This window comes from Cupriavidus neocaledonicus (assembly GCF_000372525.1).
GTDB classification, from domain to species: Bacteria; Pseudomonadota; Gammaproteobacteria; order Burkholderiales; family Burkholderiaceae; genus Cupriavidus; species Cupriavidus neocaledonicus.
Genome location: NZ_AQUR01000075.1, coordinates 1 through 56,104 on the forward strand (window position 1 = coordinate 1; position 56,104 = coordinate 56,104).

Annotated in this window: 49 protein-coding genes, 1 tRNA gene and 1 pseudogene (1 of these 51 cut by a window edge); 26 read left to right on the forward strand and 25 right to left on the reverse strand. The window is 68.2% G+C overall.

Annotation, left to right across the window (positions count from 1 at the left end):
* The 3 genes and pseudogenes from A3AG_RS0104705 to folD all read right to left on the reverse strand — a co-directional run.
* A pseudogene (locus A3AG_RS0104705) lies at positions 1-212 on the reverse strand (transposase family protein); the annotation flags it as partial.
* A 302-nt stretch (positions 213-514) separates the two neighbouring features.
* The gene (locus A3AG_RS0104710; RefSeq protein WP_018004314.1) at positions 515-2,599 is read right to left on the reverse strand and encodes a M3 family metallopeptidase; all 2,085 of its coding nucleotides are present in this window, start codon (positions 2,597-2,599) and stop codon (positions 515-517) included.
* A 115-nt stretch (positions 2,600-2,714) separates the two neighbouring features.
* Entirely contained in the window at positions 2,715-3,566 is an 852-nt protein-coding gene (folD, locus tag A3AG_RS0104715; protein WP_018004315.1) for a bifunctional methylenetetrahydrofolate dehydrogenase/methenyltetrahydrofolate cyclohydrolase FolD, read from the reverse strand.
* Between the two features lie 157 nt (positions 3,567-3,723).
* Here folD and A3AG_RS0104720 point away from each other — a divergent pair, with 157 nt between their 5' ends.
* Positions 3,724-4,404: a hypothetical protein gene (locus A3AG_RS0104720; RefSeq protein ID WP_018004316.1), complete on the forward strand. Its 681-nt coding sequence runs from the start codon at positions 3,724-3,726 to the stop codon at positions 4,402-4,404.
* 87 nt (positions 4,405-4,491) lie between these two features.
* On the opposite strand, the gene A3AG_RS0104725 is transcribed toward A3AG_RS0104720, so the two are convergent.
* Both A3AG_RS0104725 and A3AG_RS0104730 read right to left on the reverse strand, forming a co-directional pair.
* Positions 4,492-5,124, reverse strand: a complete 633-nt coding sequence (locus A3AG_RS0104725; protein ID WP_012352577.1) for a response regulator transcription factor — start codon at positions 5,122-5,124, stop codon at positions 4,492-4,494.
* A 159-nt stretch (positions 5,125-5,283) separates the two neighbouring features.
* A complete protein-coding gene (locus tag A3AG_RS0104730; protein ID WP_018004317.1) occupies positions 5,284-7,896 on the reverse strand; it encodes a PAS domain S-box protein in 2,613 nt (870 codons plus the stop codon).
* Between the two features lie 425 nt (positions 7,897-8,321).
* On the opposite strand from A3AG_RS0104730, the gene aceE reads away from it, so the two are divergent.
* From aceE to lpdA, 4 genes are all read left to right on the forward strand, one after another.
* Entirely contained in the window at positions 8,322-11,009 is a 2,688-nt protein-coding gene (aceE, locus tag A3AG_RS0104735) for a pyruvate dehydrogenase (acetyl-transferring), homodimeric type (RefSeq protein ID WP_018004318.1), read from the forward strand.
* 167 nt (positions 11,010-11,176) lie between these two features.
* A complete protein-coding gene (gene aceF / locus A3AG_RS0104740; protein ID WP_018004319.1) occupies positions 11,177-12,898 on the forward strand; it encodes a dihydrolipoyllysine-residue acetyltransferase in 1,722 nt (573 codons plus the stop codon).
* Between the two features lie 72 nt (positions 12,899-12,970).
* The gene (locus A3AG_RS0104745) at positions 12,971-13,645 is read left to right on the forward strand and encodes an Ntn hydrolase family protein (RefSeq protein ID WP_018004320.1); all 675 of its coding nucleotides are present in this window, start codon (positions 12,971-12,973) and stop codon (positions 13,643-13,645) included.
* Between the two features lie 33 nt (positions 13,646-13,678).
* Entirely contained in the window at positions 13,679-15,469 is a 1,791-nt protein-coding gene (gene lpdA / locus A3AG_RS0104750; protein ID WP_018004321.1) for a dihydrolipoyl dehydrogenase, read from the forward strand.
* Between the two features lie 169 nt (positions 15,470-15,638).
* Here lpdA and A3AG_RS0104755 read toward each other — a convergent pair whose 3' ends face one another.
* Positions 15,639-16,115: a GNAT family N-acetyltransferase gene (locus A3AG_RS0104755; protein WP_018004322.1), complete on the reverse strand. Its 477-nt coding sequence runs from the start codon at positions 16,113-16,115 to the stop codon at positions 15,639-15,641.
* A 425-nt stretch (positions 16,116-16,540) separates the two neighbouring features.
* Here A3AG_RS0104755 and A3AG_RS0104760 point away from each other — a divergent pair, with 425 nt between their 5' ends.
* The 9 genes from A3AG_RS0104760 to mdcH all read left to right on the forward strand — a co-directional run bounded on the left by A3AG_RS0104760 (position 16,541) and on the right by mdcH (position 25,312).
* Positions 16,541-17,947: an SLC13 family permease gene (locus A3AG_RS0104760; RefSeq protein ID WP_018004323.1), complete on the forward strand. Its 1,407-nt coding sequence runs from the start codon at positions 16,541-16,543 to the stop codon at positions 17,945-17,947.
* A gap of 138 nt (positions 17,948-18,085) precedes the next feature.
* Positions 18,086-19,003, forward strand: coding sequence for a LysR family transcriptional regulator (locus A3AG_RS0104765; RefSeq protein ID WP_018004324.1), 918 nt, complete (start codon positions 18,086-18,088; stop codon positions 19,001-19,003).
* A gap of 135 nt (positions 19,004-19,138) precedes the next feature.
* Positions 19,139-20,797: a malonate decarboxylase subunit alpha gene (mdcA, locus tag A3AG_RS0104770; RefSeq protein ID WP_018004325.1), complete on the forward strand. Its 1,659-nt coding sequence runs from the start codon at positions 19,139-19,141 to the stop codon at positions 20,795-20,797.
* The gene (locus tag A3AG_RS31360; RefSeq protein WP_018004326.1) at positions 20,797-21,753 is read left to right on the forward strand and encodes a triphosphoribosyl-dephospho-CoA synthase; all 957 of its coding nucleotides are present in this window, start codon (positions 20,797-20,799) and stop codon (positions 21,751-21,753) included. The genes mdcA and A3AG_RS31360 overlap by 1 nt, the downstream gene beginning before the upstream one ends.
* Positions 21,753-22,070, forward strand: coding sequence for a malonate decarboxylase subunit delta (locus A3AG_RS0104780; protein ID WP_018004327.1), 318 nt, complete (start codon positions 21,753-21,755; stop codon positions 22,068-22,070). Before A3AG_RS31360 ends, A3AG_RS0104780 begins: the two co-directional genes overlap by 1 nt.
* Positions 22,067-22,918: a biotin-independent malonate decarboxylase subunit beta gene (locus tag A3AG_RS0104785; protein WP_018004328.1), complete on the forward strand. Its 852-nt coding sequence runs from the start codon at positions 22,067-22,069 to the stop codon at positions 22,916-22,918. Before A3AG_RS0104780 ends, A3AG_RS0104785 begins: the two co-directional genes overlap by 4 nt.
* Positions 22,915-23,751: a biotin-independent malonate decarboxylase subunit gamma gene (mdcE, locus tag A3AG_RS0104790; RefSeq protein WP_018004329.1), complete on the forward strand. Its 837-nt coding sequence runs from the start codon at positions 22,915-22,917 to the stop codon at positions 23,749-23,751. Before A3AG_RS0104785 ends, mdcE begins: the two co-directional genes overlap by 4 nt.
* On the forward strand, positions 23,739-24,395 hold the full coding sequence (locus tag A3AG_RS0104795) for a malonate decarboxylase holo-ACP synthase (RefSeq protein ID WP_018004330.1): 657 nt from the start codon (positions 23,739-23,741) through the stop codon (positions 24,393-24,395). The genes mdcE and A3AG_RS0104795 overlap by 13 nt, the downstream gene beginning before the upstream one ends.
* Positions 24,383-25,312, forward strand: coding sequence for a malonate decarboxylase subunit epsilon (gene mdcH, locus A3AG_RS0104800; protein ID WP_018004331.1), 930 nt, complete (start codon positions 24,383-24,385; stop codon positions 25,310-25,312). Before A3AG_RS0104795 ends, mdcH begins: the two co-directional genes overlap by 13 nt.
* Before the next feature lie 345 nt (positions 25,313-25,657).
* On the opposite strand, the gene phaP1 is transcribed toward mdcH, so the two are convergent.
* Complete coding sequence (phaP1, locus tag A3AG_RS0104805) at positions 25,658-26,236, reverse strand: TIGR01841 family phasin PhaP1 (protein WP_018004332.1); 579 nt, start codon at positions 26,234-26,236, stop codon at positions 25,658-25,660.
* 356 nt (positions 26,237-26,592) lie between these two features.
* On the opposite strand from phaP1, the gene A3AG_RS0104810 reads away from it, so the two are divergent.
* From A3AG_RS0104810 to pbpG, 5 genes are all read left to right on the forward strand, one after another.
* Positions 26,593-27,519, forward strand: a complete 927-nt coding sequence (locus A3AG_RS0104810) for a histone deacetylase family protein (RefSeq protein ID WP_026163947.1) — start codon at positions 26,593-26,595, stop codon at positions 27,517-27,519.
* Entirely contained in the window at positions 27,516-28,442 is a 927-nt protein-coding gene (locus A3AG_RS0104815; protein ID WP_018004333.1) for a DMT family transporter, read from the forward strand. Before A3AG_RS0104810 ends, A3AG_RS0104815 begins: the two co-directional genes overlap by 4 nt.
* Positions 28,443-28,526: 84 nt before the next feature.
* Positions 28,527-28,985, forward strand: coding sequence for an acyl-CoA thioesterase (locus tag A3AG_RS0104820; RefSeq protein ID WP_018004334.1), 459 nt, complete (start codon positions 28,527-28,529; stop codon positions 28,983-28,985).
* A 16-nt stretch (positions 28,986-29,001) separates the two neighbouring features.
* On the forward strand, positions 29,002-29,724 hold the full coding sequence (locus tag A3AG_RS0104825) for a nitroreductase (RefSeq protein WP_018004335.1): 723 nt from the start codon (positions 29,002-29,004) through the stop codon (positions 29,722-29,724).
* A 271-nt stretch (positions 29,725-29,995) separates the two neighbouring features.
* Complete coding sequence (pbpG, locus tag A3AG_RS0104830; protein WP_145987496.1) at positions 29,996-31,210, forward strand: D-alanyl-D-alanine endopeptidase; 1,215 nt, start codon at positions 29,996-29,998, stop codon at positions 31,208-31,210.
* A gap of 65 nt (positions 31,211-31,275) precedes the next feature.
* On the opposite strand, the gene A3AG_RS0104835 is transcribed toward pbpG, so the two are convergent.
* From A3AG_RS0104835 to A3AG_RS0104845, 3 genes are all read right to left on the reverse strand, one after another.
* On the reverse strand, positions 31,276-32,688 hold the full coding sequence (locus tag A3AG_RS0104835) for an FAD-binding oxidoreductase (RefSeq protein ID WP_018004337.1): 1,413 nt from the start codon (positions 32,686-32,688) through the stop codon (positions 31,276-31,278).
* Positions 32,689-32,703: 15 nt separating this feature from the next.
* The gene (locus tag A3AG_RS0104840) at positions 32,704-33,453 is read right to left on the reverse strand and encodes a FadR/GntR family transcriptional regulator (protein ID WP_018004338.1); all 750 of its coding nucleotides are present in this window, start codon (positions 33,451-33,453) and stop codon (positions 32,704-32,706) included.
* A gap of 138 nt (positions 33,454-33,591) precedes the next feature.
* Positions 33,592-34,377, reverse strand: coding sequence for an IclR family transcriptional regulator (locus A3AG_RS0104845; RefSeq protein WP_012352591.1), 786 nt, complete (start codon positions 34,375-34,377; stop codon positions 33,592-33,594).
* A gap of 237 nt (positions 34,378-34,614) precedes the next feature.
* Between A3AG_RS0104845 and A3AG_RS0104850 the strand changes: the two genes are divergently transcribed.
* Genes A3AG_RS0104850 through A3AG_RS0104860 form a run of 3 tightly spaced genes read left to right on the forward strand, consistent with a single transcriptional unit; the run spans position 34,615 to position 37,048 of the window.
* The gene (locus tag A3AG_RS0104850; protein ID WP_018004339.1) at positions 34,615-35,340 is read left to right on the forward strand and encodes a (Fe-S)-binding protein; all 726 of its coding nucleotides are present in this window, start codon (positions 34,615-34,617) and stop codon (positions 35,338-35,340) included.
* 29 nt (positions 35,341-35,369) lie between these two features.
* Positions 35,370-36,782, forward strand: coding sequence for a LutB/LldF family L-lactate oxidation iron-sulfur protein (locus A3AG_RS0104855; RefSeq protein ID WP_018004340.1), 1,413 nt, complete (start codon positions 35,370-35,372; stop codon positions 36,780-36,782).
* Positions 36,779-37,048 carry a hypothetical protein gene (locus A3AG_RS0104860; RefSeq protein WP_018004341.1) on the forward strand — a complete coding sequence of 90 codons (270 nt, stop codon included), beginning with the start codon at positions 36,779-36,781 and terminating at the stop codon, positions 37,046-37,048. Before A3AG_RS0104855 ends, A3AG_RS0104860 begins: the two co-directional genes overlap by 4 nt.
* A gap of 46 nt (positions 37,049-37,094) precedes the next feature.
* Here the strand turns inward: A3AG_RS0104860 and A3AG_RS0104865 are convergent, their stop codons facing one another.
* Positions 37,095-37,982 (reverse strand): LysR family transcriptional regulator, encoded by an 888-nt coding sequence (locus A3AG_RS0104865; protein ID WP_018004342.1) that lies wholly within the window; start codon positions 37,980-37,982, stop codon positions 37,095-37,097.
* 116 nt (positions 37,983-38,098) lie between these two features.
* Here A3AG_RS0104865 and A3AG_RS0104870 point away from each other — a divergent pair, with 116 nt between their 5' ends.
* From A3AG_RS0104870 to A3AG_RS0104880, 3 genes are read left to right on the forward strand one after another with little or no spacing between them, the layout of a single operon-like run.
* Positions 38,099-39,100, forward strand: a complete 1,002-nt coding sequence (locus tag A3AG_RS0104870) for an ornithine cyclodeaminase family protein (protein ID WP_018004343.1) — start codon at positions 38,099-38,101, stop codon at positions 39,098-39,100.
* Positions 39,097-39,915, forward strand: a complete 819-nt coding sequence (locus tag A3AG_RS0104875) for a phosphate/phosphite/phosphonate ABC transporter substrate-binding protein (protein WP_018004344.1) — start codon at positions 39,097-39,099, stop codon at positions 39,913-39,915. The genes A3AG_RS0104870 and A3AG_RS0104875 overlap by 4 nt, the downstream gene beginning before the upstream one ends.
* A 34-nt stretch (positions 39,916-39,949) precedes the next feature.
* The gene (locus A3AG_RS0104880) at positions 39,950-40,984 is read left to right on the forward strand and encodes a Bug family tripartite tricarboxylate transporter substrate binding protein (RefSeq protein WP_051073479.1); all 1,035 of its coding nucleotides are present in this window, start codon (positions 39,950-39,952) and stop codon (positions 40,982-40,984) included.
* An 81-nt stretch (positions 40,985-41,065) separates the two neighbouring features.
* Here A3AG_RS0104880 and A3AG_RS0104885 read toward each other — a convergent pair whose 3' ends face one another.
* The 14 genes from A3AG_RS0104885 to A3AG_RS0104950 all read right to left on the reverse strand — a co-directional run bounded on the left by A3AG_RS0104885 (position 41,066) and on the right by A3AG_RS0104950 (position 54,813).
* On the reverse strand, positions 41,066-41,860 hold the full coding sequence (locus A3AG_RS0104885; protein ID WP_018004346.1) for an ABC transporter ATP-binding protein: 795 nt from the start codon (positions 41,858-41,860) through the stop codon (positions 41,066-41,068).
* Position 41,861: 1 nt separating this feature from the next.
* The gene (locus tag A3AG_RS0104890; protein WP_018004347.1) at positions 41,862-42,758 is read right to left on the reverse strand and encodes an ABC transporter permease; all 897 of its coding nucleotides are present in this window, start codon (positions 42,756-42,758) and stop codon (positions 41,862-41,864) included.
* 178 nt (positions 42,759-42,936) lie between these two features.
* Positions 42,937-43,914: an ABC transporter substrate-binding protein gene (locus A3AG_RS0104895; RefSeq protein ID WP_018004348.1), complete on the reverse strand. Its 978-nt coding sequence runs from the start codon at positions 43,912-43,914 to the stop codon at positions 42,937-42,939.
* A 436-nt stretch (positions 43,915-44,350) separates the two neighbouring features.
* Entirely contained in the window at positions 44,351-45,385 is a 1,035-nt protein-coding gene (locus A3AG_RS0104900; RefSeq protein ID WP_018004349.1) for a quinone-dependent dihydroorotate dehydrogenase, read from the reverse strand.
* A gap of 109 nt (positions 45,386-45,494) precedes the next feature.
* Positions 45,495-46,301, reverse strand: a complete 807-nt coding sequence (locus A3AG_RS0104905) for an arginyltransferase (RefSeq protein ID WP_018004350.1) — start codon at positions 46,299-46,301, stop codon at positions 45,495-45,497.
* Between the two features lie 77 nt (positions 46,302-46,378).
* Positions 46,379-47,131, reverse strand: a complete 753-nt coding sequence (gene aat / locus A3AG_RS0104910; RefSeq protein WP_018004351.1) for a leucyl/phenylalanyl-tRNA--protein transferase — start codon at positions 47,129-47,131, stop codon at positions 46,379-46,381.
* Between the two features lie 40 nt (positions 47,132-47,171).
* Positions 47,172-47,756: an NUDIX hydrolase gene (locus tag A3AG_RS0104915; protein ID WP_018004352.1), complete on the reverse strand. Its 585-nt coding sequence runs from the start codon at positions 47,754-47,756 to the stop codon at positions 47,172-47,174.
* Positions 47,757-47,947: 191 nt separating this feature from the next.
* A tRNA-Met gene (locus A3AG_RS0104920) sits at positions 47,948-48,023 on the reverse strand.
* Positions 48,024-48,145: 122 nt separating this feature from the next.
* Entirely contained in the window at positions 48,146-48,898 is a 753-nt protein-coding gene (locus A3AG_RS0104925; RefSeq protein WP_018004353.1) for an RES family NAD+ phosphorylase, read from the reverse strand.
* Positions 48,858-49,247, reverse strand: a complete 390-nt coding sequence (locus A3AG_RS0104930) for an MbcA/ParS/Xre antitoxin family protein (RefSeq protein WP_018004354.1) — start codon at positions 49,245-49,247, stop codon at positions 48,858-48,860. The genes A3AG_RS0104925 and A3AG_RS0104930 overlap by 41 nt, the downstream gene beginning before the upstream one ends.
* Positions 49,248-49,357: 110 nt before the next feature.
* Complete coding sequence (boxA, locus tag A3AG_RS0104935) at positions 49,358-50,602, reverse strand: benzoyl-CoA 2,3-epoxidase subunit BoxA (protein ID WP_018004355.1); 1,245 nt, start codon at positions 50,600-50,602, stop codon at positions 49,358-49,360.
* 13 nt (positions 50,603-50,615) lie between these two features.
* Positions 50,616-52,040, reverse strand: coding sequence for a benzoyl-CoA 2,3-epoxidase subunit BoxB (gene boxB, locus A3AG_RS0104940; RefSeq protein ID WP_018004356.1), 1,425 nt, complete (start codon positions 52,038-52,040; stop codon positions 50,616-50,618).
* 29 nt (positions 52,041-52,069) lie between these two features.
* Positions 52,070-53,767, reverse strand: a complete 1,698-nt coding sequence (gene boxC / locus A3AG_RS0104945; RefSeq protein ID WP_018004357.1) for a 2,3-epoxybenzoyl-CoA dihydrolase — start codon at positions 53,765-53,767, stop codon at positions 52,070-52,072.
* Positions 53,768-53,865: 98 nt separating this feature from the next.
* Positions 53,866-54,813, reverse strand: a complete 948-nt coding sequence (locus A3AG_RS0104950) for a helix-turn-helix transcriptional regulator (RefSeq protein WP_018004358.1) — start codon at positions 54,811-54,813, stop codon at positions 53,866-53,868.
* 282 nt (positions 54,814-55,095) lie between these two features.
* Between A3AG_RS0104950 and A3AG_RS0104955 the strand changes: the two genes are divergently transcribed.
* Positions 55,096-56,104 carry the 5' portion of a benzoate-CoA ligase family protein gene (locus A3AG_RS0104955; protein WP_018004359.1) on the forward strand. The gene runs 599 nt beyond the window's last position, so the window shows 1,009 of its 1,608 coding nt (coding positions 1-1,009); the start codon lies at positions 55,096-55,098; the stop codon falls past the right edge of the window.

The following is a 56,104-nucleotide window of genomic DNA, read 5'->3' on the forward strand; positions in this document are numbered from 1 at the left end:
CGATACTCGAACAGCGGAAGGTCCCGGACTCGCCTGACCACTGTCTCATGCACCTGATGGCAGCGCGCGCCACACTCCTCGCAATGCATGACCTTGCTGACCGGCTTCAAGTACAACGACAGCGTACGGCTCTCTCCCTCCGGCCATTCCACGCGCTCCAGCCGGTAGCCCTTCCAGCAACCCAGTGCTTGCAGCGTCTTGCGATCCAGCACACATCCCCCTGATACCTGAAGAAACAGACATCAGCATACAAAATGTGCTCTTTCGGGCCACGGTTTTCTGCGAAGAACCATAAAAAAGGGGTATCACGTTTGCGATACCCCCAATTCTACCCCCTTTCCGCGCCGATACCACCACTAGGCCACATAAGGCGTTCAGACTGGTGCGGGGAAATTCTCGCGGTGGATCAATGACTTAGGCTTGTTTTCCGTGATCGTGCGTTACCCACCATTAACCCACTGCAAATTCCAGCTGGCGATGCGCAGCGGGCCCTGGCCCGGCAGTCCCAGCGCGCTCATGCCGCCATCCCGCCGTGGCGCAGCAGCGCGTCGATCTGCGGCGCGCGGCCGCGGAACGCCACGAACGAGTCCATCGCCGGGCGGCTGCCGCCCACCGACAGGATCTCGCGCTGGTAGCGCGCGCCGGTTTCGCTGTCGAGCACGGTGCCCGACAGCTGCGCGGCCTCTTCGAAGGCCGCGTAGACGTCGGCCGACAGCACTTCGGCCCACTTGTAGCTGTAATAGCCCGCGGCATAGCCGCCGGCGAAGATATGGCTGAAGGTGTTCGGCCAGCGCGACAGCGGATGCTGCGGCACCACGTGCACGCGGTCGTTGATCTGGCGCGACAGCTCCAGCACCGAGGTGGCGCCGGCCGGATCGAAATCGGTGTGCAGGTGCATGTCGAACGACGAGAACACGATCTGGCGCAGCGTCATCATGCCGTTCTGGAAGTTCTTGGCCGCCAGCATGCGGTCGAACAGCGCGCGCGGCAGCGGCTCGCCGGTGTCGACATGCTGCGTCATGCCGGTCAGCACTTCGTACTCCCAGCAGAAGTTCTCCATGAACTGCGACGGCAGCTCGACCGCGTCCCACTCCACGCCGTTGATGCCCGACACGCCCAGCTCGCCCACCTGCGTCAGCATGTGGTGCAGGCCGTGGCCGAACTCGTGGAACAGGGTGATGACCTCGTCGTGCGTGAACAGCGCGGGCTTGCCGCCGACCGGCGCCGAGAAATTGCAGGTCAGGTAGGCCACCGGGGTCTGCACGGCGCCATGCTCGAGCACCTTGCGCCCGCGTGCGTCGTCCATCCACGCGCCGCCGCGCTTGCCTTCGCGCGCGTACAGGTCGATGTAGAACTGGGCCAGCAGCGTGCCATCGGGGGTGCTGACGCGGAAGAAGCGCGCGTCCGGGTGCCAGGTCTGCGCCTGCTCGGGCTCGATGCGCACCGAGAACAGCTTCTGCACCACGCCGAACAGGCCCTCGAGCACCTTGGCTTCCGGGAAGTACTGCTTGACCTCGTGTTCGGAGAACGCATAGCGCTGCTGGCGCAGCTTCTCCGAGGCATAGGCCACGTCCCACGGCGCCAGCTCCGCCAAGCCCAGCTCGGCCGCGGCGAAGGCCTTCAGCTCGGCCCAGTCCTGCTCGGCATAGGGGCGCGCCTTGACCGCCAGTTCGTCGAGGAACTTGAGCACCTCGGCCGGCGACTCGGCCATCTTCGGCACCAGAGAGACTTCGCCATAGCACTGGTAGCCCAGCATCTGCGCCTCTTCGCGGCGCAGCGCCAGCTGCTCGCGCATATTGGCGGTGTTATCCCAGTCGGCCTGGCCCTGGCCGTGCTGGGGCCCGAGCTCGGACGCGCGCGTGACGTTGGCCTCGTACAGGGTCTGGCGCAGTGCGCGGTCGTCGGCGTACTGGAGCACCGGGAAATAGGAGGGGAAGTGCAGCGTGAACTTCCAGCCGGCCTTGCCATCCTTTTCCGCGGCGTGGCGGGCGGCTTCACGGGCATCGTCGGGCAGGCCGGACAGGCGCGCCTCGTCCTCGATGACCAGCGCATAGGCGTTGGTCGCGTCGAGCACGTGGTCGGAGAAGGCCTTGGACAGCTGGGCCTGCTGCTCCTGAATCTCGGCAAAGCGGGGCTTCTTGTCCTCGGGCAGTTCGGCGCCGCCGAGGCGGAAGCCACGCAGCTCGTTTTCGATCAGCTGGTGGCGCGCGGCGCTCATGCCGGCGAACTCGGGGCTGGCCGCCAGCGCCTTGTATTTTTCATACAGCGCCAGGCTCTGGCCCAGCGACGACCAGAACTCGGTCATGCGCGGCAGGTTCTCGGCATGCGCCTGGCGCAGCTCGGGCGTATCGGCGACGGCGCTGAGGTGGCTGACCACGCCCCAGGCGCGGCCCAGCGGCTCGGTGGCGGCTTCCAGCGCCTGCACGGCGTTGGCCCAGTCGGCCGGCGTGGCGGGATCCTCGGCACGGGCGACGGCCTGTTGCGCGCGTTCCAGCAGCACGTCGAGCGCGGGGCTGATGTGCTCCGGCCGGATCTCGGCAAAGCGGGGCAGGTCGGAAAAGTCCAGCAGCGGATTGCTAGCGTTGGCGGCGTGGTCCATGGCGTGTTCTCGGTTGGCTGGTCCTGGTCAGGCAATATTCCCGCAGATGGGGCCGGGGCGGCGGATTTTCCAGTGCCCCGGGTGGCGCATCGTGCGCCGGCGGCAAGGGGCGCGCTCAGCCCGCGGCGCGCTCGGCGGCTTCCAGCGTGTTGACCAGCAGCATGGTGATGGTCATCGGCCCGACCCCGCCCGGCACCGGCGTGATGTAGCCGGCGACTTCGCGCACCCCGGCGAAGTCGACATCGCCGCACAGCTTGCCGTGGTCATCGCGGTTCATGCCCACGTCGATCACCACCGCGCCGGGCTTGACCATGTCGGCGGTGATCAGGTTGCGCTTGCCGACCGCTGCCACCACCACGTCGGCGTCGCGGGTGTGGGCGCCGATATCGCGGGTCTTGCTGTTGCAGATGGTAACGGTGGCGCCGGCCTGCAGCAGCAGCATCGCCATCGGCTTGCCGACGATATTGGAGGCGCCCACCACCACGGCGCGCGCGCCGCGCAGCGGGTACTGGATCGATTCCAGCATCTTCATGCAGCCGTAGGGTGTGCAAGGGCGGAACAGCGGCGCGCCGGTCATCAGCGCGCCGGCGTTGGCCACGTGGAAGCCGTCGACGTCCTTTTCCGGCGCGATCGCTTCGAGCACCTTGTGGCTGTCGATGTGCTTCGGCAGCGGCAGCTGCACCAGGATGCCGTGGATGCGGGGATCGCGGTTGAGGGCGTCGATGCGGGCCAGCAGGTCGGCCTCGGACAGGTCGGCCGGATAGCGGTCCAGCGACGAATGGAAGCCGTTGTCCTCGCAGGCCTTGACCTTGTTGCGCACGTAGACCTGGCTGGCCGGGTCTTCGCCCACCAGGACCACGGCCAGGCCGGGCTGGTGGCCGCGGTCGGTCAGGCGCGCGGCGCGCTGGGCGGCTTCGGAGCGGATTTGCTTGGCAAGGGCGTTGCCGTCGATCAGTTGGGCAGGCATGGAGGAGAGCGGAGAGGATGGCGAGAAGGTGGCGGCGCGCCGCGCGGGGGCGCGGCAGGGGCCAAAGGCGGAATTATAAGGGTTGCGCGAGCCCTGTCGCACTGAGCTTGACCGCCGGCAGTGATCGCGCCGCCCCGGCACTGGTAGCATCGGCCACATGCCTACCGCGCTCGCCTCGACACTGTCCGACCCGCTGCTGGTGCTGCTGTCCGTGTGCGGACTGCTGTGGGCGCTGGCGCGCCGGCCCTGGCGGCTGCTGCGCCGCGATGCGCTGCAGCATGCCTGGCTGGGCGCGATGCTGCTGGTGGCGCTGCTGTGGACGGTGCGCGCGACGCTGGCCGGCGGCATGGTGATCCAGCTGCTCGGGGCCACGCTGATGGTGACGCTGTTCGGGCTGCCGCTGGCGCTGCTGTCGCTGTTCGCCGCGGACGTGGTCTCGCTGCTGGGGCTGGAGTATCTGGCCGGGCACGGCTGGAGCCAGTTCGACTGGTCCGCGCTGTGGGTGCGCTATGTGTGGCTGGCGTTGCTGCCGGCGCTGCTCTCGGCGGCCCTGCAGGCGGCGATGCGGCGCCTGCTGCCGCGCCACCCGTTCGTCTTCATCCTGGGGCACGGCTATTTCACCGCCGGACTGGCCGCGCTGGGGGCCGGGGCGGCGCAGGCGGGCTGGCGCTACCTGACCATGCCGGGACAGGCGCTGAGCCTTGTCGACACCCTGCTTGGAGCCGTCATCCTGGCCTTCGGCGAGGCCTTCCTCACCGGCATGCTGGTCGCGGTGTTTGTGGTCTATCGGCCACAGTGGGTGGTGACCTTCCGCGACGAGGATTACCTCGGCCGCTGAGCGGTGTGCGGCAGGGCGCGGGCAAGGGGTGCAACAGGGTGCAGGTGCGGCCGCGGGACCGCACCGGCAAGGGCGGGCGCGAGCCGCTCAGCTGTTGCGCGACAGCGCCAGGCGCAGCAGGTCGGCGACGGTGTTGACGTTGAGCTTTTCCATGATGTTGGCGCGGTGCGCCTCCACGGTCTTGATGGAAATGCCCAGGTCGTCGGCGATCTGCTTGTTCAGGCGGCCGGCCACGATGCGCTCCAGCACCTGCTGCTCGCGCGTGGTCAGCTTGCCCAGCAGGTCCTTGGCGGCGCGCTGCTCGCGCGCGGTGGAGTGATCGGTGCGGGCCTTCTGCAGCATGCGCTCGACCAGCGCGCGCAGCTCGGACTCGTCGAAGGGCTTTTCGATAAAGTCGATCGCGCCGCGCTTCATCGTCGACACCGCCATCGGCACGTCGCCGTGGCCGGTGATGAAGACGATCGGGATGTCGATCTGCTCGGCCAGCATGCGCTCCTGCAGTTCCGGCCCGCTCATGCCGGGCATGCGCACGTCCAGGATCAGGCAGGACACCTGGCTGGCGTCGTAGGCGGCGAGGAACTGCTCGGCGCTGGTGAAGCTGCGCACCTGATAGCCATTGCCCTCCAGCAGCCAGGTCAGCGAGTCGCGCATGGCTTCATCGTCGTCGACGATGAACACGGTCTCGCCGCGGTGGGGCGTGGGGTTTGGCGTTGCGGTCATGTAGTCTCCTCGGGACAACAATTCATTGCTGCGAAGTGTAACCGGCAGCGGCCCTCTGTGGCGAGACAGGCCCCCCACGTCGGAGGGGAAGCGGCGCGGCCGGCAGCGGGCAGTCGATGATGCGCAAAGGTGCGCGCGGCCCGCGGGCGCGGGCCCGGGTTATTCGGCCAGGGTTTCGGCCAGCGCCGACTGCAGCGGCAGCATGATCTTGAATGTACAGCCAATGCCGTCGACATTGTTCTCCACCCACAGCCGGCCCTGGTGCGACTCGATGATCGAGCGGCAGATGTTCAGCCCCATGCCCATGCCGTCGGACTTGGTGCTGAAGAAGGGCTCGAACAGCCGCTCCTTGGTGGCCTCGTCGACGCCCGGGCCCTGGTCGATCACGTCGATATGGACGTTGTCGCCGATCTCGCCTGGCTCGACCCGCGCGTGCAGCCGCACCACGCCGCCGGCGCGCATCGCCGGCAGGCCGGCCATGGCCTCGACCGCGTTCTTGAGCAGGTTCACCAGCACCTGTTCGATCAGCACCGGATCGACATAGACCGTCAGCGGCGGCGCCGGCAGCCGGGTCAGGATGGTGACGCGGCGGCGCGTGGCCTCCAGGTCGGCCAGGCCCACCGCGTCGGCGACGATGTCGTGCAGCGCGGCCTCGCGCCGCTGCGGCTGGCTGCGCTTCACGAAGCCGCGGATGCGGCTGATGATGGTGCCGGCCCGCACCGCCTGCGCCGAGGTCTTCTCCAGCACCGGGATCAGGTCCTCGGGCGTGCTGCGCCCCGAATGCAGCCGCGCCACCGCGCCCATGCAGTAGTTGTTGATCGCCGCCAGCGGCTGGTTCAGTTCATGCGCCAGCGACGACGCCATCTCGCCCATGGTGGTCAGGCGGCTGGTGAACTGCAGCCGCTCTTCGTGCTGGCGCGCCATTTCCTCGGCGGCCTTGCGCACGGTGATGTCGGTGGCGATCTGCATCTGCGCCAGGTGGCCGTCGACCCACTGGATATAGCGGCGGCGCACTTCGAACCATTTCTGCATGTCGGGCACGAACACCTCGCGCGCATCCGATGCATACGGCATCAGTTCCGATGCCGGCAGGCCGGCATAGGCATCGACATAGTCGGTGTTGTCGCTCGAGACCTGGTCCTTGTCGAGTTCGTCGCCGGCCAGCTTGACGTGGCCCTCGGCCTCCCAGCCGAACAGCTGGCGGTAATAGCGGTTGGCGAACAGCAGCTCGGCCTTGTCGGTGGCCAGCACCGATACCGCGGCGTCCAGGCTTTCCAGCACGGTGGTGAAGCGGTCGTGCGCCGCGGCCAGTTCCTCGCGCGCGCGCTTGGGCTCGGTGATGTCCGTCATCGAGCTCATCCAGCCGGTATGGCGGCCGCGGCTGTCGACCAGCGGCGACACATACATGCGCGCATAGAAGCTGCTGCCGTCGCGGCGCATCACGCGCATCTCGTAGCCGCCGGCGGGCGACTTGCCCTGCAGCGTCAGGTCGATCTGCTTCTGCATCTCCTGCTGGTCGTTGGGCGGCCAGTAGGGGAAGGGCGGCAGGCGCCCGACCAGGTCGTTCTCCTGCCAGCCGGTCATGCGGCAGAACGCCGGGTTGACGTAGGTGATGCGGCCGTTCAGGTCGAGCGCGCGCAGGCCGATCAGCATCGAGTTTTCCATCGCGCGCCGGAACGAGGTCTCGGCCAGCAGCGCGCGCTGCGCCTCGGAGCGGCGGCTGGTGTGCCGCCACATGCTCCACAGGCTCCACAGCAGGAAGCAGGACAGCCCCACCACCAGCCACAGCAGCATGTTGTTGGGCAGGTTGGAGGCCGGCGGGTAGGCATCGGCGCGCAGTGACAGCGAATGGCCCGGCGGGTCGAGCAGCACCTCGTACGACAGCGCGTTGCCCGGCACCGGCCGCAGCGAGGTGCTGGCGCGGGTCTGGTTGTTCTTGTCGATCAGCGAGAAGCGGTATCGCTCGGTCAGCTCGGGCGGCAGCAGGTGGGTCAGGATGCCGTTGATCGAGTACAGCGCGCCGAGCGTGCCGAGGAACTCGTTGTCGCGCACGATCGGCACTTCCATCAGCATGAAGCTGTCGCCGCGCTCGTTCACCAGCGGTCGCGAGTAGACCACGCGCTGGGTCTCGCGCGCGGCGTCGAAGGTGTCGAGTACTTCGGGCTCGAGCGGCTGGTCCTGGTTCTCGCGCAGGCGGCTGGCGAACTCGGAGGTCGACGGCAGCGACCAGCGCCCGCGCTTGGTGGCGTCGAGCCAGTTGATGAAGACGATCTCGGGGTTCTCGCGCAGGATTTCCTGCGCCGCGGTGCGATAGGCGCCTTGCTCCAGCTGCGCGGCGGCGATGTCGCGCGCGAGCGAGGCCAGCTGGTCCTGGTTGCTCAGCAGCGACAGCCGCACGCGCTGCTGCGCCCAGGCCGCGTCGCGGTACAGCGCGTCGCGCTGCTGCTGGCGTTCGGTCTCGTGCAGCGACCACAGGATCACGCCCATGGCCACGGTGAAGAGCACAATGGCAACCAGCGGGATGAACATGAACCAGCTGGTGGCGACCAGGTTGCGCCAGCGCAGCCACCACAGGCCGCGCGGCGGCGCCACCGGGACGCCGTCATCAGGGCCGAGCGCCTCGATCGGCCCCAGGCCGGCCGCCGGGGAAGGCGCATGCGGGACATGCGCGGACTCGCCGCCCGCGGCCTTGGCTGTACCCGACGCATCGGAGGGAAGCATGGCGGCACGCAGGCTGCGGAAAAGACGATCGAGGCGGTTGGAAAACGGCATGGGAGGGATTGACGGCTGACCGACCAGTGTACCGAGATTATTGCGGTGCGTCGCTTGGGGAAAGCGCCAATGAAATCCCGGTGCCGCATGCCGGCGCCGGCAGCGTGAAGGCATGCGGAAGGCGGGCTGTGCTGTGCTTCTTGGTGCGCTGCCGCATAATTCCACATTATAAAAAACGATACCGCAATTTGAAAATTTCGCTTGTGCTCGACATTGGGCTTCCATAGAATCGGTCCGACCCAAGAATGCGGGCGGTAGCCATGCGCCTGCCGCGCGGAGAAACCGGAACAGGTTTCCCGGCGGCGGCCCCGATGCAAGGCGGCAATGGCGCCGATCCTCCGCAAGTCGGTGCGAGTCATACGTTGAGTCGTGTCCGGCGCTGCCAGCGCGGACGCGGAAGCCAAGAATTCACCCAGGAGACAGTCATGTCCGCCGTACCAGAGCAGATCCTCGGCGCCTCGAGCGCCAACGACGCCGATCCCCAGGAAACCCATGAATGGCTCGACGCCCTGCAGGGCGTGCTGGCCGCGGAAGGCCCGGCGCGTGCCGCCTTCCTGATCGACAAGCAGATCGAATACGCCCGCGTAAACGGCGTGACCCAGCCGTTCCACGCCGAGACCCAGTACATCAACACCATCCCGGTCGAGCAGCAGGCCCGCATCCCCGGCGACCAGGACATCGAGCACCGGATCCGCTCGTACACCCGCTGGAACGCCATGGCGATGGTGCTGCGTGCCAACAAGCACACCAACGTCGGCGGCCATATCTCGTCGTTTGCCTCGGCGGCGACGCTGTATGACGTCGGCTACAACCACTTCTGGCGCGCCCCGTCGGAGCAGAGCGGCGGCGACCTGGTCTTCGTGCAGGGCCACTCGGCGCCGGGCGTGTACTCGCGCGCCTTCCTGCTGGGCCGCCTGAGCCAGGACCAGCTCGACAACTTCCGCCAGGAAGTCGACGGCAAGGGCATCTCGTCGTACCCCCACCCGTGGCTGATGCCGGACTTCTGGCAGTTCCCGACCGTGTCGATGGGCCTGGGCCCGATCATGGCCATCTACCAGGCCCGCTTCATGAAGTACCTGGACAGCCGCGGCCTGGCCAAGGCCGGCGACCGCAAGGTCTGGGCCTTCCTGGGCGACGGCGAGACCGACGAGCCGGAATCGCTGGGGGCGATCGGCATGGCCGGCCGCGAGAAGCTCGACAACCTGGTCTTCGTCATCAACTGCAACCTGCAGCGCCTGGACGGCCCGGTGCGCGGCAACGGCAAGATCATCCAGGAACTGGAGTCCGAGTTCCGCGGCGCCGGCTGGAACGTGATCAAGGTGGTGTGGGGCAGCAAGTGGGACGCGCTGCTGGCGCGCGACACCAAGGGCCTGCTGATGAAGCGCATGATGGAATGCGTGGACGGCGAGTACCAGACCATGAAGGCCAAGGACGGCGCCTACGTGCGCGAGCACTTCTTCAACACGCCTGAGCTCAAGGCGATGGTCGCCGACTGGTCCGACGAGGATATCTGGCGCCTGAACCGCGGCGGCCACGACCCGCACAAGATCTACGCCGCCTACAAGGCCGCCAGCGAGCACAAGGGCCAGCCCACGCTGATCCTGGCCAAGACCATCAAGGGCTATGGCATGGGCGACGCCGGCCAGGCCATGAACGTCGCGCACCAGCAGAAGAAGATGCCGGTCGACGCGATCCGCAAGTTCCGCGACCAGTTCAACATCCCGGTCGCCGACGACAAGCTGGAAGAAGTGCCGTACATCACCTTCGAGGAAGGCTCGAAGGAACTGGAATACATGCGCCAGGCGCGCATGAACCTGGGCGGCTACCTGCCGGCGCGCCGGCAGAAGGCCGAAGCGCTGCAGGTGCCCGAGCTGAAGGCCTTCGAAGCCCTGCTCAAGGCCACCGGCGAAGGCCGCGAAGTGTCGACCACCATGGCCTTCGTGCGGATCCTGAACACGCTGCTGAAGGACAAGCAGATCGGCAAGCACGTGGTGCCCATCGTCCCGGACGAGTCGCGCACCTTCGGCATGGAAGGCCTGTTCCGCCAGGTCGGCATCTGGAACCAGGAAGGCCAGAAGTACGTGCCGGAAGACCATGACCAGCTGATGTTCTACAAGGAATCGCAGACTGGCCAGGTGCTGCAGGAAGGCATCAACGAAGCCGGCGCCATGTGCGACTGGATCGCCGCCGCGACGTCGTACTCGACCCACGGCGTGCAGATGATCCCGTTCTACATCTACTACTCGATGTTCGGCATCCAGCGTATCGGCGACCTGTGCTGGGCCGCCGCCGACATGCGCTCGCGCGGCTTCCTGCTGGGCGGCACCGCCGGCCGCACCACGCTGAACGGCGAAGGCCTGCAGCATGAAGACGGCCACTCGCACGTGTTCCACGCCGTCATCCCGAACTGCATCTCGTACGACCCGACCTTCCAGTACGAACTGGCAGTGATCATGCAGGACGGCCTGCGCCGCATGTACGCCGAGCAGGAAGATGTCTACTACTACCTGACGGTGATGAACGAGAACTACGAGCATCCGGAAATGCCGGCTGGCGTAGAGCAGGACATCGTCAAGGGCATGTACCAGTTCCGCAAGGGGGTCGAGAACAGCAACGCGCCGCGCGTGCAGCTGCTGGGCTCGGGCACGATCTTCCGCGAGGTGATCGCCGCCGCCGACCTGCTGAAGAAGGACTGGGGCGTCGAGTCCGACCTGTGGGGCTGCCCGAGCTTCACCGAACTGGCGCGCGACGGCCAGGCCGCAGAGCGCTTCAACCTCCTGCACCCGGCCGAGACCCAGCGCGAAGCCTTCGTCACGCAGAAGCTGAAGTCGGCGCGCGGCCCGGTGATTGCCTCGACCGACTACGTGCGCGCCTTCGCCGAACAGATCCGTCCGTACGTGCCGCGCCGCTACGTGGTGCTGGGCACCGACGGCTTCGGCCGCTCGGACACGCGCGAGAAGCTGCGCCACTTCTTCGAAGTGGACCGTTACTGGGTCACGCTGGCCGCGCTCAAGGCGCTGGCCGACGAGGGCGCGATCGGCCGCGACAAGGTCGCCGAGGCCATCAAGAAGTACAACCTCGACCCGAACAAGCCCAACCCGATGTCGGTCTGATCCGGCAGCCTGCACCCACCCCCGCAGTACGGCAGCGCCGTGCCGCGGGCGCCCCGGGCCTCGTCCCGATGGCGCCTTGCGGCACGGCGGCGTGACAGAAGCGGGCGGCGAAGGTAATCTCGCCGCTTGCGGACGTCGCGCGTGCCGGCCTGCTCAGGAGACACTGAATGAGTCAAGCGATTGAAATCAAGGTGCCGGATATCGGCGACTATGACGCCGTTCCCGTCATTGAAGTGCATGTGAAACCCGGCGACAGCATCAACGCGGAAGACGCGCTGGTGACGCTCGAGTCGGACAAGGCCACCATGGACGTGCCCTCGCCGCAGGCCGGCGTGGTCAAGGACGTGAGGATCAAGGTGGGCGACAACGTGGCCGAAGGCTCGGTGCTGGTGATGCTGGAGCCGGCCGGACAGGCCGCAGCCGCGCCCGCGCCTGCACCGGCTGCTGCGCCCGCGCCGGCTCCTGCGGCAGCGGCAGCGGCTGCGGCCCCCGCACCGGCTCCGGCTCCGGCTCCGGCTCCGGCCGCAGCGCCGGCCGGCGCAGGCGGCACCATCGAAGTCAAGGTGCCGGATATCGGCGACTACGACGCCGTGCCCGTGATCGAAGTCCACGTCAAGCCGGGCGACACCATCAGCGCCGAAGACGCCGTGGTGACGCTGGAATCGGACAAGGCCACCATGGACGTGCCCTCGCCGCAGGGCGGCGTGGTCAAGGAAGTCAAGGTCAAGGTCGGCGACAACGTGTCGGAAGGCACGCTGCTGCTGATCCTCGAAGGCGCTGCCACTGGCGCGGCTGCCGCACCGGCTGCTGCTGCCGCGGCACCCGCCCCGGCTGCCAGCGCGCCGGCACCCGCACCCGCACCCGCACCGGCTCCGGCAGCCGCCGCTGCGCCGGCCGCCGCGCCCGCTGCTGCGCCGGCCGCCGCGCCCGCTGCTGCGCCGGCCGCCGCCGCCGGCGCAACCGGCAAGGCCGCCCACGCCAGCCCCTCGGTGCGCAAGTTCGCGCGCGAGCTGGGCGTCGATGTCTCGCGCGTGCCTGGCACCGGTCCCAAGGGCCGCATCACCCAGGAAGACGTGCAGAACTACGTCAAGGGCGTGATGACCGGCCAGGCCGCCGCGCCGGCCCAGGCTGCCGCGGCCGGCACCGGTGGTGGCGAGCTCGGCCTGCTGCCGTGGCCGAAGGTCGATTTCACCCGCTTCGGCGAGGTCGAAAGCAAGGCCCTGTCGCGCATCAAGAAGATCTCGGGTGCCAACCTGCACCGCAACTGGGTCATGATCCCGCACGTCACCAACCACGACGAAGCGGACATCACCGACCTGGAAGCCTTCCGCGTCCAGCTGAACAAGGAAAACGAGAAGGCCGGCATCAAGGTGACCATGCTGGCGTTCATGATCAAGGCCACGGTCGCGGCGCTGAAGAAGTTCCCGAACTTCAATGCCTCGCTCGACGGCGACAACCTGGTGCTGAAGAAATACTTCAACATCGGCTTCGCCGCCGACACCCCGAACGGCCTGGTGGTGCCGGTGATCAAGGACGCCGACAAGAAGGGCGTGCTCGAGATCAGCCAGGAAATGGGCGAGCTGGCCAAGCTGGCGCGCGACGGCAAGCTCAAGCCCGACCAGATGCAGGGCGGCTGCTTCTCGATCTCGTCGCTGGGCGGCATCGGCGGCACGTACTTCACGCCAATCATCAATGCGCCCGAAGTGGCCATCATGGGCGTGTGCAAGTCGTACATGAAGCCGGTCTGGGACGGCAAGCAGTTTGCGCCGCGCCTGACGCTGCCGCTGTCGCTGTCGTGGGACCACCGCGTCATCGACGGTGCCGAGGCCGCGCGCTTCAACACCTACTTCGCGCAACTGCTGGCGGACTTCCGCCGCATCCTGCTCTAAGCGGGGTGGCGCCGCGCGGGCGGGGCAGCGGCCCGGCCCGCGCGGCGCGCCACGCGCAACCGGGAGCAAGCCATGACTACCTGTGTTGTCGTCAGGAAGGGCGCCGAGGTCGCGATCGCGGCCGATGCGCTCGTGACCTTCGGCGATACGCGCCTGTCGCGCGCGTACGAGCGCAACCAGAAAGTGTTTCCGGTGGGCGACGGCTTTATCGCGCTGGCCGGGACCACGGCGCACTTCCCGGTGATGCGCACGCTGCTGGCGGGGCTGGGCGACGAGTGCCGGCTGGGCTCGCGCGACGACGTCTTCCGCACCTTCCTGAAGGTGCACGAGAAGCTGAAGTCGGACTACTTCGTCAATACCAAGGAAGACGATGACGATCCCTACGAGTCGTCGCAGATCGTATGCCTGATCGCCAATCCGGCGGGCATCTTCGGCGTCTACTCGTACCGCGAGGTGTTTTCGTTCGACCGCTTCTGGGGCATCGGCTCCGGGCGCAACTACGCGCTCGGCGCGATGCACGCGGTCTATGACCGGCCGGACCTCGGCGCGGGCGAGATCGCGCGCATCGGCGTCGATGCCGGCGTGGAATTCGACAAGAGTTCGGCCGGGCCGATCGAGGTGCATACCGTGCCTCTGCACGAGCAGGACGCCGCGGCGGCACCCGACGAAGACGATGGCGCGGACGATGGCGCGGGCGGCAATCCGCGCGGCGGCAACGCAGCAACCAACAACGACGGCGCGCCCTGAAGCCGGGAGGCGGGCGCGCATATAGGAGCAAACATGAGTGTGATCGAAGTCAAGGTGCCGGATATCGGCGATTTCGACGCGGTGGAAGTGATCGAGGTGCTGGTCAAGGCCGGCGACACGGTCGAGGTGGAACAGTCCCTGATCGTGCTGGAATCCGACAAGGCCAGCATGGACGTGCCGTCGTCGGCCGCCGGCAAGGTGGTCGACGTCAAGGTCAAGGTAGGCGACAAGGTGGGCCAGGGTGCGGTGATCTGCACCATCGAAGCCCAGGCCGCTGCCGCCGCCCCCGCGCCCGCGCAGGCAGCGGCCGCGGCCGCGGCCCCGGCGCAGGCTCCCGCGCCGGCAGCGGCGGCGCCTGCCCCGGCCGCCGCCAGCCACGCCGGCGGTGCCGATATCCAGTGCGAGATGCTGGTGCTGGGCGCCGGCCCCGGCGGCTATTCGGCCGCCTTCCGCGCCGCCGACCTGGGCATGAACACCGTGCTGGTGGAGCGCTACGGCACCCTCGGCGGGGTCTGCCTGAACGTGGGCTGCATCCCCTCCAAGGCGCTGCTGCACAACGCCGCGGTGATCGACGAGGCCAAGGCGCTGGCCGCCCACGGCATCCTGTTCGGCGAAGCCAAGATCGACCTGGACGGCCTGCGCCACTACAAGAACCAGGTGGTGGGCAAGCTCACCGGCGGCCTGGCCGGCATGGCCAAGGCGCGCAAGGTGCAGGTGGTGCGCGGCGTGGGCAACTTCCTCGACCCGCATCACCTGGAAGTCGAACTGACCGAGGGCGAAGGCAAGCAGACCACCGGCAAGAAGACCGTGATCCGCTTCGAGAAGGCCATCATCGCCGCCGGCAGCCAGGCGGTGAAGCTGCCCTTCATCCCGGAAGACCCGCGCATCGTCGACTCGACCGGCGCGCTGGAGCTGCCGGAAGTGCCCAACAAGATGCTGGTCATCGGCGGCGGCATCATCGGCCTGGAAATGGCCACGGTGTACAGCACGCTGGGCGCCGACATCGATGTGGTCGAAATGTTGCCGGGCCTGATGAACGGCGCCGACCGCGACCTGGTCAAGGTCTGGGAAAAGAAGAACAAGGACCGCTTCGGCAAGGTGATGCTGAATACCAAGACGGTCGCGGTCGAAGCCAGGCCGGACGGCATCTACGTCAGGTTCGAGGGCGAGGCCGCGCCGGCCGAGCCGCAGCGCTATGACCTGGTGCTGGTGTCGGTGGGCCGCGCGCCCAACGGCAAGCGCATCGGCGCCGAGAAGGCGGGCGTGGCCGTGACCGAGCGCGGCTTTATCAATGTCGACAAGCAGATGCGCACCAACGTGCCGCATATCTACGCGATCGGCGATATCGTCGGCCAGCCGATGCTGGCGCACAAGGCCGTGCACGAGGCCCACGTGGCCGCGGAAGCCGCGCATGGCGAGAAGGCCTTCTTCGACGCCAAGCAGATTCCGTCGGTGGCCTTCACCGATCCGGAAGTGGCCTGGGCCGGCCTGACCGAAGACGAGTGCAAGGCGCAGGGCATCAAGTACAGCAAGGGCGTGTTCCCGTGGGCGGCTTCCGGCCGCGCCATCGCCAACGGCCGCGACGAGGGCTTCACCAAGCTGATCTTCGACGAGGAAACGCATCGCGTGATCGGCGGCGGCATCGTCGGCACGCATGCCGGCGACCTGATCAGCGAAGTGTGCCTGGCGATCGAGATGGGCGCCGACGCCGTCGATATCGGCAAGACCATCCATCCGCACCCGACGCTGGGTGAGTCGATCGGCATGGCGGCGGAGATCTACGAAGGCACGTGCACCGACGTGCCGCCGCCGCGCAAGCGTTAAATCCGGCCTGGCGCACACTGCTCGTCCGCCCCGTGCGGACGAGCAGTGCGTGCAACGAGCCGGGTACTTGCAGGCGTCGCGCCTGGCAGTAGCGATGATGCGATCAGCGTAATCCCCGGGCGAGTCAGCGTTTCTTCACCGGACGCCATGACTACACGTTACCGCAGCGTCATAACATGCGGCGAAGCCGGGGGCCGACTTCCTCGAAGCCGTTGCCCAGATAGAACGCGAGCGTGCGCTCCCATTTTGGCTGAGCCGGTGCGCCGACTTCCAATCGCGTCCATCCTCGCTCGCGCCCTTGCTGCAGGGCCGCCGCGATCAGGCGAGGTGCAATGCCCCGCGATCTCATGTCGGGGCGAACGTACAGCTCCGTGATAAGGCCAAACCTGCCGCCCGCGTAGATCGCGGAGCATTCGTTCAGAATGATCACGCCAACGGGCTCGTCGCCCGCGCAGGCCATGACTGCGACAACGTTGGCGTCGGCGAGAACGGTTTCCGCGTTGCGCGTCGCGGCTTCCATCCCCAGATCCTTGCCGCCCGAGAGCTCTCCGACCAGGGCATGGACGAAACGGGCCACGGTTACCGCGTCTGCAACTTCGGCGCGGCGGGTGAAGGCGGTCGGGATCGTTTCTCCAAGGTTCTCCATACATAGTCCGCCCGAGAGGCCGGGATCTGATGTTGCGCTGGAGGCACGTCAATGGCCCGGCCGACAGCATGCCATTCAGCGCCATGGCAAGGCAACCATTCCTTGTGCCGGCCGTCCGGCGTTTCTTGCATGCCTGCTTTCCGCTTTCCGTAAGGATCGGCCCAGGCGCTTAATTGATGGCCGCGTCGCGGCGCCATATCGTTCAGCCAGACCAACAAGATATAGCGGACGCGGTTTCGGACCCGGCGGTCGGTGCCGTTCCATGCGGCCGCACAGACCAGGAGACAACATCATGGCCTATCCCTTCCATACGTTGCCGTAGCGGCGGACCTGCATCTCCGGCAGCCGGCCCGCCGTGCTGCCGCATTCCCCTGACTTACTTGCCAGTCGGTGTGCGCGGACGCGCAAGCCGCCACGGAGCCGTCATGTCGTCACACGTCATTTCCATCTCGGTGCTCGGGCTGATGTTCGTCATCGCCACGGTACTGCGTGTCAACATGGGCGCGCTGGCCTTTGTCGGTGCCTTCCTGGTCGGCACCCTGGTCGCGGCCATGCCGGCCAAGGCCATCCTTGCCGGCTTTCCCGTCGACCTGTTCCTGACCCTGGTCGGCATTACCTACCTGTTCGCGGTGGCGCAGAACAACGGCACCATCGACTGGCTGGTGCGGCTCGCGGTGCGGGCCGTGGGCGGCCGGATCGCCGCCATTCCGTGGATCATGTTCATGATCGCGGCGCTGCTGACGTCGGTCGGCGCGGTCAGCCCGGCGGCGGTGGCCATCATCGCGCCGATCGCGCTGGGCTTTGCCGCGCGCTACGGCATCAACCCGCTGCTGATGGGCCTGATGGTCATCCATGGCGCGCAGGGCGGCGGCTTTTCGCCGATCAGCATCTATGGCGGCATCACCAACAAGATCGTGCAGAAGGCCGGGCTGCCGCTCAACGAGATGGCGACGGCGTTCGCCAGCCTGGGCGTCAACCTCGCGGTGGCCGCCGGCCTCTTCGTTGCGCTGGGCGGTCTGCGCCTGATGCGGCAATCGGCGCCGGCAGCGGCCGCGCCGCAAGCGGTGGCTGGCGGCGTGCTGGCCATGAGGGCGCCGTTCGGCGCGCGTACCGTGCCGGCACAGGGCGCGCAGGTCTACGGCGACGCGGAAGCCGAGGCCGGCCTCGAAGAGCGGAAGACCATGGCGCGCGACCGCGCTGCGCTGCTCGGCAGCGAAGCCGAAGCTGCAGCCGCGGCCCCGGCCGGCCTCTACCAGTACCTGACCGTGGGCGGCCTGGTCGCGCTGGCGGTGCTGACGCTCTATTTCAAGCTCGATATCGGCTTTGTCTCGCTGACCATCGCGCTGCTGCTCACGCTGATCGCGCCGGAACTGCAGAAGCGCGCGCTGGGCCAGGTGTCGTGGCCCGAGATCATGCTGATCGTCGGCGTCAGCACCTTCGTCGGGGTGATGGACAAGATGGGCACCATCGACTTCGTCGGCCATAGCGTGGCGGGCCTGACGTCGCCGCTGATGGCCGCGCTGCTGCTGTGCGTGGTCGGCGCGGTGGTGTCGGCCTTCGCCTCGTCGACCGCCGTGCTGGGGTCGCTGATCCCGCTGGCCGTGCCGTTCCTGCAGCAGGGATCGGACGTGGGCGCGATCGGCTTTATCGCCGCGATGGCGGTGTCCTCGACCATCGTCGACGTCAGCCCGTTCTCGACCAACGGCGCGCTGGTGCTCGCCAACGCGCAGGGCGTGGATCGGCAGGCCTTCTTCCGCACGCTGCTGATCTATGGCGCGCTGGTCACCGTGATCGCGCCGGTGGTGCTGTGGCTTGTCTTCGTCGTGCTTTGATTGCGGTTGCCCCGACGCCTGACCATGAAACTGCTTGCGAGCCGGCGCTGGATAGCCCAGTCCAGTTGGCCGCCCAGCGGTGCACACCGGCCCACACGCGGCTAAGATAGGAACCTGCCCCCACCATCGCCCCGACCCATGAGAATCCGCATCGGCGAAGAGATCACCTTCCGCAAGCTCGAAGCCCTGCTGGCGTTCATGGAATCGGGCAACCTGGCCAAGGCGGCCGAGATCCTCGATACCAGCACGGTCAGCGTGCACCGCGCGCTGCATTCGCTGGAAGAGGGCACCAGCTGCGCGCTGTTCCGCCACGAGGGCCGCAACCTGATCCCGACCGATGCCGCCCATGTGCTGGCGGATACGGCCCGGGAAGTGCTCAAGACCATGGCCGACGGCATCCGCGCCACGCGCGAGGCCGCCGGCTTTTCGGCCGACCACCTCAAGATCGGGTCGCTTTATTCGCTGACGGTCCAGACCGTGCCGAAGGTCGTGATCGGGCTGAAGCTGCGGCGCCCGGAACTGCAGACCGAGCTGGTGCTGGGATCGAACGCGGACCTGTTGCAGAAGCTCAAGCAGGGCTCGATCGATGCCGCGCTGATGGCCGTGCCCGAGCCCGATCCGGAGATCGAGTCGATCCCGCTGTTCGAGGACGATATCTTCTTCGCGGCGCCGGCCGATTCACCCTATGCCTCGATGCCCGCGGTGGACCTGCGCGCCTGCCGCGACGAGCCCTTCGTCAGCCTGAGCGAGGGTTTCGTCACCTACAGCGGCTTTGTCGAGGCGTTCCGCATTGCTGAATTCACGCCGAATGTGGTGATGAAGGTCGGCGATATCTTTTCGCTGATGAACCTGGTGGGCGGCGGCATCGGCTATACGCTGCTGCCAGGCCGGGTCAAAGGCGTGTATTCGCGCAATGTGGCGTTCGTGCCGCTGGCCGGCGAATACGATATCAAGCAGACCATCGCCATGAACTTTCTGCGCCGGCGCGAGCGCGATCCCAACCTGCTGGCGCTGGCGGCTGCCTGCCGCATGGCAATGCGCGACGCCGACGAGTAAGGCACCCGGGCGGCGTTGCGGCCACGCCCGAGTCTCGCTTCCGGCCAGCGTAACGGTTCGTTTCCCGGCGTGATTGCTTGGTGAAGTCCGCGTGTTTAAGGTGGAGCCATCAGACCGACACCAGCCGGAGACGCGATGACCCACACCAGCACGGGCCGACAGTGGAATACCCGCAGGCAAGCCAAGGCGCGCCGCAAGCAGAACGCCGCAGCCGTTGCCGATGGCAAGGTGGTGCCGACCAGCGACATCGTCGCGTTCCTGGAGGCCGTGCTGGCGTGCGGCGACCGCGTGGTGCTGGAGGGCAACAACCAGAAGCAGGCCGACTTCCTGTCGCGCGCGCTGGCGCAGGTCGATCCGGCGCGCGTCAATGCGCTCCACATGATCATCCCCAGCGTCAGCCGGGTCGAGCACCTCGACCTGTTCGAACGCGGCATCGCGCGCAAGCTCGATTTCTCGTACGCGGGGGCGCAGAGCATCCGCATCTCGCAGTTCCTGGAGGACGGGCAGCTCGAAGTCGGCGCGATCCATACCTATATCGAGCTGTATTCGCGGCTGTACGTGGACCTGGTGCCCAATGTGGTGCTGATCGCCGGCTACAAGGCCGATCGGCAGGGCAACCTCTATACCGGCCCGAGCACCGAGGATACGCCGGCGCTGGTCGAGGCCGCGGCCTTCCGCGACGGGCTGGTGATCGCGCAGGTCAACGAGATCGTCGACGACCCCGCGGGCCTGCCGCGCGTCGACGTGCCGGGCTCATGGATCGACTACGTGGTGCAGGCGGACCAGCCGTTCTTCTGCGAACCGCTGTTCACGCGCGACCCGCGGCTGATCAAGCCGGTGCACGTGCTGATGGCAATGATGGCGATCCGCGGCATCTACGAGCGCCACCAGGTGCAGTCGCTCAACCATGGCATCGGCTTCAACACCGCGGCGATCGAGCTGATCCTGCCGACCTATGGCGAGTCGCTCGGTCTCAAAGGCAGGATCTGCAAGTACTGGACGCTCAACCCGCACCCGACCCTGATTCCGGCGATCGAGACCGGCTGGGTCGAGAGCGTGCACAGCTTCGGCAGCGAACTCGGCATGGAGGCCTATGTCGCCGCGCGGCCGGACGTGTTCTTCACCGGCTCGGACGGCTCGATGCGCTCGAACCGGGCCTTCTGCCAGCTTGCCGGCCAGTACGCGGTCGACCTGTTCATCGGCTCGACGCTGCAGATCGACGGCGACGGCCATTCTTCCACGGTGACGCGCGGGCGGCTGTCGGGCTTTGGCGGCGCGCCCAACATGGGGCACCAGCCGGGCGGGCGCCGCCACCCGACGCCGGCCTGGCTCGACCTGATCGAGACCGACGACCCGCTTGCGCGCGGCCGCAAGCTGGTGGTGCAGATGGTCGAGACCTTCCAGGCGGGCGGCAAGCCGACCTTTGTCGAATCGATGGATGCGGTCGAGGTCGCGCGCGAAAGCGGCATGCCGCTGGCGCCGGTGATGATCTACGGCGACGACGTCACGCACGTGCTGACCGAAGAAGGCATTGCCTACCTGTACAAGGCGCAATCGCTGGAGGAGCGGCGCCGCATGATTGCCGCCGTGGCCGGCGTCACGCCCATCGGCCTGAAGCACGATCCCGCCACCACGCGCCGGATGCGCAGCGACGGCCTGATCGCGCTGCCGGAAGACCTGGGCGTGCAGCGCAGCCAGGCCACGCGCAGCCTGCTGGCGGCCAAGAGCATGGCGGACCTGGTCGACTGGTCCGGCGGTCTGTACGAGCCGCCGGCACGCTTCCGGAGCTGGTGATGGCGGGCGCCACCGCAAGGATCCTGCAAGCGCCGGCCTCGTACGAGCCCGCGCAGCGCCCGGCGTCGGCCCATGCCGAGGCGCTGGCGGGACTCGCCGTCGGCGCCATTGCCGAAGAGGCGCGGCTCTCGCCCAAGCCCGGCCTGGTCGACAGCCGCGGCAACGGGGCCCATGCCGACCTTAGCTTACCGCTGATGCTGCGCTCGGCGCACGCGCTGGGGCCGTCGTTCGCGGCCATGGCCGATGCCGGCCTGCAGGCGCCGCGAGTGGGCTATGGCCTGCGCGAGCAGCTGGGCGCGCTCGGCCGCGAGGCCGAGGCCGTGATGCTGGCCGCCACCGGCGGCGTCAACACGCATCGCGGCGCGATCTGGTGCATCGGCCTGCTGGTCGGCGCCGCGGCGCACGCGCGTGCGGCAGGGCTGGCCGCCAGTGCCGGGGCGATCAGCGCCACGGCGGGCGCCATTGCCTCGCTGGCAGACCGGCACCGGCCGGTGCTCACCGGCAACAAGGGCGAACTCGCCTGCCTGGCCTACGGTGTCGGCGGCGCGCGCGCGCAGGCGCGCGCGGGCTTTCCGCATGTGACGCGGCTGGCGCTGCCGGCGCTGCAGCGCAGCCGCGCGCGCGGCGATACCGAAGCGACGGCACGCCTGAACGCGCTGCTGGCGCTGATGAGCGAGCTGGACGATACCTGCGTGCTGGCCAGGTCGGGGCGGCCCGGGCTCGACTACATGCAGGCCGGTGCCAGGGCGGTGCTGTCGGCAGGCGGCGCAGGCACCGTGGCCGGACGGCGCCAGCTGCGCAGCCTCGACGCCGGCATGCTGGCCAGGCGCGCCTCGCCGGGCGGCGCCGCGGACCTGCTGGCCGCGACGATCTTCCTCGACCGGCTGTCGCGGGACGGGACTGCCGGCATGACGGCTGCAAGATCGGCCGCGAACAACGACTCCAGGAGACTGTGATGGAACAACTGCGCTTTGAATTCCCGGCGGGACAACCCGCCACCGGACGCGTACTGGTCGGCGTGGTGGGGTCGGGCGACCTCGAGGTAGTGGTCGAGCCAGGCCAGGGCGGCAAGACCACGGTAGAGGTCACCACCTCGATCAATGGCTACGGCCGCGTCTGGGATGCGCAGCTCTCGCGCGTCTTCGCCGCAGAGCCGCGCGCATCGATGCAGATCCGCATCCACGACTTCGGCGCAACGCCGGGCGTGGTCGGCATGCGCCTGGCGGAAGCCTTTGAAGCGCTGGGCGGCCCGCAACAAGGAGACGGCGCATGAACACGGCGGAACTGCTGGCGCGCAACAGCTTTATCGAACTCGGCGCACGCGAGCGCGCGCGTGCATTGCTCGATCCGGGCACTTTCCGCGAGCTGGCGGGGCCGTTCGACGGCCTGCAGTCGCCGTGGCTGCCGCCGCAGGGCGTGGTGCCGCAGAGCGATGACGGCGTGGTGGTGGCCAAGGGGCGCATCGACGGCATGCCGGTGGTGGTGCTGGCCATCGAGGGCGCCTTCCAGGGCGGCAGCATGGGCGAGGTCGGCGGCGCCAAGATCGCCGGCGCGCTGGAACTGGCGGCCGACGACAACCGCCGCGGCGAACCGACGCGCGCGGTGCTGCTGCTGGAAACCGGCGGCGTGCGGCTGCAGGAGGCCAATCTTGGCCTGGCCGCGATTGCCGAGATCCATGCCGCAATCGTCGACCTGCGCCGCTACCAGCCGGTGGTCGGCGTGATCGCGGGGCAGGTGGGCTGTTTTGGCGGCATGTCGATCGCGGCCGGCCTGTGCAGCGCGCTGGTGATGACGCAGGAGGGCCGGCTGGGACTGAACGGCCCGGCAGTGATCGAGCAGGAGGCGGGCATCGCCGAGTACGACTCGCGCGACCGGCCCTTTATCTGGAGCTTCACCGGCGGCACGCAGCGCGTCGCCACCGGCTTTGCCGATGCGTTTGTCGACGACGATTGCGACGCCATGCGCGCGCAGGTTGCCGCGCTACTGCGCGAGCCGGTCGCCGCCAGCCACCGCAGCGAGCAAGTCGCGCAATACCTCGCCGCGCTGCAGGCGTACGACGCCAGCGCCCAACCCACGCCTGCGCAGGTGCGGGCACTGTTTCAACGGGGGACCGACGCATGAACGCACCACTTCATTCCGCTGCCGCCCGCGAAGCCAGCCGCGGCGAACGCTGGCTGCAGGCGCTGGCGCCGGCGGCCTCGCGCGTGCCGGGCTATCCGGACTCGGTGCAGGTGGCCGATGGCGAACTGGCCGGCACCGCGGTGCGCTGGATTGCGCTGGTCCCCGATGCCGCCAGCCGCTTTCCGCGCGCGCGCAACGGCGAAGCCGGTCTGCTCGAGGGCTGGTCGCTGGCGCGCGCGGTGCGCGAGGCGATCGCGGCGGACCGCGCCGCGCCGGCCAGGCGTGCTATCGTGGCGATCGTCGATACGCCCAGCCAGGCGTACGGCCGTCGCGAGGAGGCACTCGGCATCCACCAGTCGCTGGCCGGCGCGGTGGCTGCATATGCCGAGGCCCGCCTGGCCGGGCATCCGGTGGTGGCGCTGATCGTCGGGCGCGCCATGTCCGGCGCCTTCCTCGCGCACGGCTACCAGGCCAGCCGGATCATCGCGCTCAATGACCGGGGCGTGCTGGTGCATGCGATGGGCAAGGAAGCGGCCGCCCGCATCACCATGCGCACGGTCGAGGACCTGGAGGCGCTGGCGTCGACGGTGCCGCCGATGGCCTACGACATCGAGAACTTCGCCACGCTGGGCATCCTGTGGCGGCTGATCGACGTCGAGTCGGCCAGCGCACCGCTGGCAGCCGATGTGCAACGCGCGCGCGACACCATCCTGGCCGCGCTGGCCGACATCCGCCGCGACCCCTCCCAAGGCCTCGAGGGCCGCCTGGGCGGCACCAACCGGAAGGCGTCGGCAGAGGTGCGCGCGTGCCTGGCGCGGCAATGGCAAGCCTGACGATCGCCGCACCCGCGCCGCACGACCTGGTCTGGCTGGACGACCCGGCCAGCGCGCTGGCGCGCGTGGCGCTGCCGGCGTGGGTCTCGCTGCCGGCGCTGCACGACACGCCGGTGGTCGTGCGGCGCGACGGCCGCCGGCCCGGGGAGGTCCCGGTCGGCCTGCGCGGCCGCACGCGCGCCGAGCGCTTCGGCACGTGGATTGCGCCGTCGGCAATCCGCAAACTCGTCACGCCGATGGACCTGGCCGCCGTGCGTGCCTGGCGCCTGCGCCCGGACCTGACGGCATTGCCTGCGATCCGCGCGCTGGAGGCCATCGCCGGCCGGCTCGATGCCGCCGGCATGCGCTGGGGCGTAACCGGCAGCGCCGGCTTCTCGCTCGCGTGCGCGGCCAACGTGCTGCATGCCGACAGCGACCTCGACCTGGTCGTGCAGGCAGACCAGCCGCTGCCCGGCAGCCAGATCAGGCTGCTTGACCAACTGCAGCGCACCGCGCCGGTCCGCGTCGACATCCAGATCGCGACGCCGTTCGGCGGCTTTGCGCTGCTGGAGCGCCTGCGCAGCGGGGCCAGGGTGCTGCTGAAGACCGAGCACGGTCCGTGCCTGTGCGACGACCCGTGGCATCCATCGCCATGCAAGTCCTGATCACGTTCCCCGGGCAGGGAACGCAGCGGCCCGGCATGCTGAAGGACCTGCCAGACGATCCGGCCGTGGCGTCCGTGCTGGCGCAAGCGGAGCAGGTGCTGCAAGTGGCGGCGGCCGAGATGGATACGCCCGAGCGCCTGCAATCCACGGTCTGGACCCAGCTGTGCCTGCTGACGTCAGGCGTGGCGATGGCACGGTGCCTGGGCGCGCACGGCGCTCGCGCCGATGCCGTGGCAGGCCTTTCCATCGGCGCGTATGCCGCCGCCGTGACTGCCGGCGTGCTTGCCTTTGCCGATGCCTTGCGGCTGGTGCGCCTGCGCGCCGAGCTGATGGCGCAGGCCTATCCCGGCGGCTACGGCATGACGGCCATCCTGGGCTTGGACCGCCATCGGCTCGCACCGCTGGTGGCGCAGGTGTGCTCGCCGCAACGGCCCGTATACCTGGCCAACTTCAATGCACCGACGCAGATCGTGATCGCCGGCAGCGAGGCGGCCATGGCCGAGGTATCCGCGCTGGCGCTCGCCGCCGGCGCGCAGGCCGCGAAGCCGGTCGCCATCCCCGTGCCATCGCATTGCCGGCTGCTCGACGACGCGGCGCAGGCGCTGCAACAGGCCATGCGGGGCGTGGCGCTGCGCGCGCCCTCGCTGCGCTATTTCAGCGCGAGCAAGGCGCGCGAGCTGCGCGATCCGCGCACGATCGGCGACGACCTGGCGCTGAACATGGCCACGCCGGTGCGCTGGCATGAAACCATGCTGCTCGCGCATGCCAATGGCGCGCGCCTGGTGCTGGAAGCGCCGCCGGGCGATGTGCTGACGCGCCTGGCCCAGCCGGTCTTTACCGATGGCATGACCCTGGCATGCGACCGGGCACGGCTGGACTCCATCGTGGCGATCGTGAAACAGCACGCCTCGAACTGACGTTCGACACGGCAACTCTGCAATGCCGGAGGTCGAATCCGCGTGCTGTCGATCAGCATTTATTGTGCAATTAACCGCCATGACCGGCCGTCGTCAGCGTTTCCCGGCATGCAGGGAATCGAGGGGAGGCGGCCTGACCGGCGAAAAAAAACCCGACCTGTAGAGGTCGGGTTTAACGATACCTTTGGACAAGGAGACCGCGGTACCGAGGAGACATCGGCAGACAAGGCAGCGCCGGGCCGGTCGGTCATGGCACTCCCTTCATCGTTGGCAAAGCCCACGGCATGCGTGGCATGGGCTTTGCCAACGGACCGGCCGCAGCCGGTCCATCTTCAACGCTGGCTATCAGGCAGCAGCGGCCTTCTTCGCCGTGGCCGTGCGGGCCGTGGCGCTGGCTTGCTGGGCAGCCTTGGTGGCAGCCGTGGCGGCGGCCTGGAAGTTGGTTTCAGCGATTTCGACCGCTTGCTTGGTCGCCTTCTGCACCGACTCGTAGGCGTTGTTGGCAGCGGAGATCGCCGACTTCACGATGGCCACGGTCGATTCCGAACCGGCCGGGGCATTCTTGGCGAAGTTCTCGACCAGGGCCTGGACGTTCTTCGAGCCTTCGGCCAGCTGGGCCTCGGCCACCTTGGCGAATTCGCTCTGGGTTTCCGAAGCGATCTCGTACAGGTGACGGGTGTAGGCCAGGGTCTTTTCGGCGACCGGCTGCACGGCTGCGGCCTGGATCGCCAGCAGTTCCTGGGCGTCCTTGGCCGACAGCGCCTTCTTGGCGTTGTCGACGTTTTCGGCGAAGGTGGCCTTGACGACCTGCAGGTTCAGTTCGACGAGCTTTTCGACGCCTTCAAACGCCTTGGTGGTCAGGCCGAACAGCGTTTCGAGGTTAGCCTTTTGTGCTGCTGCGACTTGTTCCGGGGTGAGGATCATTGCTGGTCTCCAGTGGTGAACTTCAAGGTCAAGCAAATTAAGCCGCCTAGATGTCAGGGCCGTGACGGTGTTGAACCCGCTTCGGCCAGCCCAGGCGCGTGGATGGGTCAGGGCGCCAATCCGTTGTGCGCCGCAACAAGCCGTATTGTAGGGGCCGCCTAATCAATGTCAAGGAGATTTTGTGCGTCGCACAAAATGCCGGTGGGCCGGCTAACGACAAGTGGCTTCAGAGCCATTCCAGGACCACCCGGCAATACGCCGGCAGGGGTGCTACCATGCCAGGCTGCTCGCGCCGCCACGCCGGCCGGGGCCGGAACACCAACAAGATGTGAACAGGATCGCCCAGGCCTCATCCCATGCTCGCTTTCTACGCCGACCACTTCGTGCTGCCGCTGCCGCCAGGGCATCGCTTCCCCATGCGCAAGTACAGCATGCTGCGCGACGCGGTGTCGGCCCAGGTGCCCGGGCTGCGCCTGTCCGAGGCGCCGCGTGCCGGCGACGATGCGCTGCTGCTGGCGCACACGGCGGAATATGTAGAGGCGGCCTCGGCCGGGACGCTCGACGCGTCGCGCCAGCGCGAGATCGGCTTTCCGTGGTCCGAGGCCATGGTGGAGCGCTCGCGCCGTTCGGCGGGCGCGACCATCGAGGCCTGCCGCAGCGCGCTGCGTGATGGCATTGCCGTGAACCTGGCGGGTGGCACGCACCACGCGTATGCAGACAAGGGCGGCGGCTTCTGCGTCTTCAACGATGCCGCCATCGCCGCGCGCGTGCTGCAGCGCGACGGCGCGGTGCGCCGCGTCGCGGTGATCGACCTCGACGTGCATCAGGGCAACGGCACCGCGTCGATCCTGCACGGCGACCCCTCGGTATTCACGCTGTCGCTGCACGGCGAGAAGAACTACCCGTTCCGCAAGGAAGCCAGCGACCTCGACGTCGGCCTGCCGGATGGCTGCGACGACGAGGCCTACGCGCAGGCGCTGCAGACGGCGCTGGACACGCTGTTCCGCCGCTTCGAGCCGGACCTGCTGATTTACCTGGCCGGCGCGGACCCGCACGAGGGCGACCGGCTCGGGCGGTTGAAACTGACCATGGCCGGCCTGGCACGGCGCGACCGCCTGGTGTTCGACGCCGCGCAGGCACGCCGGCTGCCGGTGGCGGTGACCATGGCCGGCGGCTACGGCCACCAGATCGAAGACACCGTTGCCGTCCATGCGCAGACGGTGCGGCTCGCCGCGCAATATCACGCCCGCTACGCGCAGCTTGCCGCGCCGCTTGCCTCATGAGCGAGGCGATTGAGCCAGGCCGCAGCGGCGCGGCCAACCCGCGCGCCACGCTGTGGGTCGCGTCGATGCCGTGGCTGTTCGTGCTGATCTGGAGCACCGGCTTTATCGTCGCCAAGTACGGCATGCCCTACGCGGAGCCGATGACCTTCCTGTTCCTGCGCTTTGCCGGCGTGCTGGCGCTGATGGTGCCGTTCGTGCTGCTGGCGCGCGTGCCGCTGCCGCGCGTGACGGGATCGACTGCGACCCACTGGCGCGCGGTGGGGCATATCGCGGTGGCCGGCCTGCTGCTGCAGGCGGGCTATCTCGGCGGGGTATGGGCCGCGATCAAGCTCGGCATGCCGGCAGGCGTATCGGCGCTGATTGTCGGCATGCAGCCGATCCTGACCGCGCTGATCGCCACGCGCATGGGCGAGCGCATCGGCGCACGCCAGTGGCTGGGCCTGCTGCTGGGCATTGCCGGCGTGGCGCTGGTGGTGGCGAACAAGCTCGGCACCAGCGGCTTGACGCCGGCCAGCCTCGCCCTGGCGGGCGGGGCGTTGTTCAGCATCACCGTGGGCACGGTCTACCAGCGGCATTTCTGCCCCGTGTTCGACCTGCGCATGGGTTCGGTGATCCAGTTCGCCGCGGCGGCGCTCGCCTGCGTGCCGTTCATGTTCCTGTGCGAGACGCGGGACGTGCAGTGGACCGCCGCGATGCTCGGCGCGCTGGCATGGTCGGTGGTGGCGTTGTCGATCGGCGCGATCTCGCTGCTGTTCCTGCTGATCCGCCAGGGTGCCGCCACCAGGGTGTCCAGCCTGATGTACCTGACCCCGCCCACCACTGCGGTGATGGCCTGGCTGCTGTTCGGCGAGCGCTTCCCGCCGCTGGCGGCCGCCGGCATGGTGCTGGCTGCTCTGGGTGTCGCGCTTGTCATCCGTCGCTAGCGGCTGCGCGTTCGTATCGCGTAGGCCGCTGGTTCAGAATATTCGCATTTCGTACTGCCTCGCGTCCTGTCTCCCTCTCGCCCCATGAAACCGCAAGCCGAATCGCGCAGTGCCTATCCGTACTTCCAGCCGATCACCACGCGTTGGATGGACAACGATGTCTATGGCCACGTTAACAACGTTGTCTACTACAGTTATTTTGACACCGTGGTGAATACCTACCTGATCCGGCAGGGCGTGCTCGATGTCACGTCGGGCGAGACCATCGGGCTGGTGATCGAGACGCAGTGCAACTACTTCTCGTCGCTCAGTTTTCCCGAGACCGTGGTAGCGGGTTTACGCGTAGCCAGGCTGGGCACGTCGAGCGTGCGCTATGAGGTCGGCCTGTTCAGCGGCGACAACGAAGTCGCTGCCGCGCAAGGGCATTTCATCCACGTCTATGTCGATCGTGCCACGCGCCGGCCGGTACCGTTGCCGGGCGCGTTGCGCGAAGCGCTGCTGCCGCTGGTGGCGGCGGGCGCGGTGACCGGCGCACGGGAATAGGGCGGGGCAACAGGAGATGAACAAGATGTCCCTCGAGAAGCAACTCGGCTCGCAGGAGGCCGTGGACTGCGTGGATCGCGCGATCCTGACGCGGCGCTCGGTGCGGGCCTTTCTCGATACGCCCGTGCCGCGCAGCACCGTGGAAGAGATCCTGGCGGTGGCCAGCCGCGCGCCGTCCGGCACCAATACGCAGCCGTGGCGCGTCTATGTGCTGTCGGGCGACGCCAAGGCCAAGCTGTGCGCCGACGTGCTGGCCGCCTATGAAGACCCCGAGCGCGACAGCAAGTACCGGGAGGAGTACCCCTACTATCCGCGCGCATGGGCCGACCCGTATCTGTCGCGGCGGCGCAAGGTGGGCTGGGACCTGTACGGGCTGCTCGAGATCAGCCGCGAGGACAAGGCGCGCATGCATGAGCAGCATGCGCGCAACTTCCGTTTCTTCGATGCGCCGGTAGGCATCATCTTTACCATCGACCGCATCATGGAGCAGGGCAGCTGGCTCGACTACGGCATGTTCCTGCAAAGCATCATGGTCGCCGCCCGGGCGCGCGGGCTCGATACCTGCCCGCAGGCGGCGTTCACGCAGTTCCACAAGATCATTGCCAGCCACCTGCGGCTGCCACCGGAAGAAATGGTGGTGTGCGGCATGTCGCTGGGTTTTGCCGATCCCGAGGCCGTCGCCAACCGCCTCACCACCGAACGTGAGCCGGTCAGCGGGTTCGCGCGTTTTCTCTCATAGTGAAATTTGTTTCAACATGTAACGATGAACGCCGATAACACAAGAGACTTTTCGTATTGGCTGGATCGCTACGAAGGGGTAGCAAGGGTGAGCCGGACTGCGCTTGGTCGAGCGCACGAGAGTTCGGTAGCGGACGTGACGCATCACGTACTTTTTACACAATGCGGAAATGTATGTGAATCGAACTTTAAGGAGCGTCTGTAAGTCTTTAATCTTGCTAACAATTTCTTTATTTCCTACACTAGCGCCATTCCTATGCGCTGAACGAATCATGTTCCGGTCTGATTCCATTTTCTCCAGATTCTTCGGCTCCACACCCTTGTCGGCCATCGCCGCCGCGGTACTGGTGTCGGTGTCGATGGTCGCGGTGCCCGTGGCCGAAGCGGCCACCCAGGCTGCATCAACAAAAACAAGCAAAAAACAGGCAACATCCGCCAAAACGGAGAAAAAGACCGCTTCCAGGCCGGTTGCCAAGAGCGCCCGCAACGCCCGGGTCGCGCAGAGCGAGGCAGGCTCCGCGCGCAAGGTGGTGGTGCTGAAGAAGGGCAAGCGCCACGTCGTGGTGGCGCAACGCGCGGCCCCGGTGCGGGCGGCGTTCACGCCTTCCAAGCCGTCGCTGGGCGAGGCGATGGGCCTGCGCGACACCGACGATGCCCTGGCCCTGCGCTCCAGCGTTGCCCTGGTGATGGACCAGAATTCCAACGAGGTCCTGTTCCAGAAGAATGCCGGCGCCGTGCTGCCGATTGCATCGATCACCAAGCTGATGACCGCGCTGGTGGTGATGGACTCGCGCCTGCCGATGGACGAGGTGCTGACCATCACCGAGGAAGACCGCGACACCGAGAAGCACAGCAGCTCGCGCCTGCGCTTCGGCACCCAGCTGACGCGCCAGGAACTGCTGCTGCTGGCGCTGATGTCGTCCGAGAACCGCGCCGCTTCGGCGCTGGGCCGCCACTACCCGGGCGGCTTGCCTGCCTTTGTGCAGGCGATGAACCGCAAGGCGCGCGAGCTCGGCATGAACGACAGCCATTTCGTCGATTCCAGCGGCCTGTCGAGCAGCAACGTGTCGAGCGCGACCGACCTGGTGCGCATGGTCAACGCCGCGTACCGCAACCCGACCATCCGCGAGTTCTCGACCCAGACCGAGCATGAGGTCAACGTGCTGGGCCGCACCCAGCATTACGTCAGCACCAACCGCCTGGTGCGCGGCGGCAACTGGGAGATCGGCCTGCAGAAGACCGGCTTTATCTCCGAGGCCGGCCAGTGCCTGGTGATGCAGGCCCGCGTGCACGGGCGCAATGTGGTGATGGTGTTCCTGGATTCGGCAGGCAAGCTGTCGCGCTTTGCCGATGCCAACCGCGTCAAGGACTGGCTCGAGCATTCGCCGTCCTCGCCGCAGCGCGGCTTCCCGTCGTCGCCCAACCTGACGCAGGGTCCGGGCAGCGCGCACGCGGTGCTGGCCTCGCAGCAATCGCGCGGCATCTGAGGCCGCACGCCTGACTGGAAAAAACGCGCCGCATTGCGGCGCGTTTTGCTTTGGTGAAGGACCCGTCAGAGCAGCTTGCCGGGGTTCATGATGCCGGCGGGATCGAACACCGCCTTGAGCTCGCGCATCAGGCGCAATTCCAGCGGATCCTTCACCGCCAGGAAGGCATGGCGCTTGAGCTGGCCGATGCCATGCTCGGCGCTGATGCTGCCGCCGTACCGCATCACCTCGTCCAGCACCGCAGCGGTCACGGCATCGCCCTGCGTGGCTGCCCAGTCCGTGGGGGCCCCGGCCGGACGCGACAGGTTGTAGTGCAGGTTGCCGTCGCCGAAGTGCCCGAACACGAAGGGCCGGATCGCGGCATCGAGCGCGCGCAGCCGGGCTGCCATCGACTCCATGAAAGCCGGGATCTGCTCGATCGGCAGCGACACGTCGTGCTTGAGGTGCGGACCGTCGGCACGCTGCGCTTCGGAGATTTCCTCGCGCAGTTTCCACAGCGCCTGCAGTTGCGCCAGCGAAGCGGAGACGGCGGCATCGAGGCACAGCTCGCGTTCCAGCGCCTCGCCGATGACGCGTTCCAGCAGCGCGTTCAGCGCCGCCTCATCGGTGGTATCGGCCAGTTCCACCAGCACATAGGCCGGATAGCGCTGCGCGAACGGCTCCTGCACGCCTTCCGCATGCGCGAGCACCAGGTCCAGGCAAGCGCCGGTAAAGAACTCGAAGGCCTGCAGGCGTGCGCCGCATTGCTCGAACAGCAGTTCATAGAGCGCCAGCGACTGTGCGGGCGAGGCCACCGCCGCCAGCACCACGCTGCGCGTATCGGTGCGCGGGAACAGGCGCAGCGCCGCCGCGGTGATCACGCCGAGCGTGCCTTCGGAGCCGATCAGCAGCTGCTTCAGGTCGTAGCCGGTATTGTCCTTGCGCAGCGTGCGCAGCCCGTGGAAGACCTCGCCGTTGGGCAGCACCGCTTCGACCCCCAGCACCAGTTCGCGTGTCATGCCATAGCGCACCACGTTGACGCCGCCGGCATTGGTGGCCAGGTTGCCGCCAATCTGGCACGAGTCCTCGGCGGCCAGCGACAGCGGCAGCAGGCGGTTGGCGTCCTGCGCCGCGCGGCGCAGGTTGCCCAGGATGCAGCCGGCCTCGGCCACCATGGTATTGGCGATGGTGTCGAGCGAGCGCACCGCGTTCATGCGGTCCAGGCTCAGCACCACGTTTTGCGCGCGCGCATCGGGGGTGGCGCCGCCGCACAGGCCGGTATTGCCGCCGCGCGGCACCACCGGCACCGCGGCCTGCTGGCACAGCGCCAGCGCGCGCGACACCTCGTCGACGCTACGGGGCCGCAGCACCGCCTGGGCCTGGCCGCGGTAGATGCCGCGCCAGTCCGACAGCCACGGCGCGATGTCGTCCGGGTGGGTCAGCGCGGTGTCGGGGCCGAGGGCTTCGGTGAGCCGCTGGGCAAAGGATCCGTTTTGCATGATGGTGGTGTCTTGTCAGGAAAGGGATGCCGTGCTGGTGGCGCTACGCGCCAGTGCTGCGTCGTCGCGCACGCGTAGCGTCAGCCCGAGGCGGCGCGCGGCGCTTTGCAGGTGCGCCACTGCCGCCGCGCGCGCCGCGCCGGCATCGCCGCGGCGGATGGCCGTGACGATGGCTTCGTGTTCGGCATGCACGGTCTCGGCCAGGCCGGGCTGGCGCAGCGTATTCGCACGCGCGGTGGCGACCGCCTGGTGCAGCTGCAGGTTCAGGTATTGCAGCAGCTGGCGGTAGTACGGGTTGTGCGTGGCGGCGGCGATGCCGATATGCAACGCCGCGTCCAGATCGGCGGCTGGCTGCGGGTCATAGAGCCGGTCCTGCAGGCGCTGCAGCAGCGCGGTCAGCGCGGCCACGTCGTCGTCGGTGCGGCGCACCGCGGCCAGCGCCGCGGCGGCGCCTTCCAGGTCGATGCGCAGGTCATACAGGTCGGCCAGCTCGCCGGCGTCGAGCTCGGGCTGGCGCGGCAGCTGGAACCCGGCTGCGCCGGTGCGCGAGCGCACCGTGCAGCCGACGCCCTGGCGCGACTCGACAAAGCCCTGCGAACGCAGGTGCTCGGTGACTTCGCGGATCACGGCGGCGCTGACGCCGTATTGCTCGGCCAGTTGCCGGCCGGTCGGCAGGCGGCTGCCGACGGGGTAGGCGCCGCTTTCGATATCCGCGCGCAGCTGGCGCGTGACCTGTTCGGTAAGGGTGACGGTGCGGGTACGCATGGCGTCGATTATAAGGTTTGCTGGTTATCTGAAAACATAGGGTAAACGTTTATGCAATGAAAACCCGCGGCGCCAAAGCAAAACGCGCGGACTGCCTTGCCGGCAGCCCGCGCGTTGGCGGTGCATGGCCCGTTCGCCTCAGGCGGCGGCTTCGGTCACGTAGCCCATGCCGCGCGAGATCTGCAGGGCGGTGTCCTTCAGGTTCTGCAGCCAGCTGTCCTGCAGCCGGTCCGCCGGCGCCGACAGCGACAGGCCCGCGACCAGCCGGCGCGAGTCGTCGTAGATGCCGGCGGCGATGCAGCGCACCCCCAGTTCCAGCTCTTCGTTGTCGCGCGCATAGCCGTTGGTGCGGACCCAGTTGAGTTCGCGTTCCAGCTTGGCCAGGTCAGTGATCGAGGTGCGGGTGTGGCCGGCCAGCCCGGTGCGGGTGGCGTAATTGCGCACGCGCGCCGACTCGTCGGCGGCCAGGAACAGCTTGCCCACCGAGGTCAGGTGCAGCGGCGCGCGGCCGCCGATGGCACGCACCACCTGCATGCCCGAGCGCTCGCTGTAAGCGCGCTCGATATAGACGATCTCGTCGCCCTGGCGCACCGACAGGTTGACGGTCTGGCCGGTGACGCGGTGCAGCGCGCGCATCGGCGCCAGCGCCGCGTCGCGCACCGACAGGCGCGCCTTGACCAGGTTGCCCAGCTCCAGCAGCCGCATGCCGAGGCGGTAGCTGCCGGGGTCGGAGCGGTCGACAAAGCGGCACGCCACCATGTCGTTGAGGATGCGGTGCGCGGTAGAAGGATGCAGGCCGGTGGCCAGCGACAGCTCTTTCAGGCTGACCGGGTCGGCATGCTGGGCGAGGGCGTCCAGCAGGGTCATCATGCGCTCGATGACCTGGATGGACGTCTTGCCGGGTGACTTGTCTGCGTCGGACATGGTTGGGAAAAGTAGCAATGTTGCCTTGCGGCATTTTTAAGCGTCTGGCTGATTCTATCTCGCATCGTGAAAATTTCAATAGGTGAAATGACATTACGGTAAGAAACGCCGCGTGATGTCGCGACTCTGGTCCCGTGCTGTGGCACCGCGTTCATATGGCCAGTTAACGCTTTGTGCGCCACCCGCGGCGCCGAACGCGCATAATTGCGGGGTTTCAGGGTCTGGGAGAAGTCAACAATGCGAGTCGGTCTGTTCCACACCTGCCTGGTGGACCTGATGCGCCCGGAGATCGGTTTTTCGGTGCTCAAGCTGCTGGAAGCCGCCGGCTACGAGGTCATGGTGCCCGAGGCGCAGACCTGCTGCGGCCAGCCGGCCTACAACTCGGGGGAGCGCGCGGTATCGCGCGACCTGGCCGAGAAATTCCTGCGCGAGTTCGAGATGTTCGACTACATCGTGGTGCCGTCGGGCAGCTGCGGCGGCATGATCCGGCATCACTACGCCGATTTGCTGCGCGACGATCCGGAACTGAACGGCCGTTACGAGCGCCTGCGCGAACGCGTGTTCGAGCTGACCGACTTCCTCGCCAGCGTGGCCCGGATCGAGACCCTGCCGTCGACGTTCTCGGGCCAGGTCACCTACCACGATTCCTGTTCCGGCCTGCGCGAACTGGGCGTCAAGCAGCAGCCGCGCGCCTTGCTGTCGCGCCTGCCCGGCGTGCAGCTGACCGAGATGAAGGACTGCGAGGCCTGCTGCGGTTTCGGCGGCACCTTCTCGGTCAAGTACGGCAATATCTCCACGGCCATCGTCGACGAGAAATGCGCCAACATCCAGGCCACCGGTGCGGATGCCGTGGTGCTGGGCGACCTGGGCTGCATGCTCAATATCGAAGGCCGCCTGCGCCGCATCGGCGACAGCCGCACGCGCGTGCTGCATATCGCACAGGTGCTGGCGGGCGACGCCTGACCGCGCCGACACACCAGGAATTCGCCACGATGCAAGTCCACAGCATGGAATTCAAGGCGCGCGCCGGGCAGAAGCTGGCCGACCAGCGCCTGCAGCAGAACCTGAAGAAGCTTTCGACCAAGTTCGTCACGGCGCGCGCCGATGCGATCCGCGATATCGATTTCGACGCCACGCGCGAGGCCCTGAAAGAGCGTCGCAACCGGGCGCTGGAAAACCTGGACGTCTGGCTCGCCACGTTCGAAGAGAACGCCACCCGCCGCGGCGCCACCGTGCTGTTTGCCGAGACCACCGCCGACGCCGCGCGGCTGGTCGCCGAGATCGCGCAAATGCACGGCGTGAAGAAGGTCATCAAGAGCAAGTCGATGGTGACCGAGGAAATGCGCCTCAACCAGGTGCTCGGCGAGATGGGCGTGCAGAGCATCGAGACCGACCTGGGCGAGTACATCCTGCAGATCAACGACTCGGAGCCGCCGTCGCACATCATTGCGCCGGTGGTGCACAAGGACAAGGACGAGATCGCCGACCTGTTCGCCAGGGTCCACCACAAGCCGCGCCTGACCGAGATCCCGGAGATGACGCGCGAGGCGCGCGAAGTGCTGCGCCCGGAATTCCTCAGCGCCGACATGGGCGTCACCGGCGGCAATTTCATCATCGCCGAGACCGGCTCGGTGGCGGTGGTCACCAACGAGGGCAATGAAGGCATGTGCACAGTGATGCCGCGCGTGCATGTCGCGGTGACCGGCATCGAGAAGGTGCTGCCCACACTGGAAGACCTGGCCACGGTGATGCGCCTGCTGCCGCGTTCTGCCACCGGCCAGGCGATTTCCAACTATTTCTCGCTGCTGACCGGGCCGCGCGCCGAGGGCGAGCGCGACGGTCCCGAGCACATGTACTTCGTGCTGGTCGATGGCGGCCGCTCGGGACTGATCGGCGGCGACTTCCAGGAGATGCTGCGCTGCATCCGCTGCGGCGCCTGCATGAACCATTGCCCGGTCTACCAGAAGATCGGCGGCCATGCCTATGGCTGGGTCTATCCCGGCCCGATGGGCAGCGTGCTGACGCCGAGCTACGTCGGTCTGGCCAAGACGGTCGACCTGCCGCAGGCGGCGACCATGTGCGGCGAATGCAATCGCGTCTGCCCGGCCTCGATCCCGTTGTCCGACCTGTTGCGCAAGCTGCGCGAGAAGCAGATGGAGCGCGGCCTGCGGCCCTGGCAGGAGCGCTTTGCGCTGAAGGCCTGGGGCTACGTGGCGAAGCGGCCCGAACTCTATGCGCTGACTGCCCGCATCGGTGCCTGGCTGCTGGGCCGCATGGGCGGAAGCAACCGGCTGATCGCCAGCCTGCCGCTGGCGGGCAAGGGCTGGACCGAAACACGCGACATGCCGGCGCCGTCGGGCCGCACGTTCCGCGAACTCTACAAGGAAAGGAGGGCCCGTTCATGAGCGCTGAGCATTCGGAAGCGCTGGCGCGCATGCGCGCCGCGCTGGAGCAGCACGTGGCCGGCGCAAAGCCCGCGCAGGAGCTGGTACGCGAATGGCGCGATGCCTGCAGCGCGCTGGCCCTGCCGCCGCTCTACGGCCAGGCCATGGAAGAGCTGCTGCGCCGGCTGGAGATGGCGGCGGTGTTCGCGCAGGACAGCTGCTCGTTTTCCAGCACCGCGGTCACCGACCAGCTGGCGCGGTGGCTGGACAAGGCAGCGACGGCCTGAGGCCTTCACGCCGTGCCGCGGCGGTACTCACCAGCGCTGCCGCGTTTCAACGCTTCATCATCCCCGTCAGCGTCTCGACGAATTCCAGCGACAGCCGCGACAGCGGCTCGGTCTGCACATGGAAGATCTGCACCGAGGCATTGACGCTGGTGCGGATCGGCACGGCGACGATATTGGGCCAGTTCGCGCCGAATACCGTCATGGCATCGACCAGCGCGATGCCGGCGCCGGCCTGCGCCAGCGCGCGCGCCACATGGGCCTGCTCCACCTGCACCCGCATGTCGGGCTGGTCGCCATCGTTGCCGAACATCTCGTGCACCAGCAGCGCGAACGGCACTTCCGGACCATAGCCGATCAGGTCTTCGCCGATCAGGTCGGCGGGACGCACCCATTTGCGCGCGGCCAGCCGGTGCCCCACCGGCACCAGCGCCACGATCTCGTTCTTCACCAGCAGCCGCGCCTCGAGGTTGGGATGCACCAGCGGCATGTTCGACACCGCCAGGTCGACCTGTCCCGATAGCAGCGCGCGCAACATGTTGCCGGGAATCTGCGTGCGCACCACCACGCGCACCGCGGGGTGCGCGGCGCGGAAGCTGGCGATCGCGCGCGGCAGCACGGTCTGCCCCAGGTTGGGGCTGCAGGTGATGCGCAGGCTGCCGGTGCGGTTGGCGGCGAGGTCCTCGGCGATCTCGTTGACGCGCTCGATCCCCTCATAGACCGCATTGACTTCGCCCAGCAGCCGGCGCGCTTCCGGCGTGGGGTAGAGCCGACCCTTGGTGCGCCGGAACAGCTCGAGGCCGAGCCGCTGTTCGGTGTGCGACATCAGCCGACTGATCGCTGGTTGCGACACATAAAGCAGTTTTGACGCGCCGCTGATCGAGCCGGTCAGCATCACCGCTCGGAACACTTCGATCTGGCGCAGGTTCATTTTCATGGCATTAACCTGATGTTAAGGCAGGCGGACATATAAGCATATGACAGTCAATGGCGCCATACCTAAACTGAACTCCATCGCAACACCAACACACTGATCTGGAGAGCGGGGAACGTATGGCTGATATTCATCTCACCTACCTCAACGGCCGGGATATCGCGCGGCTGGAAATGACCGATGCCGAGATCATCGGCGCGGTGGAGCAGGCACTGGTGGCGCAGGGCAATGGCCAGACCGTGATCGAGCCGCGCGTGCACCTGATGCCGGACCCGGCCTTCAACGGGCATTTCAACGTGCTGCGCGGCTACGTGGCGCCGCTGGGACTGGCCGGGGTCAAGGTCGTCGGCGATTTCGTCGACAACTACAAGCTCGGCCTGCCGTCGGAGATGGCCATGCTGAACCTGTTCGATCCGCGCACCGGCATGCCGGTGGCGGTGATCGATGCCACCTTCATCACCGATGCCCGCACCGGCGCGCTGACCGCGCTCGGCGCCAGGCACCTGGCGCGCCGCGACAGCAAGGTGCTGGGCCATATCGGTGCGCGCGGCACCTCGTACTGGAACGTGCGGCTGCTCGACAGCCTCTATGACTTCGACGAGATCCGAGTGCATTCGCGCCGGCCCGAAAGTCGCAATGCCTTTGCAGCGCGGCTGGAACGCGATCTCGGCAAGAAGATCGTGGTGACCGATGACTGGGAGTCGTGCGTGCGCGGTGCCGACATCGTGGTCGAGGCATCGCGGCTGGAGCGCCCGACGCCGATGCTCAGGACCGAGTGGATCAAGCCCGGCGCTTTCGTCGTGCCCTACGGCACCATGAGCGCGGTCGAGCTGTCACTGACCGACATCATGACGCGGGTGGTGGTGGACGACTGGGGCCAGTGCAAGGCCGGCATGTTCGGCGCGCTGCGCGCGCATGTCGAAGCCGGCAAGCTGTCGGAACGGACCCTCTACGGCGAACTCGGCGAGATCGCCGCCGGGCGCAAGCCGGGCCGCCAGAGCGACGATGAAACCAACCTGTTCTGGCATCGCGGACTGTCGCTGAGCGATATCGCGCTCGGACACGCGATCCTGAAGAAGGCCGGGGAGCGCGGGCTGGGCCAGAAGCTGGTGTACGCATGATCGCCAATGCCCGCATGTACGCGGTGACGCCGCAGGCCGAAGCGGCCTGGCGCGCGCTGCTGACGCGCGTGTCCGAGCGCGCCGGCGTGGCGTTGCCGTATGTCGAGCATGCCGCGCCCGCGCCGGTCAGCGCGTTGTGGGCACGGCCGGATTGCGGCTGCGTGTTCATGTGCGGCTATCCGTATGCGAGCGCGACGGTCACGCCGCAGTTGCTGGCCGCGCCGGTTCCGGCGCAGGCACGCTACGACGGCAGGCCGGTCTATTTCACCGAGTTCATCGTGCGCGCCGATGCGCCGGCGCAGTCGCTGGCGCAGACCTTCGGCGGGCGACTGGCATGCATGTTGCCTGAGTCGAACTCGGGCTATAACGCGCCGCGCCACTACCTGATGCGGCTGGCACCGCCGGGTAGGCAGGCGCTGTACCGGCCCACGCGCATGGTGACGCCAACGCCGCGCGAGGTCATCGATGCGGTGCTTGCCGGTGATGCCGAGGCGGGGGTCGTCGACAGCTATGTGATGGACCTGCTGCGCCGCTATGACCCGGCGCTGGCCGCGCAACTGAAGACGCTGGCGCTGACGCCGCCGGCCCCGATCCCGGTGCTGGTCGCGTCGGCGGGTGCCGATCCGCGGCAGTGCCGGCGCGTGCGTGCGGCCTTGCTGGGCATGCACGAGGATGCCGACGGTACCGCGCTGCTGGCGTCGCTGGGGCTGGCGCGCTTCGTTGCGGTGCAGCCTGCCGACTATGCCTGCCTGTCCGCGATGGCGGACGAAGCCGACCGACTGGGCTTTGCATTGACCGATGCCGCAGCCGGGTAACCATCGCCTGATCACTGCCAATGGGGGAACCGTCATGAAATCCGCTGTGAATGCCGCTGCAAGGCCTTTATTGCATCCTGATATCCGGCGCCTTGCCGTGCATGGCCTGTTCGCCTGCGCGGCAGCCTGCGCGACATGGCTCGGCGTGGGCTCGGCCCATGCCCAGCCGCCGGCCTATCCCGCAAAGCCGGTACGCCTGATCGTGCCGTTTGCTGCGGGAGGGCCGGCCGACGTGCTGGCACGCGCGGTCGGCGAGGGGCTGGCCAAGGCTACCGGCCAGAGCGTGCTGGTCGAGAACAAGGCCGGCGCCGCCGGCACCATCGGTATCGACATGGTGGCCAAGGCCGCGCCGGACGGCTACACCGTCGCGCTGGTGCCGGTCGGCAATATCGCGGTGAATCCCACGCTGATGCCTAACCTGCCCTACAAGCCGTCCGACCTGGCGCCGGTGGCGATGCTGGCCACCGCCGAGAACGTGCTGGTGGTCAACGCGGCCACGCCGGCCAGGTCGCTGGCGGAACTGCTCAAGCTGGCCGCGCAGAAGCCGGGCGAGCTGAGCTTCGCCTCGCCCGGCGCCGGCAGCCAGGCGCATCTGGCCGGCGAGCTGCTGCAGCTCGATGCCGGCGTCAAGCTGAACCACGTGCCCTACAAGGGCGTAAGCCCGGCCATGACCGATCTGGTCGGCGGGCAGGTGACAATGATGTTTGCGCAGCTGTCGGCGGCGCTGCCCTATATCAAGGCGGGCAAGCTGCGCGCGCTGGGCATGGCCAGCGCCAGGCGCTCGACGGTGCTGCCCGAGCTGCCGACGATTGCCGAGCAGGGCTTCCCCAAGTTCGAAGCGGTGTCGTGGTATGCGTTGATGGTGCCGGCGGGTACGCCGCCCGAGGTCGTGCGCAAGCTCAGCCAGCACGCCGACGCGGTGCTGGCCGATGCCGCGCTGAAGGAGAAGCTGGCGACGCTGGGGATGGACGCGGCGGGCGGCACGCCGCAGCAGCTGGCGGCGACGATCCAGAAGGAAAGCACGCGGTGGGCGGCGGTGATCAAGCAGCGGCGCATCACGATCGACTGAGCATCGGCAACAGCGGGACGCGCCAGCGCCAACCAGCAAAAAAAAAGGGAGCCGAAGCTCCCCTTTTTCTTGCCAGCGCCTTCACCCCAGCAACAGCGCATCATCATCCAGCTGCTCGTGCCGCGTCTGCTCGAACATCTTGAGCAGGTCCGGCACGTCCAGTCCCTTGCGCTTGTCGCCCGACACATCCAGCACCACCTGGCCCTGGTGCAGCATCACCGTGCGCTGGCCGTAGTCGAGCGCCTGGCGCATGCTGTGCGTCACCATCATCGTCGTCAGCTTGCTTTCCTCGACGATGCGCGCGGTCAGTTCCAGCACGAACGCGGCGGTCTTCGGGTCGAGCGCGGCGGTGTGCTCGTCCAGCAGCAGGATGCGCGACGGCTGCAGCGACGCCATCAGCAGGCTGACCGCCTGGCGCTGGCCGCCGGAGAGCAGGCCGATGCGGTCGGTCAGGCGGTTTTCCAGCCCCAGGTTGAGCAGGCGCAGCTTCTCGCGGAACAGCTCGCGCGCGGCGCGGTTCAGCGCCGGGCGGAAGCCGCGGCGGCTGCCGCGCGCCATCGCCAGCGCCATGTTCTCCTCGATCGTCAGCGCTTCGCAGGTGCCGGCCATGGGATCCTGGAACACGCGTGCCACCAGGTGGGCGCGGTCCCAGGCGGGCTTGCGCGTGACATCGGTGTCATCGATGGTGATGCGGCCCGAGTCGACCATCTGGTCGCCGCTGATCGCATTCAGGAAGGTCGACTTGCCGGCGCCGTTGGAGCCGATCACGGCCACGAACTGGCCGCTCGGGATTTCCAGGCTGAGGCCGCGCAGCGCGCGGGTCTCGATCGGGGTGCCCGGATTGAAGGTGAGCTTCAGGTCTTGTGCGCGCAGCATCTCAGGCACCTCCGTTCTTGCGGGCAAACAGCTTCTTGCGCGTCGCCGGCAGCACCAGCGCGATCGTCACCAGCGCGGCGGTGACCAGGTTCAGGTCCTGCGCCTTGAGGCCGATGAAGTCGCTGTTCAGCGCCAGCGCGATGAAGAAGCGGTACAGGATGGCGCCCAGCACCACCGCCAGCGTGGTCCAGATCAGCCGGCGTGCCGGCAGGATGGTCTCGCCGATGATCACCGCGGCCAGGCCGATCACGATGGTGCCGATGCCCATCGAGATATCGGAGCCGCCCTGGGTCTGCGCGAACAGCGCGCCGGCGAGCGCCACCAGCGCGTTGGACAGGGCCATGCCGGCCAGCGTGGCGCGGCCGGTGGCAATGCCCTGGGCGCGGGCCATGCGCGGGTTGGCGCCGGTGGCGCGCATCGCCAGGCCCAGCTGCGAGCTGAAGAACCAGTCCAGGCCGACCTTGGCCACCACCACCACCACGAACAGCACCAGCGGGCGCAGCACGTAGTCGGGCAGCCACTCCGGCTGCAGCACGGTGAACAGCGTGGGTTCGGTGATCAGCGGCACGTTGGGGCGGCCCATGATGCGCAGGTTGACCGAGTACAGCGCGATCATCATCAGGATACTGGCAAGCAGGTCCATGATCTTGAGGCGCACGTTGAGCCAGCCGGTAATCCAGCCGGCCAGCGCGCCGGCGGCGATGGCCACCACGGTCGCCAGGAACGGGTCCTGGCCGGCGGCGATCAGCGTCGCGGCTACGGCGCCGCCCAGCGGGAAGCTGCCGTCGACGGTCAGGTCGGGAAAGTTGAGGATGCGGAAGGAAATCAGCACCCCGAGCGCCACCAGGCTGAAGATCAGGCCGATCTCCAGGGCGCCCAGAAGGGAAAAGAGGGACATTGGGGGAATCCTGTTGCGGGGTCCGGCGTCTGCCTTGGCGCCGGTTTCGGGGCGGTGCGCCCGGCTCGCCCGGGTGGGGCCGCCGGCCGCCTCGCCCTGGTCGGGCCGGCCGCGCCGGGTAGGCCTGGCCGGCGCATCCGCCGCCTTGCGGCGGCGGCATGGCAGGGCGTGGCTGGGCTTACTTGATGACCGTCTTGGCTTCCTTGACCAGCTCCGGGGACAGCGTCACGCCTTGCTTGGCGGCCGCGCCGGTGTTGACGAACAGTTCCAGGTTGTCGCTGGTCTGCGAGGCGATCGTGCCCGGCTTCTCGCCCTTCAGGATGCGCACCACCACCTTGCCGGTCTGGTGGCCCAGGTCGCCGTAGTTGACGCCCAGTGCCGCCACCGCACCGCGCTTGACGCTGTCGGTATCGGCCGCGACCAGCGGGATCTTCGATTCGTTGGCCACCTTGACCAGGGCCTCGTACGCCGACACCACGTTGTTGTCGGTGTTGGTGTAGATCACGTCGACCTTGCCGATCAGGCTCTTGGCGGCCGGCCCGATGTCGACGGTGCGCGGCGCGGCGGCTTCCTTGAGCGTCAGGCCTTCCTTGGCCAGCAGCGCGCTCAGTTCCTTGACCACCACCACCGAGTTGGCTTCACCGGGGTTGTAAACCATGCCCACGGTCTTGGCCTTGGGCACCACGCGCTTGATCAGGGCCACCTGCTTGTCCAGCGGCAGCTTGTCCGACACGCCGGTGACGTTGGTGCCCGACGCCGACCAGCTCTTGACCAGCTGCGCGGCGACCGGATCGGTCACGCCCGAGTACACCACCGGCACCGTCTTGGTGGCGGCGACCACGGCCTGCGCCGACGGCGTGGCGATGGCAACGATGGCGTTGGGGTTGTCGCCGACGAACTTGCGGGCGATCTGCGCGGCGGTGCCGGTGTTGCCCTGCGCGCTCTGGTATTCCCACTTCAGGCTCTTGTCGGCGTCATAGCCGGCCGCCTTCAGTTCTGCGCGCACGCCGTCGCGGATGGCGTCCAGCGCGGGATGGTCGACGATCGACAGCACCTTGACGGTCTGGGCCTGCACGGCGCCGCCGTACAGCAGTGCCAGCGCCACGGCGCCGCCCAGGATGGACTTGGATGCTGCGAGACCCTTGGTGGACTTCATTATGTGTGCTCCCCCGAAACTCGGTTCTGGATTGGATACGGCCGCGGATGGTTCGGTCCGCCGTCCTGGCGCGCGCGCCGGCTGGCGCACGGTGCCGGTCCGGGCGGGCGCGGCGGCTTCCTGCGGCGGGAGGAAGCGGGCGCGGACGCGTCGGATGCGACAGCGATAAGCCTGCGAGGATACCACTTCCCGCGCACGAAATGGACAGTCATCATGCGGAAGTGGGGCATCCGATGCTGTCAGATGCCCGCTATCCGCCATCGAGGCGCATTTAATTGCGCGGGAACCGGGATTTGCTTGTGGATTACCCTGATTGCGGCGGCCGCATCTTCATGCCGTTGCGCGCCACCGGGGCGCCGGGTTTTTCCTCGCCCCGGTCGATGCGGGTGGCGCATCGGCCGGGCGGGCGCCAGGGGCCGTTGGCGGCCCGACAGGCTTAGCGGCGCAGCGCCGTGGCGCACTCGCGCACCAGCGCCGGGCCGCGATAGATCAGGCCGCTGTAGAGCTGCACCAGTTGGGCGCCGGCGTCGGTCTTGGCGCGCGCGTCGGCGCCGCCGAAGATGCCGCCCACGCCGATGATCGGCACCGCGTCGCCGACCACGCCGTGCAGCGCACGCACCACGCGGGTCGAGGCTTCGAACACCGGGCGCCCGGACAGGCCGCCGGCCTCGTCGGCATGCGGCAGGCCCTTGACCGCGTCGCGCGAGATGGTGGTGTTGGTGGCGATCACGCCGTCGATCTTGTGGCGCACCAGTGCATCGCCGATATTGCCGATCTGGTCGGCGTCGAGATCCGGCGCGATCTTCAGCGCCAGCGGCACATAGCGCTTGTGCTGGTCGGCCAGGCGCTGCTGCGCGGCCTTCAGCGTCGACAGCAGGCTGTCGAGCTCGCTCGCGCCCTGCAGCTGGCGCAGGTTCTTGGTGTTGGGCGAGGAGATATTGACCGTCACATAGCTGGCGTGCGGATAGACGCGCTCCAGGCAGTACAGGTAGTCGTCGTTGGCGCGCTCGATCGGGGTATCGGCGTTCTTGCCGATATTCAGCCCCAGCACGCCGCCTTCGGCCTTCCAGCGCGACGCCTGCACATTGGCGACGAAGGCATCGACGCCGCCGTTGTTGAAGCCCATGCGGTTGATCAGCGCATCGGCCTGCGGCAGCCGGAACATGCGCGGGCGCGGGTTGCCCGGCTGCGCGCGCGGCGTGACCGTGCCCACCTCGATAAAGCCGAAGCCGAGCGCGGCGAGGCCGTCGATATAGGCGCCGTCCTTGTCCAGCCCCGCGGCCAGGCCGACCGGGTTGGGGAAGCGCACCCCCATGACCGTGCGCGGATCGTCGGCGATGCGGTTGCCGATGCAGCTGCCCAGGCCCATGCGGTGGGCGCGCAGCAGGTTGTTCAGCGTGAAATGATGGGCGTCCTCGGCATCCATCGAGAACAGGGCGGGGCGAAACAGGGGGTAGAGCGCGTTGAGCACGTGGGCAGGCGGCCGGCGGGGCGGCGCGGAAGTCGGGACCAGGGCGGCATTGTAGCGGCTGGCCCGCCCGCGAGGGCGGCCTCGGGGGGCGGGCCGCGGCCGGGCCAGGCTAGGGCTGCGTCGCGGGCGGCACCGGCGCGGCGGCTTCCTCGGTGCCGGCGGCCCCGGCGGCGACGTCCTCGAACGCATGCCAGTGGTTGCCGGTCAGCACCTGCAGCGGCCGGAAGCGCGCCTTGTACGCCATCTTGCGGCTGTCGGCGATCCAGTAGCCCAGGTACAGGTGCGGCAGGCCCAGCGCATGGGTCTGGCGGATCTGCCACAGGATGTTGTAGGTGCCGTAGCTGGCGTTGTGCTCGAGCGGGTCGTAGAAGGTGTAGACCGACGACAGCCCGTCGTCGAGCACGTCGATCATGCTGACCATGCGCAGGCGCCCGGCCTCGGGCGAGCCGGGCGGATCGCGGAACTCGACCAGGCGCGAGTTGACCCGGCTCTGCAGCAGGAACTGCTCGTACTGGTCGCGGCTGTCCTGGTCCATGCCGCCGCCGGCGTGGCGCATCGACTGGTACAGCAGGTACAGCGAATAGTGCTCTTCGACGTAGGTCAGCGGCGCTACCAGCGCCTGCAGGTGCTGGTGGCGGTTCCACGCGCGGCGCTGCGAGCGGTCCGGCGTGAACTGGTCGACCTGCACGCGGCACGGCGTGCAGGCGTGGCAATCGTCGCAATACGGCCGGTAGGTGAAGATGCCGCTGCGGCGGAAGCCCGCGCGCACCAGGCGCGAGTAGACGTCGGCATTGATCAGGTGCGCCGGCGTGGCCACCTGGGAGCGCGCCATGCGCCCGTCGAGATAGCTGCAAGCGTAGGGCGCCGTGGCATAGAACTGCAGCGCGGACAGCGGTAGTTCCTTCAGCTTGCTCATGACTCAGGGGGCTCCGGGCGGGACGGCGCGGTTTGCACGGTGGTCCGCAGCGTCAGCGTCGGCACCCGTGCCGGGATTCAGCCTGCCGGCGCGGCGGGTGTCCCGGCCCAGCGCTCCAGCACCGATTTGTCGAACCGCCACGGACTGATCGCCGGCTGTGCCGTTGCCGCGCGCACATGGGCCACGAAATCGGCGCGGGGGATGGGGCGCGCACCCAGCGAGGCCAGGTGGTCGGTTTCCTGCTGGCAGTCTATCATCGCCACGCCGTGGTTGCCGAGGAACGCGCACAGCGCCGCCAGCGCGATCTTGGACGCGTCGGTGCGGTGCGCAAACATCGATTCGCCAAAGAACATCCGCCCCAGCGCCACGCCATACAGGCCGCCGACGCGCTCGCCGCGGTACCAGCTTTCGACCGAGTGGGCCAGGCCGTTGCGGTGCAGGGTGCCGTATGCTGCGACGATGGCGTCGGTGATCCAGGTGCCGTCCTGGCCTTCGCGCGGGGTGGTGGCGCAGGCGCGCATCACCGCCACGAAATCATGGTCGACGCGGATTTCCCAGTCGGCATCGCGCAGCACGCGCCGCAGCGCCTTGCGCAGGTTGGCCGAGACCCGCAGCGCCGGCGGCGCCAGCACCATACGCGGATCGGTGCTCCACCACAGCACCGGCTGGCCGCTCGAATACCACGGGAAGATGCCCTGGCGATACGCCAGCAGCAACCGCTGCGGCGACAGCTCGCGGCTGGCGGCCAGCAGCCCGGGCGCCTCGGAATCAGGCCCGAGCGCGTGCTCCACCGGGGGAAACGGATCTTGCGGGTCCAGCCAGGCGATCATGCGGGCTGCGCCGGAGGGCGGTACGCGGCAGGCCCGCCGCTCAGGGGGTGACCGTGGCCCGGCTGGTCAGCGGGCGCATGGGCTTGTCGATGTCCAGGCTGTGCAGCCGGAAGCTGCCATCCTGCAGCCGGCCGGCGGCGCGGTCGGCAAAGAAGCAGCGCAGGGTATGGATCACGGTGGGGAAGGCCAGTTCATCCCAGGGCACATCGGCCTCGGCCACTAGCTTCACTTCCAGGCTTTCCTCGCCGGGCGCGACGTCCAGGTCGTCAAGCGTGGCCAGGTAGAACAGGTGCACCTGGTGCACATGCGGCACGTTCAGGATCGAGAACAGCTCGCCCACCTGCACGCGCGCGCCGGCTTCTTCCAGCGTTTCGCGCGAGGCGGCCTGGGCGGTGGTCTCGCCGATCTCCATGAAGCCCGCCGGCAGGGTCCAGAAGCCGTAGCGGGGCTCGATCGCGCGCTTGCACAGCAGGATCTTGTCTTCCCAGACCGGGATGGTGCCGACCACGTTGCGGGGATTGACGTAGTGGATGGTGCCGCAGTTGTCGCAAACACTGCGCGGGCGGTTGTCGCCGTCAGGCACGCGCAATACGACCGCATGACCACAGTTCGAGCAGAATTTCATGAGGGGCGTCCGGGAGAATGGCGAAAGTGTATCACCCCCGCGAAGCGCTCCGGCGGGCCGTAGGAGTGCTGGTGCACCATGCACCGGCAGTGTCGCAGTTGCCGCGATGCCGGCTGGCGACCCAAAACAAAAAACCCGCCAAGGGCGGGTTTGTCTGCGGTGACGGCATCACAGACGTGCGTCTGTGCGGTTGGTTGCGGGGGCAGGACTTGAACCTGCGACCTTCGGGTTATGAGCCCGACGAGCTGCCAACTGCTCCACCCCGCGTCCGTCGAAGAAAAGATTATATGGCATCTGGTTGCGCAATGCAACACCTGTTTAACAAAACCTGCCGGCGATGCGCATTGCCGCTTGCCATAACGATTAGATTGCCGCGGCGGGGCAGAGGTTCAGCGCGCCTCGGGGGTATCGCTTGTGCGCTGCCACAGTGCGGCCTCGAACTCGAAGCTGTCGCGCTGCTGCAGGTCGTCGCGTTGCCACATTACGCGGTCGCGGCGCACGGTCAGCATCCAGGTGGTGGTGGCGAGCGGCGTCGGGTGCGAGAACGCGCGCGGCGTCAGCACCGCGCCGCAGGCGCCATGCTGCGGGTCGCGCACCGAGGTGTAGCGGATCATGCCGAGGCCGGCTTCGCGCGCGATGCGGCCGAACGCCTGGCAGGGCTGGTGGTTGTCCGGATCGGTCCAGGCGGCACGGTCCCGGTCGAACGGCGGCTGGTCCAGCGCCACGCCGGAGGTCTCGACGCGCACTTCGAACAGCGTCTGCGCGCGCGCGTCGATGCGGGGCAGCGCCGGGCTGTCGTTGAGGAAGCGCCAGCGCCAGTAGCCCAGCTCGGCGCAGGCGGTGCGGATCTCGTTGGCGCCATAGAACACGCCCGGGTCCTGACTGGCGCGGAAGCGCGAGCCCCACGGCGAGGGCGGGTAGCGGAACGGGGTGAACAGCAGGTAGTGCAGATGCCGTGCCTCGACCGGCACGGCCGGTTTGCCGGCGTCGAGCACCGCTTCCAGGACCGCCTGTTCCTCGAGGCTGTCGACCAGCGGCATGGTGGAGACCACATGCTGGGCTTCCACCGCCCGCCACAGTGTGAGCGCGAACTGCCGGCGCTCAGATGCGACCGCGGGTGGCGTCCAGGTAGTGAACGACACGGACCAGGCCTTCGGTGGTGCGGATCAGCTCGAGCGGCTTGCCGCCCAGCGCGAGGTTGTCGTGGGTGAGCCAGAGCCGGGCCTGGTCACCATGGCCGAGGATGGCGTCGAGCGAGCGGAACAGGCGCACGAACAGCACGCCGAACTCCCATTCCTTGCGGTGCGCGTCGAGCACATAGCCGCCCGACGCCATGCGCGAGACCGAGGCGGTGCTGATGCCCAGCACGCTTGCCACCATGGCCTGGCTGATGCCCAGGAAGCCCGCGGCGCGCATGACCGCCTTGGTCAGCGTGGTGCCGGGGTCGGGGCCGCCGGCGGGATCGGTTTCCGGAATCCGCCTGGATTGCATCGCCTATGCTCCTGTTTCTTCAGAAAGATTATAGCCGATGAATTTCAGAAAGGAAGGGGCAGCGAACAGATTCAAGCCGGAGACGCGGCACCAGTGTCGCCGGGACGCGGTTAATAGGTTTCGATATGCAGCCGTCCTTCAGCCTTCATGGTGGTTTCCAGCGCCTTCCAGTTAAGACCGGCGCCGGCGCAGACCGTTTCAAATGCCGCCAGCACGCCTTCCTCCATGCCCTTCAGGCCGCAGATATAGACATGGCCGTTGGCGTCGCCGAGCAGCGCCGCGACGCTGCCCGCGGCCTCGCGGATCGCGTCCTGGACGTAGCGGCGCGGCGTGGCCGGGTCGCGCGAGAAGGCGAAGTGGATGTCGAGGAAGTCCCTGGGCAGCTTCAGCAGCGGGCCGAAGTAGGGCAGCTCGGCGGCATTGCGCGCGCCGAAGAACAGCAGCCGGCGTCCGCTGAATTGCGCCAGGTTGCGGCGCATGCGCTCGGTCATGGCGCGCATCGGTGCCGACCCCGTGCCGGTGCAGACCATCATCACGCTGGCCTCGGCGTGGTTGGGCATCAGGAAGGTCGAGCCGAACGGGCCCACCACCTGCACCGTGTCGCCCTTGGCCAGGTCGCACAGGTAGTTGGACGCCACGCCGCGCACCGGCTTGCCGTCGTGGTCCTGTTCGACCCGCTTGACCGTCAGCGCCAGGTTGTTATAACCCGGGCGCTCGCCGTCGCGCGGGCTGGCGACGGAATACATGCGGATGTAGTGGGGCTTGCCCGCGGCATCGGTGCCGGGTGGCAGGATGCCGATCGACTGGCCTTCCAGGATCGGGAAGAAGTGAGTGCCGAGATCCAGCACGATATGGTGGATGTCGCTCGAGGCATCCACGGCGGTGAGCCGGTAGTTGCCCGCCACGGTGGCGGTCACGGGGGCGCGCACGCCGTGCAGGTTGACATAGGGATGGGCAGCCGACCACGGCGCGCGCGGCGAGGTATGGCGGCTGGTCTCGACCGCCTGGATCGCGGCGTCGTCGGCGGCGGTGGTGTCGCTGCCGGCGGTGGCCGGCGCCGCCTGGTCGGCGCTGTCCAGCTCCGGCAGCGGCACCTCGGCCGGCAGCTCGTCCCACAGCAGCTGCGCCTCGATCGGGTAGGCCTGGCCGCGCAGCATGGTGCGCCAGTTGTCGATGGCGCCGGTCGGGCACGGCGACAGGCAGGCGTTGCAGCCGTTGCACACGTCGGCCCGCACCACATAGTTGCGGTCGTCATGGGTGATGGCGTCGATCGGGCAGGTGTCTTCGCAGGTGTTGCAGCGAATGCAGATTTCCGGATCGATCAGGTGCTGCTTGATGATATCGGGGGCGCCCATGGCATGTCTGGTTTCAGTTGAAGCGCACATACGCGAAATCCAGCGGCTGGCGGTTGATGCCCACCGCCGGCGGCGCGATCCAGTTGGCGTACTTGCCGGGCTCGGTGACGCGGCCCATCAGCGAGGCGACGAAGGCGCGGTCTTCGTCCGTCGCCAGCCAGTCGCGCTCGTTGGCCTTCCATTCGGCTTGCGCGATCAGCCTGCCGTCGGGCGAGACATGGACGTTGGCGAGCGTGCCGATCCTGCGGTTGAAGGCCTTGTGCGGCACCGTCAGCCGGAACGCGATGCCGGCCTTTTCGATGACCTTGTTCCAGCGCGCCACGCCGCCCATGCTGTCCTTGATGTAGTCGTCGCGCAGCACTTCGTTGAGCGCGTTGAGCATCGGCACCTCGCGCTCGCCGAGGCGGCCGTCGCGCACTTCGAGCACGCGGTAGACCTCGCCCTTGAGCAGATGATCGTCGGCGCGCTTGCCTTCCTCGAAGCGTCCCTTCAGGCCCGCGCTGTAGAAAGTGGCCGCGTTCGACGACTGGTCGGCGCCGAACAGGTCGATGGTGACGCTGTAGTGGAAATTCAGGTAGCGCTGGATGGTCGGCAGGTCGATCACGCCGGCGGCGCGCACCTCGGCCGGGTCTTCGATGCCGCGCTCGCGCATGACCTCGCAGGTGCGCTGGATCACGCGCGAGACGCCCGATTCGCCGACGAACATGTGGTGCGCTTCCTCGGTCAGCATGAAGCGCGTGGTGCGTGCCAGCGGATCGAAGCCGGACTCGGCCAGCGCGCACAGCTGGAACTTGCCGTCGCGATCGGTGAAGTAGGTGAACATGAAGAACGACAGCCAGTCCGGCGTGCGTTCGTTGAAGGCGCCGAGGATGCGCGGGTTGTCCTGGTCGCCCGAGCGGCGCTCCAGCAGCGCCTCGGCTTCCTCGCGGCCGTCGCGGCCGAAATAGCGGTGCAGCAGGTACACCATCGCCCACAGGTGGCGGCCTTCCTCGACGTTGACCTGGAACAGGTTGCGCAGGTCGTACAGGCTGGGCGCGGTCAGCCCGAGGTGGCGCTGCTGCTCGACCGAGGCGGGCTCGGTGTCGCCCTGGGTCACGATGATGCGGCGCAGGTTGGCGCGGTGCTCGCCCGGCACCTCCTGCCACGCGGCTTCGCCCTTGTGCTCGCCGAAGTGGATGCGGCGCTCGGGGTCGGCCGGCTGCAGGAAGATGCCCCAGCGGTAGTCGGGCATGCGGACGTGGTCGAAATGCGCCCAGCCGGCGGGATCGACCGACACCGCGGTGCGCAGGTACACCTCGAAGTCGTGCGAGCCGTCGGGCCCCATGTCGCGCCACCAGTCGAGGAAGGCCGGCTGCCAGTGCTCCAGCGCGCGCTGCAGCGCACGGTCGTCGGACAGGTTGACGTTGTTGGGGATCTTCTGGCTGTAGTCGATGCTCACGTCCTGGTCTCCTGTGTCTTGCGGGCGCGCTAGACGCGATCCCAGTCGAAGCGGGCCTTGTTGCCGCTGCCGAAGACCTTCAGCGCGCCGTGCTCGCCGACCGCGTTGGGGCGCTGGAAGATCCAGTTCTGCCAGGCGCTGAGCCGGCCGAAGATGCGGGTCTCCATGGTCTCGGCGCCGCCGAAGCGCAGGTTGGCTTCCATCCCGGTCAGCGCATCCGGCGACAGGCTGGCGCGTTCTTCCAGCGCGATGCGGATCTCGTCTTCCCAGTCGATATCGTCCGGCGCCGCGGTGATCAGTCCGAGCGAATCGGCGCTGAGCGCGTCCAGCGGCGCGCCGATGTGGTCGCGCACCGGGCCCAGCGCGGCCTCGTCGCCGTAGAAGCGCGCGGCCAGCCGGGTCTGGCCGTTGGGCATGGGGTAGTGGCCGAAGTTGAGCGGCGAGACGAACACGCGCGGCGCGTCGTCGGGCGCGTCGGGCAGGTGCAGCATGTAGCTGCGGTCGGCGGCCAGCGCCAGTTCCAGCAGCGTGCCGGCAAAGCAGGAGTCGGGCTCGATCAGCGCAATCAGGCTGCGCGACGACACCTCCAGCCGCGCCAGCGTGCGGCGCAGCATGCCCACGGCCTCGCGCACGAACCAGTGGCCGGCGTGCGCCTGCAGCAGGGCATCGGCGGCCATCACCGCGGCCGGGTCGCCATCGGTCTTCAGCACCCAGATGCCGAGGTCGAGATGGTTGGTGCGCAGCGTCAGGATGGCGTCGTCGAGTTCGCGCGCCATCTTCAGCGGCCACCATTGCGCGCCCGCGGCGACCACCCCGGCCAGGTCGGCGGGCTGGTGCTTGTCCGGGCCGAACACGGTCAGCGTGGCCTTGCGCGCGGCGGCATCGATGTGCACGCGCACGGTCTCGTAGCGATAGCCGTCAGGCTCGACGGTGCGCGACAGCGGCGTCAGGGTGACGCCGTGGTGGCCTTGCGGACGGTCGCTGGTGGCCGCCAGCGCCGCGGCGCGCTCGGCCACGTAGTCGGCGAAGCGCGCCGGCTTGACCACCTCGTCGACCAGCTTCCAGTCTTTGGCGCGCTGGCCGCGCACGCCTTCGGTGGTGGTGCAGAAGATGTCGGCGTGGTCGCGGCGCACATGACGCTTGTCGGTCACGCGCGTGAGGCCGCCAGTGCCGGGCAACACCCCCAGCAACGGCACTTCCGGCAGGCTCACCGCCGACGAGCGGTCGTCGACCAGCACGATCTCGTCGCACGCCAGCGCCAGCTCATAGCCGCCGCCGGCGGTGGTGCCGTTGCAGGCGGCGATGAACTTCAGCCCCGAGTGCCGGCTGGCGTCCTCGATGGCATTGCGGGTCTCGTTGGTGAACTTGCAGAAGTTGACCTTCCACGCGTGCGACGACTGCCCCAGCATGAAGATGTTGGCGCCCGAGCAGAAGACCCGCTCGCGCGCGCTGGTGAGCACCACGGTGCGGACCTCGGGGTGCTCGAAGCGGATGCGCTGCAGCGCGTCGTGCAGTTCGATGTCGACACCGAGATCGTAGGAATTGAGCTTGAGCGCATAGCCTGGACGCAGGCCGCCTTCTTCATCGACATCCAGCGCCAGCGTGGCGACGGGGCCATTGAAGCTCAGCTTCCAGTGGCGGTACTGGTCGGGATGGCGCTCGAACGTGACCGGCGCGGGCGCGTCTGCCTGGCCGGGGTGGTGCGGGGCGATTGCCGGCGTGGACATGGCTGTCTCCTGAGTGCACTATCGTGCCTTGCGGCTTTTGATGAAATATAGTGCATGGAGACTGGCGGTGCAACGTCTTTGTCGGCGCGCTCCGGGGCTCAGGCGCCCGCGGCCTGCAGCCGGGCGCGCAGTTGCTGCAGCGAGGTGGCTGCGTCCTGGCCGCTGGTGTCGATCGAGAGGTCGGCGCGGTCATACAGCGGCGCGCGCGCTTCGAGGATGCGGCGCAGGTCGGCCATGGCCTCGCGGTTGCCTTCCATCGGCCGCATGTCGCCCTGCGCCACCACGCGCGCCATGTGCTCTTCGGGCGAGGTGCGCACCCAGATGGTGTAGCACTGCGCCAGCAGCAGGTTGAAGGTGGCCGGTTCCGACACCAGGCTGCCGGGGGTGGCCAGCACCATGCGGTCGTGTTCGCGCAGGGTCCGCTCCAGCGCGCGCATTTCGTAGCGGCGGTAGGCGGCCTGTCCGTACAGCGAGTGGATTTCGGACAAACTGGCGCCCGCTTCCTGCTCGATCACGGCATTCAGCTCGACGAAGGGCACGTCGCGCACCGCCGCGAGTGCGCGCCCGAGCGTCGATTTGCCGGCGCCGCGCAGGCCGATCAGCGCGATGCGGCGATGGCGCGCATCGCCCGCCTGCTCTGGCGCCAGCGCATGGCGGCAGGCTTCGCGCACGCGCGCGAGGTCGCTGGCGGGCAGCTGCGCCAGCCACTGCACCATCTGCGCGAACTCCGACGCCTGCTGGTCGTTGAGGGTGTCCACCTCGGCCAGCACCACCGGCAGCGGCACGTCGAGCGCGCGCGCCACCTGCCGCAGCAGCAGCACCGAGGCGTTGCCGGTGCCGGTTTCCAGGTTGGCCAGGTAGCGTTCGGACACGGCCGCGCCGCGCGCCAGGTCCTTGCGCGACATGCCGCGCGAGGCGCGCAGCGAACGGATGCGCTCGCCCAGCCGGGTCAGGTAGGGGTCGCGTTCGGCGTTGGCAGCGGTTGCGGCAGGGGTGTCGGCCTCGGCGGCGCTGGCGGCGGGCAGCGGTGCGGAATCGCGGCGCATGGTGTCGGTCGGGGTTGGTGCGGCCAAAGGAGGCATGGGAAAAAGCAGGGGCGCATTATACGTTCAGCACGGTCGCGCCAAGTGGTGCCGGAGGCGGCTGCAACCGCGAACCCTGTCCTATAGTGCATTCCCTTGGTTGCATAATAGTTGATGTGAAATAAAATGCATCAACAAGCGGATCCCGGCTGCAACCCGGCCGGTTCCCCTCACAGCGACTGGCCCGGCGCCGGCGCGCGCCCGCGCAGTGGCGGGCCGCGGCGCGCGACCCCGAGGAGTGCAGACATGACGCCCCCGACCTTTGCCGCGGCCGGCAGCGCCGCTGCCATTGCGGCGCTGCCGTCACGCTATAACGCCGCCGACGACCTGCTGTCGCGCAACCTCGCGGCCGGCCGTGGCGGCAAGACCGCTTATCGCGATGACACCACCGCGCTGACCTACGCCGAACTCGACGACCGGGCCCGCCGCTTCGCCGGCGCGCTGCGCGCGGCCGGCTTGCGCCAGGAAGAGCGCTTGTTGCTGTGCGCGCTGGATACGGTCGATTTTCCGCTGGTGTTTCTCGGCTGCCTGCTGGCGGGCGTGGTGCCGGTGGCCGTCAACACCCTGCTGACCGCCGACGACTACGCCTACATGCTGGAACACAGCGGCGCGCGGGCGGTGGTGGTGTCCGAGCCGCTGCTGCCGGTGATGCAGGCCGCGATCGACAAGAGCGGGCTGTCGCCCATCGTGATCCAGGCCGCGCCGCACGCCGGCACCGCGCCGTCCTGCAGCGTCGGCGCGATGCTGGCGCGCACGCGCACAGCGGCGCCGGCTGCGAACACCGGTCCCGACGACATGGCGTTCTGGCTGTACTCGTCCGGGTCGACCGGCCGGCCCAAGGGCACCGTGCATACCCACGCAAACCTGTTCCATACCGCCGACCTCTATGCGCGGCAAGTGCTGGGCATCCGCGCGGACGACGTGGTCTTCTCCGCCGCCAAGCTGTTCTTCGCCTACGGGCTGGGCAACGCGCTGACCTTCCCGATGTCGGTCGGCGCCACGACCGTGCTGATGGCCGAGCGGCCCACGCCCGCCGCGGTGTTCAAACGCCTGCGCGAGCACAGGCCGACGGTATTCTGCGGCGTGCCGACGCTGTTCGCCGGCATGCTGGCCGCACCCGAGCTGCCGCCGCGCGCGCAGGTGGCCCTGCGCATATGCACCTCGGCCGGCGAGGCGCTGCCGCGCGATATCGGCGAACGCTTCCTGGCGCATTTCGGCTGCGACATCCTCGACGGCATTGGCTCCACCGAGATGC

What these genes read in the sequence shown, in the direction of transcription:
- A3AG_RS0104710 (WP_018004314.1), bottom strand. Translation starts at nt 2,599, where the DNA reads ATGGACCACGCCGCCAACGCTAGCAATCCGCTGCTGGACTTTTCCGAC.
- folD (WP_018004315.1), bottom strand. Translation starts at nt 3,566, where the DNA reads ATGCCTGCCCAACTGATCGACGGCAACGCCCTTGCCAAGCAAATCCGC.
- A3AG_RS0104720 (WP_018004316.1), top strand. Translation starts at nt 3,724, where the DNA reads ATGCCTACCGCGCTCGCCTCGACACTGTCCGACCCGCTGCTGGTGCTG.
- A3AG_RS0104725 (WP_012352577.1), bottom strand. Translation starts at nt 5,124, where the DNA reads ATGACCGCAACGCCAAACCCCACGCCCCACCGCGGCGAGACCGTGTTC.
- A3AG_RS0104730 (WP_018004317.1), bottom strand. Translation starts at nt 7,896, where the DNA reads ATGCCGTTTTCCAACCGCCTCGATCGTCTTTTCCGCAGCCTGCGTGCC.
- aceE (WP_018004318.1), top strand. Translation starts at nt 8,322, where the DNA reads ATGTCCGCCGTACCAGAGCAGATCCTCGGCGCCTCGAGCGCCAACGAC.
- aceF (WP_018004319.1), top strand. Translation starts at nt 11,177, where the DNA reads ATGAGTCAAGCGATTGAAATCAAGGTGCCGGATATCGGCGACTATGAC.
- A3AG_RS0104745 (WP_018004320.1), top strand. Translation starts at nt 12,971, where the DNA reads ATGACTACCTGTGTTGTCGTCAGGAAGGGCGCCGAGGTCGCGATCGCG.
- lpdA (WP_018004321.1), top strand. Translation starts at nt 13,679, where the DNA reads ATGAGTGTGATCGAAGTCAAGGTGCCGGATATCGGCGATTTCGACGCG.
- A3AG_RS0104755 (WP_018004322.1), bottom strand. Translation starts at nt 16,115, where the DNA reads ATGGAGAACCTTGGAGAAACGATCCCGACCGCCTTCACCCGCCGCGCC.
- A3AG_RS0104760 (WP_018004323.1), top strand. Translation starts at nt 16,541, where the DNA reads ATGTCGTCACACGTCATTTCCATCTCGGTGCTCGGGCTGATGTTCGTC.
- A3AG_RS0104765 (WP_018004324.1), top strand. Translation starts at nt 18,086, where the DNA reads ATGAGAATCCGCATCGGCGAAGAGATCACCTTCCGCAAGCTCGAAGCC.
- mdcA (WP_018004325.1), top strand. Translation starts at nt 19,139, where the DNA reads ATGACCCACACCAGCACGGGCCGACAGTGGAATACCCGCAGGCAAGCC.
- A3AG_RS31360 (WP_018004326.1), top strand. Translation starts at nt 20,797, where the DNA reads ATGGCGGGCGCCACCGCAAGGATCCTGCAAGCGCCGGCCTCGTACGAG.
- A3AG_RS0104780 (WP_018004327.1), top strand. Translation starts at nt 21,753, where the DNA reads ATGGAACAACTGCGCTTTGAATTCCCGGCGGGACAACCCGCCACCGGA.
- A3AG_RS0104785 (WP_018004328.1), top strand. Translation starts at nt 22,067, where the DNA reads ATGAACACGGCGGAACTGCTGGCGCGCAACAGCTTTATCGAACTCGGC.
- mdcE (WP_018004329.1), top strand. Translation starts at nt 22,915, where the DNA reads ATGAACGCACCACTTCATTCCGCTGCCGCCCGCGAAGCCAGCCGCGGC.
- A3AG_RS0104795 (WP_018004330.1), top strand. Translation starts at nt 23,739, where the DNA reads ATGGCAAGCCTGACGATCGCCGCACCCGCGCCGCACGACCTGGTCTGG.
- mdcH (WP_018004331.1), top strand. Translation starts at nt 24,383, where the DNA reads ATGCAAGTCCTGATCACGTTCCCCGGGCAGGGAACGCAGCGGCCCGGC.
- phaP1 (WP_018004332.1), bottom strand. Translation starts at nt 26,236, where the DNA reads ATGATCCTCACCCCGGAACAAGTCGCAGCAGCACAAAAGGCTAACCTC.
- A3AG_RS0104810 (WP_026163947.1), top strand. Translation starts at nt 26,593, where the DNA reads ATGCTCGCTTTCTACGCCGACCACTTCGTGCTGCCGCTGCCGCCAGGG.
- A3AG_RS0104815 (WP_018004333.1), top strand. Translation starts at nt 27,516, where the DNA reads ATGAGCGAGGCGATTGAGCCAGGCCGCAGCGGCGCGGCCAACCCGCGC.
- A3AG_RS0104820 (WP_018004334.1), top strand. Translation starts at nt 28,527, where the DNA reads ATGAAACCGCAAGCCGAATCGCGCAGTGCCTATCCGTACTTCCAGCCG.
- A3AG_RS0104825 (WP_018004335.1), top strand. Translation starts at nt 29,002, where the DNA reads ATGAACAAGATGTCCCTCGAGAAGCAACTCGGCTCGCAGGAGGCCGTG.
- pbpG (WP_145987496.1), top strand. Translation starts at nt 29,996, where the DNA reads ATGTTCCGGTCTGATTCCATTTTCTCCAGATTCTTCGGCTCCACACCC.
- A3AG_RS0104835 (WP_018004337.1), bottom strand. Translation starts at nt 32,688, where the DNA reads ATGCAAAACGGATCCTTTGCCCAGCGGCTCACCGAAGCCCTCGGCCCC.
- A3AG_RS0104840 (WP_018004338.1), bottom strand. Translation starts at nt 33,453, where the DNA reads ATGCGTACCCGCACCGTCACCCTTACCGAACAGGTCACGCGCCAGCTG.
- A3AG_RS0104845 (WP_012352591.1), bottom strand. Translation starts at nt 34,377, where the DNA reads ATGTCCGACGCAGACAAGTCACCCGGCAAGACGTCCATCCAGGTCATC.
- A3AG_RS0104850 (WP_018004339.1), top strand. Translation starts at nt 34,615, where the DNA reads ATGCGAGTCGGTCTGTTCCACACCTGCCTGGTGGACCTGATGCGCCCG.
- A3AG_RS0104855 (WP_018004340.1), top strand. Translation starts at nt 35,370, where the DNA reads ATGCAAGTCCACAGCATGGAATTCAAGGCGCGCGCCGGGCAGAAGCTG.
- A3AG_RS0104860 (WP_018004341.1), top strand. Translation starts at nt 36,779, where the DNA reads ATGAGCGCTGAGCATTCGGAAGCGCTGGCGCGCATGCGCGCCGCGCTG.
- A3AG_RS0104865 (WP_018004342.1), bottom strand. Translation starts at nt 37,982, where the DNA reads ATGAAAATGAACCTGCGCCAGATCGAAGTGTTCCGAGCGGTGATGCTG.
- A3AG_RS0104870 (WP_018004343.1), top strand. Translation starts at nt 38,099, where the DNA reads ATGGCTGATATTCATCTCACCTACCTCAACGGCCGGGATATCGCGCGG.
- A3AG_RS0104875 (WP_018004344.1), top strand. Translation starts at nt 39,097, where the DNA reads ATGATCGCCAATGCCCGCATGTACGCGGTGACGCCGCAGGCCGAAGCG.
- A3AG_RS0104880 (WP_051073479.1), top strand. Translation starts at nt 39,950, where the DNA reads ATGAAATCCGCTGTGAATGCCGCTGCAAGGCCTTTATTGCATCCTGAT.
- A3AG_RS0104885 (WP_018004346.1), bottom strand. Translation starts at nt 41,860, where the DNA reads ATGCTGCGCGCACAAGACCTGAAGCTCACCTTCAATCCGGGCACCCCG.
- A3AG_RS0104890 (WP_018004347.1), bottom strand. Translation starts at nt 42,758, where the DNA reads ATGTCCCTCTTTTCCCTTCTGGGCGCCCTGGAGATCGGCCTGATCTTC.
- A3AG_RS0104895 (WP_018004348.1), bottom strand. Translation starts at nt 43,914, where the DNA reads ATGAAGTCCACCAAGGGTCTCGCAGCATCCAAGTCCATCCTGGGCGGC.
- A3AG_RS0104905 (WP_018004350.1), bottom strand. Translation starts at nt 46,301, where the DNA reads ATGAGCAAGCTGAAGGAACTACCGCTGTCCGCGCTGCAGTTCTATGCC.
- aat (WP_018004351.1), bottom strand. Translation starts at nt 47,131, where the DNA reads ATGATCGCCTGGCTGGACCCGCAAGATCCGTTTCCCCCGGTGGAGCAC.
- A3AG_RS0104915 (WP_018004352.1), bottom strand. Translation starts at nt 47,756, where the DNA reads ATGAAATTCTGCTCGAACTGTGGTCATGCGGTCGTATTGCGCGTGCCT.
- A3AG_RS0104930 (WP_018004354.1), bottom strand. Translation starts at nt 49,247, where the DNA reads ATGCAATCCAGGCGGATTCCGGAAACCGATCCCGCCGGCGGCCCCGAC.
- boxA (WP_018004355.1), bottom strand. Translation starts at nt 50,602, where the DNA reads ATGGGCGCCCCCGATATCATCAAGCAGCACCTGATCGATCCGGAAATC.
- boxC (WP_018004357.1), bottom strand. Translation starts at nt 53,767, where the DNA reads ATGTCCACGCCGGCAATCGCCCCGCACCACCCCGGCCAGGCAGACGCG.
- A3AG_RS0104950 (WP_018004358.1), bottom strand. Translation starts at nt 54,813, where the DNA reads ATGCGCCGCGATTCCGCACCGCTGCCCGCCGCCAGCGCCGCCGAGGCC.